The sequence below is a fragment of the Methylomonas subterranea genome, from assembly GCF_024505185.1.
Taxonomy (GTDB): Bacteria; Pseudomonadota; Gammaproteobacteria; order Methylococcales; family Methylomonadaceae; genus Methylomonas; species Methylomonas subterranea.
On sequence record NZ_JANIBJ010000030.1, the window covers coordinates 1 to 56,414 of the forward strand.

At 53.4% G+C, this 56,414-nt stretch carries 51 protein-coding genes, 1 tRNA gene and 2 pseudogenes; 25 read left to right on the forward strand and 29 right to left on the reverse strand.

What is annotated here, in order from left to right; genetic code table 11:
- The 5 genes and pseudogenes from NP590_RS15040 to NP590_RS15060 form a co-directional block, all read left to right on the forward strand.
- Nucleotides 1-205: Arc family DNA-binding protein (locus NP590_RS15040; protein WP_256603390.1), on the forward strand; the 205-nt coding region annotated here is incomplete at its 5' end.
- 164 nt (nt 206-369) lie between these two features.
- Nucleotides 370-615, forward strand: a complete 246-nt coding sequence (locus NP590_RS15045) for a hypothetical protein (RefSeq protein WP_256603391.1) — start codon at nt 370-372, stop codon at nt 613-615.
- Between the two features lie 37 nt (nt 616-652).
- A complete protein-coding gene (locus NP590_RS15050; protein ID WP_256603392.1) occupies nt 653-973 on the forward strand; it encodes a hypothetical protein in 321 nt (106 codons plus the stop codon).
- A gap of 7 nt (nt 974-980) precedes the next feature.
- Nucleotides 981-1,244: a hypothetical protein gene (locus NP590_RS15055; RefSeq protein WP_256603395.1), complete on the forward strand. Its 264-nt coding sequence runs from the start codon at nt 981-983 to the stop codon at nt 1,242-1,244.
- 10 nt (nt 1,245-1,254) lie between these two features.
- Nucleotides 1,255-1,464: pseudogene (locus tag NP590_RS15060) on the forward strand (DUF3820 family protein).
- 366 nt (nt 1,465-1,830) lie between these two features.
- Here NP590_RS15060 and NP590_RS15065 read toward each other — a convergent pair.
- On the reverse strand, nt 1,831-2,460 hold the full coding sequence (locus NP590_RS15065; protein WP_256603397.1) for a site-specific integrase: 630 nt from the start codon (nt 2,458-2,460) through the stop codon (nt 1,831-1,833).
- Nucleotides 2,461-2,585: 125 nt separating this feature from the next.
- Nucleotides 2,586-2,661, reverse strand: a tRNA-Lys gene (locus NP590_RS15070).
- Nucleotides 2,662-3,019: 358 nt separating this feature from the next.
- On the opposite strand from NP590_RS15070, the gene NP590_RS15075 reads away from it, so the two are divergent.
- The 8 genes from NP590_RS15075 (at nt 3,020) to NP590_RS15110 (ending at nt 9,264) form a co-directional block, all read left to right on the forward strand.
- A complete protein-coding gene (locus tag NP590_RS15075; RefSeq protein ID WP_256603398.1) occupies nt 3,020-3,253 on the forward strand; it encodes a hypothetical protein in 234 nt (77 codons plus the stop codon).
- A gap of 27 nt (nt 3,254-3,280) precedes the next feature.
- Nucleotides 3,281-3,511, forward strand: coding sequence for a DUF6686 family protein (locus NP590_RS15080; RefSeq protein ID WP_256603401.1), 231 nt, complete (start codon nt 3,281-3,283; stop codon nt 3,509-3,511).
- A 252-nt stretch (nt 3,512-3,763) separates the two neighbouring features.
- Entirely contained in the window at nt 3,764-4,414 is a 651-nt protein-coding gene (locus NP590_RS15085; RefSeq protein WP_256603404.1) for an energy transducer TonB, read from the forward strand.
- A gap of 4 nt (nt 4,415-4,418) precedes the next feature.
- Nucleotides 4,419-5,162 (forward strand): MotA/TolQ/ExbB proton channel family protein, encoded by a 744-nt coding sequence (locus tag NP590_RS15090; RefSeq protein ID WP_256603405.1) that lies wholly within the window; start codon nt 4,419-4,421, stop codon nt 5,160-5,162.
- The gene (locus tag NP590_RS15095) at nt 5,162-5,593 is read left to right on the forward strand and encodes an ExbD/TolR family protein (protein ID WP_256603406.1); all 432 of its coding nucleotides are present in this window, start codon (nt 5,162-5,164) and stop codon (nt 5,591-5,593) included. The genes NP590_RS15090 and NP590_RS15095 overlap by 1 nt, the downstream gene beginning before the upstream one ends.
- Nucleotides 5,594-5,662: 69 nt before the next feature.
- The gene (locus NP590_RS15100; RefSeq protein WP_256603407.1) at nt 5,663-7,846 is read left to right on the forward strand and encodes a TonB-dependent receptor; all 2,184 of its coding nucleotides are present in this window, start codon (nt 5,663-5,665) and stop codon (nt 7,844-7,846) included.
- A gap of 20 nt (nt 7,847-7,866) precedes the next feature.
- Entirely contained in the window at nt 7,867-8,577 is a 711-nt protein-coding gene (locus tag NP590_RS15105; RefSeq protein ID WP_256603408.1) for a PepSY-associated TM helix domain-containing protein, read from the forward strand.
- A 3-nt stretch (nt 8,578-8,580) separates the two neighbouring features.
- Nucleotides 8,581-9,264, forward strand: a complete 684-nt coding sequence (locus tag NP590_RS15110) for a Fe2+-dependent dioxygenase (protein ID WP_256603409.1) — start codon at nt 8,581-8,583, stop codon at nt 9,262-9,264.
- Nucleotides 9,265-9,402: 138 nt separating this feature from the next.
- Here the strand turns inward: NP590_RS15110 and NP590_RS15115 are convergent, their stop codons facing one another.
- From NP590_RS15115 to NP590_RS15150, 8 genes and pseudogenes are all read right to left on the reverse strand, one after another.
- Complete coding sequence (locus NP590_RS15115) at nt 9,403-10,734, reverse strand: alanine/glycine:cation symporter family protein (RefSeq protein ID WP_256603410.1); 1,332 nt, start codon at nt 10,732-10,734, stop codon at nt 9,403-9,405.
- Nucleotides 10,735-10,980: 246 nt separating this feature from the next.
- Nucleotides 10,981-13,788, reverse strand: a complete 2,808-nt coding sequence (locus NP590_RS15120; RefSeq protein ID WP_256603411.1) for a type I restriction endonuclease subunit R — start codon at nt 13,786-13,788, stop codon at nt 10,981-10,983.
- Nucleotides 13,785-14,474, reverse strand: coding sequence for a transposase (locus tag NP590_RS15125; protein ID WP_256603412.1), 690 nt, complete (start codon nt 14,472-14,474; stop codon nt 13,785-13,787). Before NP590_RS15125 ends, NP590_RS15120 begins: the two co-directional genes overlap by 4 nt.
- Nucleotides 14,461-14,895 carry a type VII toxin-antitoxin system HepT family RNase toxin gene (gene hepT, locus NP590_RS15130; RefSeq protein WP_256603413.1) on the reverse strand — a complete coding sequence of 145 codons (435 nt, stop codon included), beginning with the start codon at nt 14,893-14,895 and terminating at the stop codon, nt 14,461-14,463. The genes NP590_RS15125 and hepT overlap by 14 nt, the downstream gene beginning before the upstream one ends.
- Entirely contained in the window at nt 14,885-15,280 is a 396-nt protein-coding gene (mntA, locus tag NP590_RS15135) for a type VII toxin-antitoxin system MntA family adenylyltransferase antitoxin (RefSeq protein WP_256603414.1), read from the reverse strand. The genes hepT and mntA overlap by 11 nt, the downstream gene beginning before the upstream one ends.
- Nucleotides 15,277-16,725 (reverse strand): restriction endonuclease subunit S, encoded by a 1,449-nt coding sequence (locus NP590_RS15140; RefSeq protein WP_256603415.1) that lies wholly within the window; start codon nt 16,723-16,725, stop codon nt 15,277-15,279. Before NP590_RS15140 ends, mntA begins: the two co-directional genes overlap by 4 nt.
- A 331-nt stretch (nt 16,726-17,056) precedes the next feature.
- Complete coding sequence (locus tag NP590_RS15145; protein WP_256603416.1) at nt 17,057-18,157, reverse strand: PDDEXK nuclease domain-containing protein; 1,101 nt, start codon at nt 18,155-18,157, stop codon at nt 17,057-17,059.
- Nucleotides 18,154-20,325, reverse strand: a pseudogene (locus tag NP590_RS15150) (type I restriction-modification system subunit M). The gene NP590_RS15145 and the pseudogene NP590_RS15150 overlap by 4 nt, the downstream one beginning before the upstream one ends.
- A 350-nt stretch (nt 20,326-20,675) precedes the next feature.
- Between NP590_RS15150 and glnE the strand changes: the two are divergent.
- Entirely contained in the window at nt 20,676-23,546 is a 2,871-nt protein-coding gene (gene glnE / locus NP590_RS15155) for a bifunctional [glutamate--ammonia ligase]-adenylyl-L-tyrosine phosphorylase/[glutamate--ammonia-ligase] adenylyltransferase (protein ID WP_256603417.1), read from the forward strand.
- A 62-nt stretch (nt 23,547-23,608) separates the two neighbouring features.
- Here the strand turns inward: glnE and NP590_RS15160 are convergent, their stop codons facing one another.
- Both NP590_RS15160 and NP590_RS15165 read right to left on the reverse strand, forming a co-directional pair.
- Entirely contained in the window at nt 23,609-24,295 is a 687-nt protein-coding gene (locus tag NP590_RS15160; RefSeq protein ID WP_256603419.1) for a hypothetical protein, read from the reverse strand.
- 51 nt (nt 24,296-24,346) lie between these two features.
- The gene (locus NP590_RS15165; protein WP_256603420.1) at nt 24,347-24,820 is read right to left on the reverse strand and encodes a hypothetical protein; all 474 of its coding nucleotides are present in this window, start codon (nt 24,818-24,820) and stop codon (nt 24,347-24,349) included.
- Between the two features lie 336 nt (nt 24,821-25,156).
- Between NP590_RS15165 and NP590_RS15170 the strand changes: the two genes are divergently transcribed.
- From NP590_RS15170 to NP590_RS15180, 3 genes are read left to right on the forward strand one after another with little or no spacing between them, the layout of a single operon-like run.
- Complete coding sequence (locus NP590_RS15170; RefSeq protein ID WP_256603421.1) at nt 25,157-25,603, forward strand: putative lipoprotein; 447 nt, start codon at nt 25,157-25,159, stop codon at nt 25,601-25,603.
- 2 nt (nt 25,604-25,605) lie between these two features.
- Nucleotides 25,606-27,453, forward strand: coding sequence for a hypothetical protein (locus NP590_RS15175; protein ID WP_256603422.1), 1,848 nt, complete (start codon nt 25,606-25,608; stop codon nt 27,451-27,453).
- A 17-nt stretch (nt 27,454-27,470) separates the two neighbouring features.
- Nucleotides 27,471-28,250 (forward strand): hypothetical protein, encoded by a 780-nt coding sequence (locus tag NP590_RS15180; RefSeq protein WP_256603423.1) that lies wholly within the window; start codon nt 27,471-27,473, stop codon nt 28,248-28,250.
- Nucleotides 28,251-28,267: 17 nt separating this feature from the next.
- Here the strand turns inward: NP590_RS15180 and erpA are convergent, their stop codons facing one another.
- Nucleotides 28,268-28,600 (reverse strand): iron-sulfur cluster insertion protein ErpA, encoded by a 333-nt coding sequence (erpA, locus tag NP590_RS15185; RefSeq protein ID WP_196437847.1) that lies wholly within the window; start codon nt 28,598-28,600, stop codon nt 28,268-28,270.
- Nucleotides 28,601-28,778: 178 nt separating this feature from the next.
- Nucleotides 28,779-31,391: a sensor domain-containing phosphodiesterase gene (locus NP590_RS15190; RefSeq protein WP_256603424.1), complete on the reverse strand. Its 2,613-nt coding sequence runs from the start codon at nt 31,389-31,391 to the stop codon at nt 28,779-28,781.
- Between the two features lie 163 nt (nt 31,392-31,554).
- On the opposite strand from NP590_RS15190, the gene NP590_RS15195 reads away from it, so the two are divergent.
- Nucleotides 31,555-32,355, forward strand: coding sequence for an exodeoxyribonuclease III (locus NP590_RS15195; RefSeq protein WP_256603427.1), 801 nt, complete (start codon nt 31,555-31,557; stop codon nt 32,353-32,355).
- A gap of 43 nt (nt 32,356-32,398) precedes the next feature.
- Nucleotides 32,399-33,304, forward strand: a complete 906-nt coding sequence (locus NP590_RS15200) for a phosphate/phosphite/phosphonate ABC transporter substrate-binding protein (protein WP_256603428.1) — start codon at nt 32,399-32,401, stop codon at nt 33,302-33,304.
- A gap of 90 nt (nt 33,305-33,394) precedes the next feature.
- Here NP590_RS15200 and NP590_RS15205 read toward each other — a convergent pair whose 3' ends face one another.
- Nucleotides 33,395-33,784 carry a lipocalin family protein gene (locus NP590_RS15205; RefSeq protein ID WP_256603429.1) on the reverse strand — a complete coding sequence of 130 codons (390 nt, stop codon included), beginning with the start codon at nt 33,782-33,784 and terminating at the stop codon, nt 33,395-33,397.
- A 411-nt stretch (nt 33,785-34,195) separates the two neighbouring features.
- On the opposite strand from NP590_RS15205, the gene hemP reads away from it, so the two are divergent.
- Nucleotides 34,196-34,387, forward strand: coding sequence for a hemin uptake protein HemP (hemP, locus tag NP590_RS15210; RefSeq protein WP_256603430.1), 192 nt, complete (start codon nt 34,196-34,198; stop codon nt 34,385-34,387).
- Nucleotides 34,388-34,571: 184 nt separating this feature from the next.
- Here the strand turns inward: hemP and NP590_RS15215 are convergent, their stop codons facing one another.
- The 14 genes from NP590_RS15215 to dnaA all read right to left on the reverse strand — a co-directional run bounded on the left by NP590_RS15215 (nt 34,572) and on the right by dnaA (nt 51,060).
- Nucleotides 34,572-35,282: a M48 family metallopeptidase gene (locus NP590_RS15215; RefSeq protein ID WP_256603432.1), complete on the reverse strand. Its 711-nt coding sequence runs from the start codon at nt 35,280-35,282 to the stop codon at nt 34,572-34,574.
- Nucleotide 35,283: 1 nt separating this feature from the next.
- A complete protein-coding gene (locus NP590_RS15220) occupies nt 35,284-38,604 on the reverse strand; it encodes a type I restriction endonuclease subunit R (RefSeq protein ID WP_256603434.1) in 3,321 nt (1,106 codons plus the stop codon).
- Nucleotides 38,605-38,632: 28 nt separating this feature from the next.
- A complete protein-coding gene (locus tag NP590_RS15225; protein WP_256603435.1) occupies nt 38,633-38,845 on the reverse strand; it encodes a hypothetical protein in 213 nt (70 codons plus the stop codon).
- A gap of 121 nt (nt 38,846-38,966) precedes the next feature.
- Nucleotides 38,967-39,224, reverse strand: a complete 258-nt coding sequence (locus NP590_RS15230; protein WP_256603437.1) for a type II toxin-antitoxin system MqsA family antitoxin — start codon at nt 39,222-39,224, stop codon at nt 38,967-38,969.
- 4 nt (nt 39,225-39,228) lie between these two features.
- The gene (locus NP590_RS15235) at nt 39,229-39,534 is read right to left on the reverse strand and encodes a DUF4258 domain-containing protein (protein WP_256603439.1); all 306 of its coding nucleotides are present in this window, start codon (nt 39,532-39,534) and stop codon (nt 39,229-39,231) included.
- Between the two features lie 160 nt (nt 39,535-39,694).
- A complete protein-coding gene (locus NP590_RS15240; protein ID WP_256603441.1) occupies nt 39,695-39,916 on the reverse strand; it encodes a hypothetical protein in 222 nt (73 codons plus the stop codon).
- Nucleotides 39,917-39,981: 65 nt separating this feature from the next.
- Entirely contained in the window at nt 39,982-40,707 is a 726-nt protein-coding gene (locus tag NP590_RS15245; protein ID WP_256603442.1) for a restriction endonuclease subunit S, read from the reverse strand.
- A complete protein-coding gene (locus tag NP590_RS15250; RefSeq protein WP_256603443.1) occupies nt 40,700-41,236 on the reverse strand; it encodes a restriction endonuclease subunit S in 537 nt (178 codons plus the stop codon). The genes NP590_RS15245 and NP590_RS15250 overlap by 8 nt, the downstream gene beginning before the upstream one ends.
- A 438-nt stretch (nt 41,237-41,674) precedes the next feature.
- Nucleotides 41,675-41,968 carry a GIY-YIG nuclease family protein gene (locus tag NP590_RS15255; protein ID WP_256603444.1) on the reverse strand — a complete coding sequence of 98 codons (294 nt, stop codon included), beginning with the start codon at nt 41,966-41,968 and terminating at the stop codon, nt 41,675-41,677.
- 97 nt (nt 41,969-42,065) lie between these two features.
- Entirely contained in the window at nt 42,066-44,579 is a 2,514-nt protein-coding gene (locus NP590_RS15260) for an N-6 DNA methylase (protein WP_256603445.1), read from the reverse strand.
- A gap of 266 nt (nt 44,580-44,845) precedes the next feature.
- A complete protein-coding gene (gyrB, locus tag NP590_RS15265) occupies nt 44,846-47,251 on the reverse strand; it encodes a DNA topoisomerase (ATP-hydrolyzing) subunit B (RefSeq protein WP_256603447.1) in 2,406 nt (801 codons plus the stop codon).
- Nucleotides 47,252-47,367: 116 nt separating this feature from the next.
- Nucleotides 47,368-48,441, reverse strand: a complete 1,074-nt coding sequence (recF, locus tag NP590_RS15270; RefSeq protein ID WP_256603449.1) for a DNA replication/repair protein RecF — start codon at nt 48,439-48,441, stop codon at nt 47,368-47,370.
- A gap of 9 nt (nt 48,442-48,450) precedes the next feature.
- Nucleotides 48,451-49,554: a DNA polymerase III subunit beta gene (dnaN, locus tag NP590_RS15275; protein WP_256603451.1), complete on the reverse strand. Its 1,104-nt coding sequence runs from the start codon at nt 49,552-49,554 to the stop codon at nt 48,451-48,453.
- A 189-nt stretch (nt 49,555-49,743) separates the two neighbouring features.
- A complete protein-coding gene (dnaA, locus tag NP590_RS15280) occupies nt 49,744-51,060 on the reverse strand; it encodes a chromosomal replication initiator protein DnaA (RefSeq protein ID WP_256603454.1) in 1,317 nt (438 codons plus the stop codon).
- 150 nt (nt 51,061-51,210) lie between these two features.
- Between dnaA and gmk the strand changes: the two genes are divergently transcribed.
- From gmk to NP590_RS15305, 5 genes are all read left to right on the forward strand, one after another.
- Nucleotides 51,211-51,825, forward strand: a complete 615-nt coding sequence (gene gmk, locus NP590_RS15285; protein WP_256603456.1) for a guanylate kinase — start codon at nt 51,211-51,213, stop codon at nt 51,823-51,825.
- Nucleotides 51,826-51,840: 15 nt separating this feature from the next.
- Nucleotides 51,841-52,278: a hypothetical protein gene (locus NP590_RS15290; RefSeq protein WP_256603457.1), complete on the forward strand. Its 438-nt coding sequence runs from the start codon at nt 51,841-51,843 to the stop codon at nt 52,276-52,278.
- A 78-nt stretch (nt 52,279-52,356) separates the two neighbouring features.
- The gene (hemL, locus tag NP590_RS15295; protein WP_256603459.1) at nt 52,357-53,637 is read left to right on the forward strand and encodes a glutamate-1-semialdehyde 2,1-aminomutase; all 1,281 of its coding nucleotides are present in this window, start codon (nt 52,357-52,359) and stop codon (nt 53,635-53,637) included.
- Complete coding sequence (locus NP590_RS15300) at nt 53,637-54,983, forward strand: DNA recombination protein RmuC (RefSeq protein ID WP_256603461.1); 1,347 nt, start codon at nt 53,637-53,639, stop codon at nt 54,981-54,983. The genes hemL and NP590_RS15300 overlap by 1 nt, the downstream gene beginning before the upstream one ends.
- A 373-nt stretch (nt 54,984-55,356) precedes the next feature.
- On the forward strand, nt 55,357-56,280 hold the full coding sequence (locus tag NP590_RS15305) for a hypothetical protein (RefSeq protein WP_256603460.1): 924 nt from the start codon (nt 55,357-55,359) through the stop codon (nt 56,278-56,280).
- Nucleotides 56,281-56,414: the final 134 nt, after the last annotated feature.

A 56,414-nucleotide genomic window follows, 5' to 3' on the forward strand; every position in this document is an offset into this window, starting at 1 on the left:
TTATGAACAACTGAAATGTGCTGCAGATTTGAATCGGCGTAGTATCAACAGTGAGGTTTTGGTTTGCCTTGAACAGGCGTTGATTGCCAAGAAAACCAACCCCAATGATCGCTTAAAACGGATAGAGCAGCTACGTGCGAGTATTAAGCCCAATAACATTAGCTTGGATGACATCGATCAAGCTATCGAGAATGGGCGTCCATGATCGTTGCCGATACCAATATTATTAGCTACTTGTTCTTGCCGACGAATTATTCCGACAAAGCAAGTCAGTTGTACCGAATTGATCCTGACTGAGCTGCACCTGAACTGTGGAGAAGCGAGTTCCGTAATGTGCTTGCGCTCTATTTAAGGCAGAACATACTTTCCTTGACCGAGGCATTGGCTTTGCAAGATGAATCCGAATCGTTGATGGCTGACCGTGAGTTTATTTTGCCTTCTGTCGCAGTCATGAACCTCGTTGCCAGTAGCACTTGTTCTGCTTATGACTGTGAATTTGTGGCTCTGGCCCGGCAGCTATCCGTAAAGCTGGTCACTCAAGACAAAAAACTATTAAGGGAATTTCCAGAAACGGCGCTGAGTCTCGACGAATTTTTGTTTCGGGCAAGCACATAGTAAGCTTCGTTTCCTATTTCAGCCGCTAGTCAAACCCATGTTCAAAATTTACAAGCGAACTATCCATATCGGCACATCGGAAAATTCTCAAGGCCGACTTGAATATCAGGTCGAAGAAAGTTCAGGTTCCAGTCTTTCCAAAATCCTGGTAATTCCGGCGATGATTGCCGGAGCTGTCGTCGGCACGCTGGTCTTTTCTGTATTTTTTGTCGTTCTGTTGATTCCGCTGGGCATCGTAGGCTACAAAGCATGGCGATTGATAAAAACGGCACAGCAACAAAACGTTGGTCAAGCAGACGGTGAAAGTATTACTGCTGAGTACACGGTGATTTCCGATTCCGAACAGGATAACAAGTAAGCGGTTCATGTCTGAAGCCTTAGCCATTACCCAGCTACTGGAAACCAGCAATAAGCTGAGTGCTTTTTGCACACAAAACGGCTGGATCATCAGCGACTCGATTGCCTATGAAATCCTCGAGCGGCGCACCGATCGCCTGTTGATCTACGTGACGTTTCTGGAAAGTATCATGGAAGGTTCCGGTTGTCAGTGCGATCAGAAAGCCTGCTATGGGCGGTTGTGGTTGAACCTGAACGCAAAAGGCGATATTGCCGGCGTCGAGTTGGCCTGATAATCCAAGAATGCAACCGGAAGACTTACAAAAACTGGTTACAGTAGCCATGCCATTCGGCAAATACCAAGGCCGTGTGATCGCCGATTTGCCGGGACATTACCTAAATTGGTTTGCTCGCTAGGGACTTCCCAAGGGGGAACTGGGGCAACTGTTGGCGCTGATGCAGGAGATTGACCACAATGGCTTGAGGCCAATACTCGATCTACTTAGGCGGTAATGTATTTGGCTAATAGACCTAATTTCTGTATGCGACAAATTGTCGCAATTTTTCTGGACAGTTCATTTTTTCTTCACTAGAATGCGCCTACCTTGACCAAGGTCAATACGAATCGCAAGACTCGTATCTTTTGAGGGGGGGGGAGGAAAGCGACCGCGCAAGCGGGAAAACAATAATAACCATCGCAAATGCTTAAACTGCCGCTAGCAAAGGCAGGCGTCCAAACTAACTATAAAATCATAACGGACGGGAGCCCACACAGTGTGGGCTTTTTTATGCCTGTCGTTTTTTGCCCCCAGCACGCATTGGTTACCGCTGAATAAAAGCAGATATATTTGCGATAGATTGCAAAACGGTCCAGCGTAATCAATCTAACTCACCCTTTCGCATACCCGTGGTCAATGCCATGGGCACTTTGAGATAAAATTTGCCACCAATTTCCTGGGCTGATCGCATCAGGCGTGTCTTTTCTTGGTCCGATAGGAATCGAACAACTTTATTGTTAACGGTTAGAGTTCGGACTTTTTTGCACGGATTTTCATCAATGTACTGCTCTAAGACGGTATCATCTTCCTGTTGACGAGTAGCAAAATCCAAAATTGACGAGAGAACTGCCAAGTGCTTGTTGTAAGTGGCAGGTGCCAGTGAACGCTTTGGTTTTAGCTTGGTACGAATAAGATCAGGGGTGATTTCGGTTAAAATGATCTTGCTAAACTGATCATTCCACCATTGGACGAGTCGGGCACGGTCATGGTCTTTTCCAGACCACCAGGCCATATACTCGTCAGCTAATCGATTGAAGGTGATTGTGCAGGGGCGGGTGCCACTTGCTTCGTGTTCCTGAAACTCAAGAACAGAACGCGTACCCCAAATGCGGGCATCTTGCTTGCGTCTAAAGGTTTTTGATTTGATTTCCTTACCAGATTTTGTAAGGACTGTGCGGTAACGACTTTCGCCGTTTTTTAGGCCTACCTTGCGGATGAAGAAATTTAGCATCTGTGTATCCCCAATCTAGAGGGTTAAAACACAACTACCAGTAAAATCACTGTAGTCGATTGTTTTAGTACACAGTTACTGAAGCTTACAATCCTTATAACCTATTGTTCTTACTACTTAAATGATGGTGGGTCGTGTGCGATTCGAACGCACGACCATCGCATTAAAAGTGCGGTGCTCTACCGGCTGAGCTAACGACCCCCGAAATTGAATCCCTATTTTATATGGATTTGGAAGAAAGTCAAGTGTTTTACCCTTGTCCAGGGGGAGGGGTGATTCAAACTGATGTGGAAAAGATCATGCGGTGAGTTTGTCATTGCCAGCCCAATAGCTGCGGTTGGGGATTTTTCCGGGGGTTGTTCGAGTGAACTCTACGTGTTTGAAAGTCTGGAGCCAATGTGCTGCTGCCCGGACTGTTAGCGTTTTACGCCATTGGAGCCGAGGAAGATGACAAGAGGTAGCCATCAAGCAAGACATCAGTGCCGGAGCCGATAAAAAAGCTGTACTTTTCAAATAAGAATAATTATCATTTACATCAAATCCATAACAGCCTGGTTTTATGAAGCTTCTCCTGTCCTTTTTTAAAGCGCCACCGGCCGTAAAACTGGAGATAGCCCCGAATGTGCTGGCCGCGCTGATGGAAAAGGGCGAACTCCATGCAACCGATTTCCGTTGCCTGGACTTGGGTTCGAAACAAATTGTCTGGCAAATGCTGTTGTCGCTGGCGATGTCGAAAATCGTCGAGGCGCGCGGCAATTGCAAGCCCGGTGAAAAAACCCGCCCGGCGCCCTGATTTCTTGTTCAACATGAGGACACCACGATGAGTAAAAAGCCCTGCACGCACGAATATCTGGCGGCCAGCGGTTCCGGCAAGGTTTTGATGTGCCGGGACTGCGGCGTAGTGCATCTGCACCTGCAAAATCTGTCGCTACGGTTCGACACGGACCAATTCGCCGACCTTGCCACCCTGCTGACGGCGGCGTCGAAAAAGATGGCCGATGCCCCTCTGGAAAACCAGAAATTGCCGCCCAAATTGACGTTGGTGCATTGACGCGCGAAGACATCCGCAAATTGCTAGCACCTGCGTATTCATTCGACTTTATAAATCCAATCCGTCGCATAGCCAGCCAACCCGCCTGGGCCAGCCAGCCAAGCATTGATCAACTGCTTAGCGTGAGGCTATATGATTGCCACTCTTTTTCTACAGTACGCCGCCGTAGCAAACAGGCCCCGGCGTCAACCCTTTCCGACCGTTTTAAACGCAAGCCGGCCGCTTAAAACCTGGCTGGGTATCGGCGTTGCCGTGACTATTCATCTGGCTTGGCTGACATTATTACCCGAGCAACACCCGGAAACAGCCATCACGCCGCCTCAACCCATTATGGTCAGCTGGGTCGGCACCGCCGAGGCGAAAACCACGATGCAACCTGTCGCCCAACCGGTCCAGCACTCGGAGCCTGCCGTCAAAAAGCCCAAACCCAAACCGATAGCCAAGACAACTAAACCGAAACCGCTGCTGACCACTGCCAGCGAAACCGTGTCGCCGATGGCGGCTCCCAGCAGCGAACCCGAACAGCTAAAACCCCAACCGGCCCCGCCGGTCAGTTCGCAGCCTGCACCCGCGAGCAGCGTGGCCGACGCACCCACTGAAGAAAACAATCCGGCACCGACCACCCTACCCAGTTTGCATGCGGATTATCTGAATAATCCGGCGCCGGCCTATCCGGATCAATCCCGCCAGCAGGGCGAGCAAGGCCGGGTATTAGTGCGGGTGCTGGTGACTACCGACGGAACGGTCGATCAAGTCAATCTACGCAAATCCAGCGGTTACCCGCGCTTGGATTCCGCGGCGTTGGAAACCGTCAAAAACTGGCGTTTCGTGCCCGCCCAACACGGCTCTCGGGTGGTGTCCGCCTGGGTGGTCGTACCGATTTCATTCAGCCTCGAGGGATAAAACCATGTCCATCAATCAAAATTTCAGCCATTTCCTGTCGCAAAGCGACGCCATCGGCCAAGCCCTGTTCATGCTACTGCTGAGCATGTCGGTGGCCAGCTGGTACTTCATTGTCGTCAAAGCCTGGCAGGGCTACGGCATCCGCCGCCGTAGTCGGGAATTTCTGGCGCAGTTCTGGAACGCCGCCTCGCTGGATAAGGTGGCCGAAATGTTGAATCAACACCGCGACGAGGAACCGTTTTCGCACCTCACCTACCACGCCATCAACGCCAGCCGCCATCACGCCATCCATGGCGTGCAGCGCTTGCAGGAAGCCGGTTCGGCCGGCGAATTCCTCACCCGCGCCATCCGCCGGGTCATCGACGAAGAAACCGCCAAGCTGGAATGGGGCCTGACCGCGCTGGCTTCCATCGCCAGCACCGCGCCTTTCGTCGGTTTGTTCGGCACCGTCTGGGGCGTCTATCACGCCCTGCTGGGTATAGGCCGAAGCGGCCAGGGCTCCCTGGAGCAAATCGCCGGCCCGGTCGGCGAAGCCTTGATCATGACCGGCCTGGGCCTGGCGGTGGCGATTCCGGCCGTGCTGGCCTACAACGACTGCGTGCGCGCCAACCGCTTGCTGTTGGCGCAACTGGACGCCTTTGCGCACGACCTGTTCGCCTTTTTGACCACCGGCTCCGCCATCAATCCGCTGCTGGAAATGCCGCATGCCAACCCACGGGTGGCCTTGGCCGTGGCGGGAGAAGTTTGATGGCATTCGGCGGCTTCGACCAACACAAAACCGCTGGCCATACCGTGGCCGAAATCAACATGATTCCACTCATCGACGTGATGCTGGTGTTGCTGGTGATCTTCATGATCACCGCGCCGATGATGACCCACGCGGTCAAAATCGACCTGCCCCAGGCCAACAGCCAGCCGCAAACGCCGCTACCGGTAGAGCCGGTCAATCTGTCCATAGATAACGGCGGGCAATTGTTCTGGAACCAGGAAGCGGTCAGCCGCGAACAGTTGCGGCAAAAACTGGCGCAACTCAGCTCGCGGCCGGACAGCGCCGAATTGCACGTACGGGCCGATAAAGGCGTCGCCTACCACATCGTCGCCGAAACCCTGGCCGATGCCACCCAAGCCGGCGTCAGCCGCATCGGCTTTGTTTCCGAGCCCGAATCAAGCAAACCTTAACCATGCATCAGCCACCCAGCATTCCCCGCCAGGCAGCCAATCACATTGTCTTACTTAAAGGGAAAGCCCATGTCTAGTCACTGTACCAATAAAAACCAGTCCAGCCGCGCCAAATGGCGCCTGGGTGCCTTGCTACCGCTGGGCGCCGCCCTGAGCGGAGCGGCCCATGCCGTGGAACCGGCCGTCGTCGACGACCGGGAAGTCGTCATGGACGACGTCAAGGTCAAGGCGGCCCGCGAAAAAAAAGCCAACCGCTTCAAGGCGGAGAAATCCACCACCGGCAGCAAAACCGAACAGGCCTTGCGCGACATTCCGCAATCGATCAGCGTGGTCAAGAAAGAACTGATCGAATCGCAGAATGCCTTTAATCTGACCGACGCCTTAAAAAACGTCAGCGGCCTGACCATTGCGGCCGGCGAAGGCGGCCGCACCGGCGACTCCATTACCCTGCGCGGTTTTTCCGCCAACTCGGATCAATATGTCGACGGCGTGAAAGATAATGGCCAATACAACCGCGACACCTTTTTCATCGAGAAAGCCGAAGTGCTGAAGGGCGCCTCGTCGATTTTGTTCGGCCGCGGCGCCACCGGCGGCGTGATCAATCAGATCGCCAAAAAGCCCACCGGCAAGACCGGCGTCAAGGGCAGCTTTACCTACGGCAATTACGACTTCAAGCGCACCACCATCGATGCGGAAACCGCTTACCAGGACATGTCCGCCCGGCTCAACGTCATGTATCAGGACACCGATTCCTTCCGCGATTACAACGACACCAGCCGCTGGGGGATTGCGCCGTCCTTTGCCTTCAAGCTCAGCCCGGATACCGATTTATCCTTGAACCTATTGCACCAGGAAGAGGAAGGCGTGTTCGATTACGGCGTGCCGATGTGGAAGGGCCGGCCGGCCGACGTGCCGGTCAACACCTTCTACGGCTATACCGACAACCGGCTGATGGACACCGACGTCAACGTCGCCACCGTGGCGCTGAACCATCGATTCTCGGAGGCATTTTCGATGAAGAACACCGTGCGTTACGGCGATTACGAACGTAAATATCTGACCCACTTGTTTTCCGGCAATGCCGCTACCAAGGGCTCCAACATTGGCACCATCGGCCGCTCGCAGGCCCTGCGGCTGAATACGCAGGAAAACGTGTACAACCAGACAGATTTCGTGCTGAAACAACCGCTGTTCGGCTTCAACAATACCTTGATGTTCGGCAGCGAATTCGGCTGGGAAGACTACGATTACAAATCCAAGAATTCCACCGGCGTCACCCGCGTATCAGTGTTCGACCCGCTACTGAAAGGCAGCGTCGGCCAGGGCCTGGCTAGCGATTTCAGCGGCACGCTGGCCACCAACCGGCTGACTCACGCCCAAACCTATGCCGGTTATCTGCTGGACGAATTCGAAATCAATCCGCAATGGAAACTGGTCGGCGGCACCCGTTACGACGTGTTCGAAGCCCAACAGGAGGATTTGATCGGCACGGCCAACTTCGAAAGCAGCGTGGATCAATGGAGCCCGCGCGGCGGCATCGTCTGGCAGCCGACCGATTGGCAATCCTATTACTTCAGCTACGGCAAGTCCTTCAATCCATCGGCGGAAAGCTTGAGCTTGTCGGCCAATAACGCCGACCTGCCGCCGGAACAAAACAGCAACTACGAAATCGGCGCCAAACTGGACTTGTTCGACGGCCGCTTGTCCGCCAGCGCCGCCGTGTTCCGGCTGGAAAAAACCAATGCCCGCACCACCTCGGCAATCGACCCCAATTTACAGGAGCTGAGCGGAGAAGTGCGTACCGACGGTTTCGAGCTGGGCCTGTCCGGCGAAATCCTGCCTAATTGGGACGTATCGGCCACCTATGCCTTTCTGGATGCCCAAGTGGTCAAGTCGAACAACTCGGCGGTGGGCTCGGTCAGCGGCGAGACCAAATCCTTCGAAGGCATGACGTCGGTCAACGTGCCGAAAAACAGCGGCGTGATCTGGACCAGCTACCACTTGACCGACAACTGGGAACTGGGCGGCGGTGTCTACTATGCCACCCACCGTTATGCCGACAGCGTCAACGAGGCGGTGTTGCCCGGTTACGCGCGGCTGGATGCGGTACTGGCCTACCACCAGAAGCATTACGACCTGCAACTCAACGTCTTTAACCTGACCGATACGGTGTATTACGAATCCGGCCGCACCAACTCGGCCCTACCGGGTACACCGCTGTCCGGACAACTGACGGTCAACTTTAAATATTGAAACGCCCTTAGAACTATTTTATGACTACCAGCCAGCACACGCTCGATACACCCGCCAGCCATGCGCGTAAAAAAACCAACGGCGGCTATTTGTTTTTACCCCGCCGGCTATCGCGCGGGGCTTTTTTAAAGTGGCTGCGCCGCACCCATGCCTGGCTAGGGCTGTGGGGCGCCGCATTGGGTTTGTTGTTCGGATTTACCGGCATATTGCTGAACCACCGCGACATTCTGAAAATCCCCATCGGCAGGATGCGGCAAACCGAAATCCAGCTGGCCCTGCCGGAACCAAGACCGGCTGACGCCAGGGCCATGGCGGTCTGGCTGGGACAAAGCCTGCGGATCGATACCGCCCGGGCCAGAATCAAACAAGAACCCGCCAAGGAGGTTATTTGGCAAAACCAAACCCTGCAACAGCCCGCGTCATGGAACATCACGTTGCGCAGCCCCAGCCGCCTGCTGTCCGCCGAATATTGGGAAGGCAACGCCTTCGTCAGCGTCAAGCAAGGCAATGCCAATTTGCTGCAGACCTTGAACAATCTGCATATGGGTACCGGCATGGGCATGGGTTGGGTGTTACTGGTCGATACCTTGGCCGGGGCACTGCTGCTGTTGAGCATGACCGGCATCCTGCTGTGGACGCGCCTGCACGGGCCGCGGCTGGCGGCGGCCGGCCTGGGGCTGGGCTCGCTGAGTCTGTCGCTGTTTTTCGCCCTGACCGCCATTAACGGGTAACGCATGTTGATAGAAATCCCCAAGGTACTTTCCCCCAACGAACTCGAGCAAGCGCGGCAATTATTGGCAACCGCTCCCTGGACGGACGGCCGCATCACCGCCGGCAGCCAATCTGCACAGGTCAAAAACAATCTGCAGTTGCCGGAGGATGCGCCGCAGAGCCAACAGTTGCGCAGCCTGCTGCTGGCGGCCTTAAACCGCAACGCGCTATTTCTGTCCGCCGCCTTGCCGAAGCGGATTTACCCGCCCCTGTTTAACCGCTATGCCGGCCCTCGCAATACCTTCGGCAACCACATCGACAACGCCATCCGTTATTGCGCGGAGAGCGGCCAGCGCGTGCGCACCGATTTATCGGCGACGATTTTTCTGGCCGACCCGGACAGTTACGACGGCGGCGAACTGGTGATCGAGGATACCTACGGCGAACATGCGGTCAAACTGGCGGCCGGCGACATGGTGCTGTATCCTGGCTCCAGCCTGCATCGGGTAGAACCCGTCAGCCGCGGTGCCCGGCTGGCGTCGTTTTTCTGGCTGGAAAGCATGGTACGGGAAACCGAACGCCGCCGGCTGTTGTTCGAAATGGACATGGCGATTCTGGAACTGCGCTCGACGCAAGGCGACAACCAAACCACCGTCAATCTGACCGGCTGTTACCACAACCTGTTAAGAATGTGGGCGGACAGCTAAGCGGCCTGCATCGACAACCCTTTTTTTAACCGCTTTAGCACAATCGCCAACGAGCATTGCGCCGAACAAATTAACTCAACATGCGGCGCAATACGGCTATCGCCTACTGGCGCCCCACGGATTGGAGCTTGCGGCCTTTTATTCCTTAACGTCACTAAAATAGCGATCGGTCTCCTGCTTGACGACTTTTGACAGCATTAGTAGCCCGATCAGGTTGGGTAGCGCCATCATGCCGTTCATCAGGTCGGAAAAGTTCCAGACGAACTCCAGTTCCATCATCGCCCCGACGATCACGGTGGCAATGAAGGCAATCCGGTACACCCGGATGGCCCTGGAGCCGAACAGGTATTCAATGGCCTTTTCGCCGTAATAATTCCAGCCGATCAGAGTGGAATAGGCGAATACGGCGGTGGCCAGGGCGACCAGTATTTCGCCGCCGACACCCAGGGTTTCGGCAAAGCTGGCACTGGTCAGGCGGCCGGCGGCGACACCTTGAGTCCAGGAGTCGGCGGTCAGAATCACCAGCGCGGTAATGCTGCAAACCAGCAGGGTGTCGATGAAGGTTTGGGTCATGCTGACCAGGGCCTGCTTCACCGGTTCGCTGGTGCGGGCGGCGGCGGCCGCAATCGGCGCGGAACCCAGGCCGGACTCGTTGGAAAACACCCCGCGCGCTATGCCGAAGCGCATCGCCGCCGCCACGCCGGCGCCGGCAAAACCGCCGCTGGCCGCGGCCGGCGAAAAGGCGTGACCGAAAATCAATCCGAAGGCGGCGGGAATTTCGCCGGCGTTCAACGCCAACACCGTCAGCGCCGAGCCGACGTAACCCACTATCATTAACGGCACCAGCACCGAGGTAAATTTACCTATCGAGCGGATGCCGCCCAGGATTACCAGCGCGGTCAAGGTCATCAATACCAAGCCGGTGACCCAGGGCTCGACGGCGAACGTGGCCTGAAAAATCTTGGCGGTGGAATTGGCCTGAGTCATGTTGCCGATGCCGAAGGTGGCCAACGCGGTGAACAGCGCGAACAACCAGCCCAGCTTGGGCAGGTTTGCCCCCTTGGCCAGATAGTACATAGGTCCGCCACGCATGCCGTGTTCGCCTCTTTCCCGGTATTTGACCGCCAATACCGCCTCGGAGTATTTGGTCACCATACCGACCAAGCCGGTCATCCACATCCAGAACACCGCCCCCGGCCCGCCCAAGGTAATCGCCGTGGCCACGCCGACGATGTTGCCGATGCCGACCGTCGCCGCCAATGCGGTCATCAACGCGGCAAAATGACTGATATCGCCGGCATGGCCGTGGTCTTTATGAAAAATCAGCCGAAACGCCAGCGGCAGCGTCCGAAACTGCAGGCCGCGCAGCAGCACCGTCAGATACAGGCCGGTACCGACCAGCAACGCCAGCATCGGCGGCCCCCAAACCCAAGCGGACAAGGTGGCGACTAGCGTTTCGAGGGCTTGCATGGGCGGTACTCCGGGAAGATTAAATGATTGCTGGAAGCTTAAATTACAGTGGCAGCGGAGAATGTAAAACATATACCTTTCGAACCTCAAACTTCGGCGCATCCGCCCCTCGCCTCCCGGAAGGGATGGAGCGAGGGAATTAAAAACCGAAATTTGCAACGCGATGACTATAACAGCCGCGACCAACCGGATTCCAGCTTACAGGGACGGGCCCGATGGCGTCAAAGCTTTAACCGCTGGCTCAGCCTAACGCTCATGAAACCTGCGCATCGCCCCGGCAAATGAAAGACAATCTCGTGGGAGCGACGCACAGTCGCGATGTTGGCCTTGCGAATCGCGACTATGCGTCGCTCCTACCATGACTTTCAGAGTAACGTTCATGAAGGCTAGGCATCGCCCCGGCAAATGAAAGTAGTGCAGCTGGGCACGGTTCCTCGCCGGACAGGACGCCGTAAATACGTCCGTGTAGGCTCGACGGCAGCATCCTTGCTGCCGACGCCTGTCCAACAAGCAACCGTACCCGCTCGATTTTTTACTTTCAGAGTAATAAACCTGCATGCTGTCCAAGTCATGCTTGAGCTGTTCCAGCAAGGCCGGGTCGGAGCTTTCCTGCAAACTGGTGGCGTCGTAATAAGGTTTGAAGGCGCGATAAATGTCTTCGGCTTCATTGACAAAATCCAGCACAAACGGCGCTTCCTTACCCGGCAGCATGCGATTCAGGCGCGACAGGGTTTGCACCGCCTGCACACCATCCAAACGCTTATCGACATACATCGCCATCAACTTCGGCTGATCGAAGCCGGTTTGGTACTTGTTGGCCACCAGCAGCACTTGATAATCGGGTGAATTAAAACACTCCGGCAATTGCTTTTCGCTGATCGCTTTACCGGTCACACTGTCGACGTTCATGCCCGGTTCGGTATATTCCTGCCCGGTTTCTGGATCGAGCAGCGTGCCGCTAAACGCTACCAAGGGCTGTATATCGTGATAACCGTGTTGCTCGATATAAGCCTGAAATGCCTGCATGTATTTGACGGCGTGCAGGCGTGAACCGGTCACCACCATCGCCTTGGCTTGGCCGCCCAAATGATGTTTAACGTGGTTGCGAAAATGTTCGACGATGATTTCGATTTTTTGCGAAATATTGGTCGGATGCAGCACCAGAAATTTGGCTAAAGCCCGCGCCGCCTTTTTCTTCGGCAGGTTCGGGTCTTCCTGCATGGCCTTGACCAGCTTGAAATAGGTTTTGTAGGTCGTGTAATTCCGCAACACGTCCAGGATAAAGCCTTCCTCGATGGCCTGGCGCATGCTGTACAGATGAAATGGCTCCGGCTTGCCTGTGTGACCGACACGACCGAACAACTCCAAGGTCTTGCCCTTGGGTGTGGCGGTGTAGGCGAAAAAGCTGATATTAGGTTGGCGGCCGCGCGAGGCCATGACCTGATTCAAACGGTCTTCCCAATCCGGTTCTTCTGTTTCACCTGATTCCCGTTTACCCGAGCCATACAAGACGGTTCCTTCTACCTCCGGGAGAAGGTTAGGATGAGGGGATATAAAACTAGACGTTGGTTGGTTGTCTCCCCTCACCCCAGCCCTCTCCCGGAGGGAGAGGGAGCTTTCCGCATCGATTTCAGAACGATCAACAGGAGACGATCTGCCCAAAATTGATTTGAGTTCTCTGGCGGTTTCACCGGTTTGCGACGAATGCGCTTCATCGACAATCACTGCATAACGCCGCTTGGCTATCTCCTGTTCCCAGGCTTTGGCTTGTTCCGTTGGGGAAAACGTAGGGGCGAAAGATTTTTCGCCCCTACTGTCGATCTCCGCCGTATGCAATAAGCCGCGCAACACAAACGGAAACTTCTGCAAGGTGGTAATCACAATCTTGGTGCCGTCGATCAGCGCCGCCGCCAACTGCTTTGAATCCTGATCGATGGCCTTGACCACCCCTTGCGCGTGTTCGATTTGATAAATGGCATCCTGCAATTGCCTGTCCAACACTTGCCGGTCGGTAATCACAATCACGCAATCGAACAGCTTGCGATCGTTGCCGTCATGCAAATTGGCCAGACGATGCGACAACCAGGAAATCGAATTGGTCTTGCCGCTGCCGGCTGAATGCTGGATCAGATAATTCTGACCTGGGCCTTCCAATTGCGCGGCAGCGACCAGTCGCCGGATCGCATCGAGCTGGTGATAGCGCGGAAAAATCACCGCTTCTTTTTGCAGCAAGCGACTGCCGCCCTTGCCGTCTTCGACTTTCTCTTCCTTGCGCTCGATGAAAATAAAATTACCGAGAATGTCCAGAAACTGCTCGCGCTCCAGCACTTCTTCCCAGAAATAACCGCTGCGGTAACCGGACGCATGCTGCGGGTTGCCCGCCCCGCAAACCACTTCGCCGGGGTGGCTGCCGCGATTGAAGGGCAGGAAAAAGGTCTTTTTGCCCACCAGTCGGGTAGTCATGTGGACTTCGTCCGGATCGGCGGCAAAATGCACCAACGCCCGCTGTTTAAACTCAAACAACGGCGCGCGCGGATTACGATCATTGCGGTATTGCTGCACCGCATTCCGCCAGTTTTGCCCGGTCCACGGATTTTTCAGCTCGCAAGTCGCCACCGGCAAACCGTTGATCGCAAACAGCATATCCAGCGTGCTGTGATCGCCCGGATGGCACGGCAGCTGCCGCGTTACCGTCAGCCGGTTTTGTTGATAGTTTGCCAGCACCTCGGTATTCAAGCCCTGCGCCGGTTTGAAATAGGCCAGCCGGAAGGTTTTGCCGTAAAACTTGAAACCGTGGCGCAATACATGCAACGAGCCTTTAATCGCCAGTTCCCTGACCAGATCCTTGATCAGCAGGCTTTGCAGATTAGCGCCATGCTGTTCGTGCATGCCGTCCCAAAGTGGCTTTTGGGTGGCGGCGATAAAATTGAGAATTTGCGCCGGGAATAAAGCCAGTTCCTTGTCCCACTCTTTTACGGAACCCGCTTGCCAGCCTTTGGCTAACAGCATTTGCTCAATGTAGCTTTCGAAAGCCTTTTCGCTGGTTTGACTCATGGTTTTTCACAAGGTGTAGGGGCGAAAGATTTTTCGCCCCTACCTGTGCCCCGGTTATTAATGTGCAAACTGTCTAGCTCCCATTGCGCAGGGTTATTGAGAATATATTCCCGAATCAGGTTTAATTGCTGCTCGTTGCGAACGATGTGCTCCCAATAATTGCGCTGCCAAACGGTTTGGATTTGAGTATTGTTTTTTGCCCATTTGCTGACACCAATTTTGAAACCCCGGATTATCGAACCCAGGGTTTTCGATGTGCCGCGAGGGCGTAGGGGCGAAAAATCTTTCGCCCCTACAATCCGCGAATGATGATTCGCCCCTACTCCCCACGAACAATCATTTTCCCCCGCATTAATCACCAAAATTCCATGAACGTGATTGGGCATCACCACAAACGCATCGGATGCTACGTTTGGAAAATGTGCCGGTATTTCGTTCCAACAACATTCAACTACCCGGCCTAAATCATTCGCCACCATTGCACCATTCTGGATAGAGCCGAAGAAACAGGTTTTTTGATGCGTGCAAACGGTTACGAAATAAAAGCCCGCCTGAGCATAATCGTAATTTTTCAACCGAATCGAACGACGGTTTCCTTTGGGCTTGGTTTGTACGGGCGAATCATCATTCGCCCCTACATATTGCGAATCGCTATTCGCCCCTACGAATTCTTCATCGTGGCTCATGAATATCCTTGGCATCGCGCAATAGCAATGCGCGGCTGTAATCCAGAAATTCGTCCAGATGCCGGGTGATGATGCTGACGGTAATCGGCAGATGCAATTGCTGATAATCATGCACGGCGATATTGCGAAAACCGACCATGTGCTTCAGCGACGCGGCCAAATCGGCAGTGATCCAGCCGCCGCGCGCCAGCAACTCGAACACGTCGCGGGCGCTTTGCGGCACGCCGAGTTTTTCGCGCCGAATCAGATGCTGGCCCATGTCCAGCGCCGCTTCGCAGGCACGTTGAATGTTTAAAATCGCCGCATCCTGGCGGGTGAAATCGCTGGCAAAGCCGTCCGGGTTGGCGGCGTATTCCTCGCGCGCCCGAGCCACGCAACGCTCGATGGTGGCGGCTTTGTTGATTAACACGTCATCGGCCATACACGCTGCCTCCTTGGGAAATATCGGCTAACAGCCCGGCGCGGGCGCTATCCAGTTCAGTTTTTTCGCTCAAAATCGCCGCTTCGTACAGTGCCGCTTGCGCGTCGCGCGTCCACCAGCGTTGGCCCTGGGTAAGGATTTGGTATTGCATCACGGTCGAGGCCGCGCGCAGATCGAGCAAATCCACCGGACAGCCGGCTAGGTCGGACAGGTCGCCGGCCAGCGCCCACAATGTTTGCGGATCGGCGTAACCCGCCACCAATACCGCCAAATCCAGATCGCTATCCGGCCCGGCGGTGCCTTGAATCCGGCTGCCGAAGGCATAAACCGCCAACACGTTGTCCAGTTCGGCGCGCAGCTTGGCGACGATGGCAGCGTTATTCATCGCGCCTCCCGCACATCGATTTTGCCGGTCACGGCGGCGATGATCAGCGCGCTGCGGTATTCCTGCAAACGGGTAATCGCGGTTTCGACCTTTTCTACCAGCCGGTCGATTTTGGCGGTTTCACGGTCTAGGTAGGTGGCTATGGCGGTTTGTTCTTGAAAAGGAGGTTTGGGGAAACGGTATTTCCTTAATTGCTCGCCGGTCAAGTGCGCAATCGTTGATATTCCGCCGGAACTAAATACACCGGTTTTATTTGCCCAGTACATTAGGTAATACATATATCTGGGGTATTCCATCAGTGAATTAATTGCACGCATGCGATGTAACGCTTTTTGAAAACCAATTTTCGATTCTAGTTTGCCAACTATGGCTGACCTTCCAACTTCGCCACCTTCGCATACAAGAAGATCGCCTTCTTTAAGGGTATAGCGAGAATATTCCGGTTCGGGAATGTCCATTTCAGGTAAATCAATGAAATTGATTGAATCCCATTGAACATCAATATTCCTCAAATAAGGCAAAAGGTGCTTTCCAGTAATCTTGCTTTCATTCAACATCTTACCTAGCTCTATTGAATAACGAGAATATAGGGGTGGCGTTACCCAATCTACTGGAATTTCCCCTAACCATTCAACCCCGGAATCCTTGAGCCTTCCGGGAATGCCATTGCCCGTAGGGGCGAAAAATTTTTCGCCCCTACATGTGGAAAAATTTTCGTCCCCACTGTGATTTTCATGGCCCCGATCATACGCGCCGGGCGCTTCATGGACGGCGGCATTGCCGGTGGTCAGGCCGAATTCCCGCGCGGCGTCGGCGGGCAGGCCGCGGGTGACGGTGCGGGAAATCAGCGCGCTGCGTTTTTCCTTGAGCAATTCAACCAGCTTGCGCTTTTTCGCCACCAGGGTATCAATCCGCCCGGTTTCCCGATCCAGAAAACCGGCGATGGCGGTTTGTTCGGTCAGAGGCGGCACAGGTAACTGACAGTTGCCTATAAAGTCCCAATTGGCTCTGGGCATTTTAGAACCGTAGGTGGAAGAGTCGACTAACTTGATAAATCCATCGGCAAGTAGCCAATACAAAAGCGCTCGACGATCAAAATCCTCGGCCTGAATGACTAAAAGCTCGGTTGAACAAAGTCCCTCAAAGTCTGGATTACAAGACTTGGCAAGATAAGGCCGCAATTTGCCAAACAACGTTGTTCCTTTGGAAAAATAATTTGCAACACCTGAAGGCACAATATCGGGATCAATGGGTAGCAATTTGCCACTCCAAGACTCGATATTTTCCATGCCAATGTAAGGCAGAGGGTTTTCTTCATTCGCTTCGACTTTTTTGTCACAATGATGAGCGGTCATTTTCAGTCGCTTTACCTCCCAATGCCCCGGCACCTCGCCCAACCACGCCACGCCGCTGTCCTTGTATTTGGGATAAGCCGGATATTTCATCGGCTTGCCTCCCGCAAGCCAACGTAGGATGGGCTGAATGCCAATGAAGCCCATCGTAAACGCCGACTGATGGGCTTAACAGCCCATCCTATGCTAAGGGGCGAGAATTCCTTGGTCGTTACTTTGCGCTGAACGGTTAAGAAATTCTGAATCGTTGCAAAACGATTGTTTGATGGCGGTAGGGTGGATAAGCAACGCGCATCCACCAGATTTAAAGCCGTCGCGGTGGATGCGCTGCGCTTATCCACCCTATGGGCTTTCCCACAAGCGGCGGTTGGCCGGAATTTCAGAAGCGTTGCCGCCGATCTTTGATATTGCCTGAATGATCTGGTCACCCCCGCAACTCCCGCAATTGCCGGTCGATGAATTGCTGCATGGTGGCTTTGTCCGGCATTTCCAGCAGGTATTTGGAGACGAACAGTTGGTTGTCCATGCCGGCCAGGGCGTATTCGACCAGGGCGTGATTTTTCTCGGTACACAATAAAATGCCCACCGGCGGATTGTCGCCGTCGGCCAGCATGTGGTGTCGGTACCAATTGACGTAAGTATTCAGCTGGCCGATGTTTTGGTGGCTAAAGGCTTCCAGTTTCAGCTCCACCAAGACATGACATTTGAGGATGCGGTGGTAAAACACCAGATCGACGAAAAAATGTTCGTCGCCGATCAGGATGCGTTTTTGGCGGGCTTCGAAACAAAAACCGTGGCCAAGTTCCAGCAAAAACTCCTGCAATTTGCCCAGCAGTTGGTCTTGCAGTTGCGATTCGCTCATCACTTCGGCGGGTTTTAAACCGAGGAATTCAAAGATATACGGATCGCGGATATTGAATAGCGCCTGCGGTTCGGCGTCCTGTTGGGCCTGTTCCGACAACTTTTGTTTATCGTGCGAAAGACCGGAACGCTCGTAATACAGGCTGCCGATCTGGCGTTTTAATTCCCGCACCGACCAGTTGCCGCGCAGGCATTCGGTTTCGTAGAAGTTGCGCTTGGTTGAATTTTCTATGTCTGTCAGTAATTTCAAGTGACTATAGGATAAGCGAGTCAGCAGTTTTTCGGATAGCTCGGATAATTGTGCCGGCGCTGTCGGCACTTTTTCCGAATCGATGTTTACATTCGGAGGCAACAAGGTTTGCAATTGTGCCGACAGTGTCCGCACAATGTTGGGGTAGGTACGATAAAAACTCAGATAGTCGTAAAGTTGGCGACGCTTGCAATTGCTGGTGCCAGTGAGTTCGGCGGCCAATTTATCCAACAATTTTTCGCCGTAGGCGGCACGATCAGCACCATGCAACTGATACTCGGCAATGTAAAATCCGATCAGCCAATTGCGTAGCGTTAAACTGAGATTGATGGCTTTTACCGCTTGCGCAGTCAATTCACGATGCGCGCCTTGGATGCTATCGACCAATTGCTCGAACGTGTTTACATGGTTCACGCCGTCACCTCTCTGAGCAAATCCACGATCTCGCCTTCCAGCGCCTTGATTTCGGCTTCGATGGTTTCCAGTTCGCGCGGCGGTTCGTAGCGGTAGAAATGCCGATTCAGAGGAATTTCATACCCGATTTTAGTTTTGCCGTGGTCAATCCAGGCATCGGGGACATGCGGCAGCACTTCGCGCTTAAAGTAGTCGTCGATATTTTCCTTGAGCGGGACGGTTTCGGTATCGCGCAAGTCGGTGTCGGGCTCCGGGTTGCCTTGTTTGTCTCGACAGATTTCTGCGTTTTCATCCCGTTCTCCCAAAGCCGCAAGCACCGCTTTCAGTTCGGAGGCCGATAAGCGGATGCCAGTTGCTTGTTCGGTTTGGCGCAGGGCATTTAGGAAGACTGTCCGATCCAGGCATGTAGGGGCGAAAGATTTTTCGCCCGTAGGAGCGAAAGATTTTTCGCCCCTACGAGCAAACGCGGCCAGTAAATCGCGGATTTGTTGTTGGCGGGCACGACCGGCTTCGATTTCCTGCTGGCGGACGGTTTCGTTCTTTTTACTGCTACTGGCAAGATTGATGAATGCGGTTTGCTGTTCCAGGCGGGCGATTCGCTCTGCGCTGGCTTGAAAATTGAGTCTGAGTGGGCGCTCGACGGTGATTTTGTGATAGCCAAAGTCTTGGTTATCGAACACTTTGCTGACAATCAGCGGCTTGTTGGGAGTTTCGTCATCGTAGGGGCGAAAAATTTTTCGCCCGTACAGTTCGCCATCCTGAAAATTGGCATAGATGCGGGTGATGTCGCCGATATGGTCCGGGTCTTTGGCTTTGTCGCTGGGGTCGCCGATGCGGCGGCGCTTGTTGCCCAAGGATTTTTCCATAGCCACCCATAAATGGCGGGCGTCGATCAATTGCACTTTGCCTTTGCGCCGTGGTTCCTTGCGGTTGCTGATGATCCAGATGTAAGTGGAAATGCCTGTGTTGTAGAACAGTTGTTCCGGCAGGGCGACGATGGCCTCCAGCCAGTCGTTTTCAATGATCCAGCGGCGGATTTCGCTTTCGCCGCTACCCGCATCGCCGGTAAATAAGGGCGAACCGTTAAACACGATGCCGATACGGCTACCGCCGTTGGCCGGGCTGCGCATCTTGCTGATCATGTGTTGCAGAAACAGCAGCGCGCCGTCGTTGATGCGCGGTGTGCCGGCACCAAAGCGACCGGCAAAACCCAAGGTGTCGGCCTCTTGCTGGATGGTTTTCTGTTGCTGTTTCCATTCCACGCCAAAAGGCGGATTGGCCAGCATGTAGTCGAAAGTCCATTTGTTGCCGTCGCTGTCGCGGTCAAAACCGTCACGGGTGAAGGTGTCGCCCAGGATGACATTGTCGGCATCTTCGCCCTTGATCAGCATGTCCGATTTACACACCGCCTAAGCCTCGTCGTTAAAGTCCTGACCGAATACCTTGGGTTGCGCGTCGGCATTCAGCTTGCGGATGTATTCCTCGGCCACCGACAGCATGCCGCCGGTGCCGCAGGCCGGGTCGTAGATGGTTTTGACGATGTGACTTTGTGCCAAATCCTGCTCCGGCACCAGTAACAGGTTGACCATCAATTTGATGACTTCGCGCGGAGTGAAATGCTCGCCGGCTTCCTCGTTCGATTGCTCGGCACCGATACGGATCAATTCTTCGAAGACATAGCCCATTTGCACGTTATCCACCCGTTGCGGGGACAGGTCGATGGCGGCAAAAGCTTTGACCACTTCGAACAGGATGTTCTTTTCCGCCATGTGGGCAACTTGCTCGCTGAACTTGAATTTCTCCATGATGGCGTGGACATTCGGCGAAAAACCGTTGATGTAGCTGTTTAGATTGGGCGCCAGATTATTCGGATCGTTGAGCAGGGAATGATCGGCATTCTTATCGAGCTGCATGCGCGACAGATTGTAGAAGCGGTGGCCGGTAATGGCCTGCAGCCTGGCCTGGATGACCCGTTCCGGCTTGCCTTGTAGATTTTGGGATTCGGCAAATACGGCGTCCTTGCTGGGCGCCAGCAGGCAATCGAAGCGCCTTAACACGGTCAGCGGCAGGATGACTTTGCGGTATTCGTTGCGCTTGTAAGGGCCGCGCAACAGGTTGCAGATGCTCCAAATAAAATTGGCCAGTTGGCTGTGGGTTTCGCCGTTCATTTAGTGATGTTCCTTGTTAACTACTCGGTAAGCCGTTCCAACCGCGCTGACAACATTAATTTCCCTCTCCCTCCGGGAGAGGACAGGGTGAGGGTATAAAAATCAACGCCTTACCTTGTTATTTCTCCTCTCTCCAACCCTCTCCCGCAAGGAGAGGGAGCTTTTACGACACCGTCCGGAGGGGAGGAAGTTGTTTTGGACGGAAGCCTAAGAATAGTTGATTAAATCCCCGGATTTAATCATTACCTTAACCCATCAGGCAACTTAATCCCTGAGCCGGTGGGGAACAACTCCATCATCGCCGGCGGGATTTAGGTATGATTGGCCGTCATTTTTTGCCGGATATGCCTATGAGCCTTCAGACCCTGCTGTCGCAACATCAACCGTATTTGCCGCGGACCCTGCAAAGCCTTGCCGAATCCGTTTGCCGACAGCTGGAGGAAAAACTGTCCGCCGACGATCTGGCCGTTTTTGCCGACGACAGATTTGCCGGGTCTGTGTTGAAAGTCTGCTGCTGCAGCGAATTCGTGCGCGACAGCTGGCTGCGCAATCCCGGCTTGCTATCTGATTTGGTGACCAGCGGCGACTTGTTTTCCGCCGACCGCGGCGGCGCTTACCGCCAGCATTTGCTGGACAATCCGGCCGATGCGGAAGCGATGCTGGCCAGGCAATTGCGGCAATTCCGCCGCCGGGAAATGGTGCGTATCGCTTGGCGCGATCTGGCCGGCTGGGCGAACCTGAACGAAACCCTAGTCGACCTGACCGCGCTGGCCGAAGCCTGCATTCAAACCGCGCTGGACTTTTTCTACCAACAAGCCTGCAAGCGCTGGGGTACGCCCACCTTGAGCAACGGCGAGCCGTTCAATATCGTGGTGTTGGGGATGGGTAAACTGGGCGCCTGGGAGTTGAATTATTCCTCCGACATCGATCTGATTTTCGCCTATGCCGAAGACGGCCTGCTAAGCGAGAAAAAGGAAATCAGCTACGGCGAGTTTTTCACCCGCATCTGCCGCTCCTTGATCAAAATGCTGGACGAAACCACCGTCGACGGCTTCGTGTTTCGCACCGACGTACGCCTGCGCCCCTTCGGCGACAGCGGGCCGTTGATCATGACCTTCGACGGCATGGAAAATTACTACCTGACCCAGGCCAGGGAGTGGGAACGTTACGCCATGATCAAGGCCCGCCAGGTGGCCGGCGATTTCGATACCGGCAAACAGCTGGCCGCGCTGATCAAGCCCTTCGTCTACCGGCGCTACCTGGATTACGGTGCCTTCGAGGAACTGCGTTCGCTGAAATTCCAGATCATGCAGGAGTTGAAACGCAAGGACAGGCTGGACAACGTCAAGCTCGGCCCAGGCGGCATCCGCGAAGTGGAGTTTATCGGCCAGGCTTTTCAACTGATTCGCGGCGGCCGCGAACCGGCCCTGCAACAAAGGGAAATCCAAGTCGTCCTCGGCGTGCTGCGGGAGCTGAACTTGATGCGGGCTGACGACGTTGCCAACTTGAAATTCGCCTACCGTTTCCTGCGCCGGGTGGAAAACCACATCCAGCAATACCAGGACCGGCAAACCCACGATTTACCGCAGCAGGCGCCGGTGCAACAGATTCTGGCCTATTCGCTGGACTTTGCGGACTGGGACAATTTCAAGCAGGAACTGGATAGAGTGCGCGGCAGCGTGCAGGCGGTGTTCGACGAAGTGTTTTCGCTCAGCGAGCAAGATAGCCGGCAACATGCCGCCCGGCAGGTCTGGACGGGCGCCGACGAGGAGCGGTCGCTGGAAAATCTGGCCGGTTACGGCTTTGCCGACCCGCAAGCGGTTTACAACGCCCTGCGCGACTTCAAAATCTGCTCCCCGATCAAACGCATGACCCGCAAGGGTGCCGGCGTATTGGACCGCTTGATGCCGTTGTTGATAGAACGGGTGCCTTGCGTCGAAAATCGCGACATTACCTTGAACCGTATCCTGGCGCTATTCGAAGCGGTGGCCGGCCGCAACGTGTATTTATCGCTGCTGGCGGAAAACCCGGACGCCCTGACCCAGTTGATCACGCTGGCCGCCGCCAGCCCCTGGATTTGCGAGTATTTGGCCGAATACCCGATCTTGTTCGACGAACTGCTGGACCCGCGCAGTTTGTTCGAACCCCTGAAAAAAGACGACTTACGCCAAGACCTGCGACGGGAACTGGACAGAACGGACGGCAACGACGGCGAGCAGCTGATGATAGCCTTGCGCCAGTTCAAGCACCAAAACGTGTTGCGGGTGGCCGCCGCCGACATCATGGGCGTGTTGCCGGTGATGATAGTCAGCGATTATTTGACCTGGATCGCCGAAGTCATTCTGGAACAGGTACTGGAGCGGGCCTGGCGCATACTGACCGACAAACACGGCTGCCCGCCCAACGGCCAAATCGATACCGCCGGCGGTTTCGCCATTATCGCCTTCGGCAAATTCGGCGGTATCGAACTGGGTTACGCCTCCGATCTGGATTTGGTGTTTTTATACGACTGCGCCGACGGCAACGCCATGACCAACGGCGACAAACCCATCAACAGCGGCCAGTTTTACCTGCGCCTGGGCCAGAAAATCCGCCATATTCTGGACACCAAAATGCTGTCCGGCGTGTTATACGAATGCGACCTGCGCTTGCGTCCCAACGGCGACTCCGGTCTGCTGGTCACCCACATCAAACAATACGAAAATTACCTGCGCGAACAGGCCTGGACCTGGGAACACCAAGCCTTGGTAAGAGGCCGTTTCGTGGCCGGCGATCCCGCGCTGAAAACCGAATACGAAGCCATCCGCGGCCGCATCCTGGCTCTGCCGCGCGATCTTGCCGAATTGAAACGACAGGTGCGGGAGATGCGGGAAAAGATGCGCGAACATCTGGACAACTCGGCGGCCGGCACCTTCGACCTCAAGCAAAGCAAGGGCGGCATCGCCGATATCGAATTTATCGTCCAATTCGGCGTTCTGGCCGAAACCGCCCATAACCCCGCTCTGGCCACCTATACCGATAACGTGCGCCTGCTGGAAGGCTTGGCCGCGCAGGGCTTTATCGATGCCGACGACGCGGCCCTGCTGAAAAAAGCCTATATCGGCTACCGCGATTACGGCCACCACCAGGTTTTGCAAGGCGAAAGCGCCACCGCCAGCGATGCCGAATTCAAGGAAATGCGGGCACGGGTGGATGAAATCTGGCGGGCGTTTATGGAATGAAGCTTTTTTGCGACGGCTTGAAAAAACCGCCCCGACCAACCGGCCGCAATTTTGCCGGCTTGTCAGCCCGGAAAATCATAGCCGTCTCTGGCGAGATATAAAACAGTGGATACCGTGCCGTCTTGGTTGGCTGACCGCTGCATCGTCATTTGCGGCAGTTCGGCCCCTAGCGCCAACGAAAGCCGCATGCCAAGTTCCTGGGAACTGCCGGTATCGCCGTGTGATAACTCTATTTTGCACAGGGTGGCGCGGCATTCGAGATGCCGCAGTTCGGCCTCCTGGAAAGTTTCGTCCTCCAGCACCTCGCCTATGGTCCGCTTTGCCTGTTCGGCCCAAGCGTAATCCACGGCTTGACTCGTCAAGGCCTGGCTTATGGTTTCCATCCGTTTGTTGTGCAGCGTTTCCGCATCCTGCAGCGCCTGTTCGGCAATGGCCTCTAAGTCGTCCGCCGGCAGAGCGGTGGATGCTTCATCGCTTGCCGCCACTTGGGCACTGGCTCTCGCGCCTTGCCGCGTAATTTCTTTACGAAGCGCGGCAAACTCGTCCTTGAGTAAACCTACACTCCGCCGCAGATCGGCAATTTCCGCCTTCACAACCGCGTTAGGCGCGCTTTGAGCGACCGGCACCGACTCGTGGCGGGAGACGATACCTTGCGCCGCATTCGCTCCTTCAACGCCGAGGCTTTCGTAGGTCAGCCAATACGAGGCCGCCAAGGCAAGCGCCAGATAGATTCCCGTACCAATTTTCATGTTATACCTCCCAGGCGTGGCGGCATTTGAAGATGCGCGCCGGAGCAACGCTTATTTTTCAATGACGGTGTAATTCCAGACCGATCCGTGAGGGGGAAGGTTGCAGAAAATGACATAGGTTCCAAAGACTCCACCTTTGTCCAGCGTCAAATTGAGCGAGGTAACAGAACTGCTGGTAGTTGACGCCGTTTTGGAGGCCACCAAATTGGAATTGGCATCCAGGGCTTGACTGGTACAGGTCAGTGCGTCGCCTCCCGATGATCGAACTTTTATCGCCACGCTTTGAGTGCCGTTGTTATTCAATGGATTCTGGCGTGTTATCGGACAAAGCACGGATTTATTGCCGGATGTATTACTCGTGTACCAAATGCCCACGGTATCGGTTCGAAAGGATGAGGTATCGGCACCGTTGACGGCCTTGCAGTTGCTACCCGAATAGAATCCGAATTCGCCGGCGGCCCGAGCGGATTGCAGGCCTATCAATATGAATAGGACTAGGATTGAGTAAGCGGTACGTGTGTTCATGTTATGTTCTCAGTTGAGGTTCATCGGTGACGGCAATGTTTCCGGGGCAAGCCGGACCCAACCGTCTGCATGGGCAATGTCAGCTATTTCCGCGTGGCTTGGTGTATTGCCTGGGGAACAGTTTGCTTACTGCATGTTTCCGGTTTATTTCCCGTTTGGCGGTTTTTGTTTCAATTGTTTCGAACCAAAACGGTGAGATTTCCTTTCCGCCAGCCGCTTCCTCAACCAAAAGTCGCCCTAATGATTCATTCCTGGTGACGGACGAATAATGTTTGCTGAACCACCGTAGATATCTTTATCATGAACCCTATGGAAACACTTTCTCGGGAGACCGCCATGTCCGGTTTTAAAACTTTTTTACAATCTATCGCCTTGCCATGCTTGCTGTTGGCCTTGAATGCCTGCTCTTTTTCGCATAGTTCGGAATCCAGTTCCGACAGCCTGGGCAGCGTCTCCGATCTGGCCTCATCGCCGTCTTCCATATCTTCTTCCAAAAACAGCAAAAAATATCAGGCGGACGTGCTGGATTACACTTATGCCTATGTCAAATCCTCGTCCGACGCAAGCGACTATAACGACTTCCAAAAAGGCTTGGCGGAGATCGCCGAACGGCACGGCATCAGCGATTGGGAAGACGATCCCCTGACTTACAGGGCCATGGGCAAGGCTTTGAAAAAAGCCCGTATCGACGGCGTGGGCTATGAAACCTTCAAGAAAAATTTCGCCGACGGCGACAGCGAAAAAATGCGGCTGATTCAGGAAGGCTACGACAATCAGAAATAGCCTTGAAACGTCTGGCTGGGCTGTTGGCGTTGCTGTGGTTTAGCAGCGCCGACGCCAAAACCCTGCGCTATCTGTATATCGAAGCCAACGAAGGCAGCGCCAGCGGCGGCCACGTCGCACTGCAACTGGATGACACGGTTTTCCATTACCAATACAGCGACGGTCTGATACGCCTGACCCGCGACGAGGCCTCGGACTTCGATTTCGACTATCGTTACCGGCAAAACCGTAATCTGCATGTAGCCGACATCGAAGTTTCCGATGACACCCATGCCAAGTTACTGGATCACTTCCAGCGCCGCTTTTGGGAACAGGACAGGCAATTCAGGCATCTCCGGGCCTTGGAAAACGACGGCCACCTGCTGAGATGGTTGCTGAGCCTGAAAACGGCCGCCCCGGCTCTTCCCCACCCGGCCTTGCAATTGCCCGGCGCCGGATTGTTTTATGCTGCCGGCGATTTCGACAAAACACCCGTCACCGGCCCCTGTCAAACGCGGGAGGCGGCCGCCAGCGTGCTGGGACAGTTGCGCAACCAGCTGCGGCAACAGCATGGCGAGGCCTTTTTGGCCGGGCGTGCGCGGGCGCTGGCTACATCGATTCGGCGCTTGTCCCCCGAGGAGTCATCCGTTCAGTCCTCAAGTTATACCTTCTCGCAGCGTTACCTGGATTTGTTGAACGGCGCCTTGGCTCTACGGGTTTTGCAATCCGCAAAGCCATTGGCCGCAAACGCCTGCCATAGCCTGGATAGTGCCGACGGAGATATGGACGACGCCCAACGGCAAAGTTTGCGCTTGTACCGGCGGCGATTGCTGCGTAGCGCCGGCATGCTGCTGAGCTCAAAACGGCCGGATTGGGGACAGGCGCTTTTGATAGCCATGGCCCGCTTGGTGGCGGCGGAGCAAAGCTTGCTTAACCAACGCTGGGTTTTTCTGGATGACTTCGATCCGGCGACAAGCGTAATTTCGCTCTCGGACTACGCCAATCAATCCGACGCCATGCGGCAACAGCATCTGGCGGCGCAACAGCGCTGGCGCCGGCTTTGGCGGGAGTTGAGCCCCAAACAAGCCCTGGACGATTTAAGCTACACCGATCTGGAAATCGCCGCCAACCGCTACCACGCATGGCAAAGCAGCCGGACCTCGCAAACCCTGCGCTATATCGGTCAGCTGCATTTGCCGCTAAGACCCTTGCCGTTGCCGGCATGGCTGGTGCCGGATTTATCCGTGCCGCGGTTGCAGCAGGCTTTGCTGGTCCGGCAGGGCCGGTTGTCGGAATTGGCCGAAGCGCTGGAGCGGCAGTACGCCTATCGGCTGTTATCCCGCAATTGCGTCACCGAACTGTTTCGCGGCATTCAGCAAGCCATGGGCGCGGAAGCCGAGACAAGCCTGGGCGGCGTTATCGACCCGGACCTGAATCCGATACCGTTCCGCGCCTTCGCCAGCGTGCAACAGCACTACCCGGTCAGCCGGACCCGCATACTGCCATCTTATCGCCGGCAACAATTGGCAAAACGCCATGCCGAGGAATTTGCCCCCTGGGTGTTCGCGCGGGAATCTAACGTGTTGACCGCCGAGCTGTACCGCTACAATCCAGACGATGCGGCGTTTCTGTTTTTTACCGACGACAGCCTGTTGCCGCGGCCGCTATTCGGCGCCTTCAATTTGCTGACCGGCTTGGGCCAAGGCTTATGGGGCCTGTTACAAAGCCCGTTCGACGAAGGATCCGCCTTGCGGGACGGCGGGCGCGGCATCTTGATGAGCCTGCCGGAGCTGGTATTTGTGAATATACGCAAGGGCAGCTACAAATTCGTCTTACCGGCGGAATCGCCGCCGCTTTCATCGCTGCCCTGACCCGGCGGTTTGGCCCATTGACCTTATTCAAAACCATCCGTGTCCTGATTCTGCTATTGCTGTTTCTCGGACTGGCGTTTTACGCCCAACAACAAAAACTCAAATCCCGCAACTGGACGGAACCCTTGCGGTTGGTGATTTACCCCATCAATGCCGAACCCGGCAATCCGACCGTCGACGACTATATCCGCGAGCTGGACGACGGCGTATTCGCCCCGCTAGACCGCTTCTTCGCCGACCAAAGCCGCGACTACGATTTGATCGTCGAACAGCCAACCGTCACCACGCTGGGGCCGGTCGTAAGCGTACAACCGCCACCGGCGCCGTTACCGGACGCCGGTTATGCGGCGATAATCTGGTGGGGTATTCAATTTCGATATTGGGTGTACAGGAACACCCCGGATGCGGACTCCAACATTCGCCGGGTAAGGGTATTCGTGCAATATCATGCGGCCGGCAAGGACAAACGCTTACAGCATTCCTTGGGCTTGGACAAGGGGCTGGTAGCGTTGGTACAGGCCTTTGCGGCCATCGATCATGATCAGCGGAACAATGTCGTCATCGCTCACGAAGTGCTGCATACCGTCGGCGCCACCGACAAATACGCGGCGGACAACAGCGCGCTATTTCCGCTAGGTTATGCCGATCCCGACCGGTCCCCGCTCTACCCGCAACAGCGGGCGGAAATCATGGCGGGCCGGATTCCGCTGTCGGAAACCCGCATGCGCATGCCGGAAAGTCTGGCCGAATGCATGCTGGGAGACGCCACCGCGCGGGAAATCAACTGGCTGCGCTAAGCAGGCGGGCCCGGACCTCAAGCCGAGAAGGAGGAACCGCAGCCGCAGGTGGTGGTGGCGTTGGGGTTGCGGATCACGAACTGGGCACCGCTGAGATCTTCCTTGTAATCGATCTCGGCGCCATTCAGGTATTGAATGCTCATGGAATCGATCAAAACGGTCACGCCGCCGTTTTGGATTTGGGTGTCATCGTCGTTGACCTCCTCATCGAAGGTAAAGCCGTATTGGAACCCGGAGCAACCGCCGCCGGTGATGTACACCCGCAATTTGAGGTTGTCGTTACCCTCTTCCTGAATCAAACCCGCAACCTTGCTTGCGGCACTGTCGGTAAATACAATGGGATCGGCCATAAAACTCTCTCTAAGTAACTGATAAAAAAATAATTATGCTTTTACCTAGTATTTTAATCAAGAATTAAGCGCTTGGCTATGCCTAACGATCATGCGGACCTGGCACCGCCCCGGCAAATCAAAGGCAGTCGCTCCCGCCATGCCTTTCAGATTAGGCCGAACGCATCCCGCCGGCCCGTTAAGACTCCGCCAGATAAAGCCGAGTGAATTCGGCGGCGGGCACCGGTTTTCCGAAAAAATACCCCTGTCCGGAGCGGCATCCTTCCGCCATTAAAAAATCCCGCTGTTGGGAATTTTCTATGCCCTCCGCCACCGTTTCCAGCTGCAAACTGCTGGCCATGGCGATCACCGCCCGGGCAATGGCATTGCTGTTGGGATCGTTCGGAATATCCCGCACAAAGGACTGGTCTATTTTCAAACGCTGAATGGGCAAGCGCTTTAAATATTTCAGGCTGGAATAGCTGGTACCGAAGTCGTCTATGGCCAGTTCCACTCCCATTTGCCGCAGGGCATCCAGCATCACAAGAGACTGTTCCGCCTCGATAATGAAGCTCTCGGTGACTTCCAGCTCCAGAAAACCGGCCTCCAGCCCGGTTTCGCACAAAATTCGCCCCACCGATTCGGCGAAATTACCGCGCTGAATTTGCAGGGCGGACACGTTGACCGACACTCGGTCCAGTTTCAGCCCACCGCTCAGCCACTGCTTGATTTGCCGGCAGGTGTTTCGGACCACCCATTCGCCCAATTTGACGATCTGACCGGATTCCTCGGCCAGGGCAATGAATTGCGCCGGCGAGACGAGGCCCAGCTCGGGATGCAGCCAACGGGCCAAGGCTTCCGCGCCTATCAGTTCGCCGGTCGCCATATCGAATTGCGGCTGAAAATGTACGCTCAACTCGCCGCGCTCCTCCGCATTGCGCAAGGCGCTTTCCAGCATCAGATTTTCGTAGACCGTGCGGCTCAAACCGGCGCTATAAAACTGGCAGTTATTCCGGCCCTGGTTTTTGGCGTGATACATGGCGGTATCGGCATGCTTGAACAAGTCCTCGATACTGGAAGCGTCTTCCGGGTACATGGCTATGCCTATGCTGGGCGTAACGATGAACTCCCGCCCGTCCGCCACGATGGCGCGACTCAACAACTCGGACAATTTACCGGCCACGGCATGAGCCAGTTCCGGCCCGGCCAGCTCGCCGAGTATCACCACGAATTCATCCCCGCCCAGCCGGGAAACGGTATCGGTTTCGCGCACGGCCAAAGCCAGCCGCTTCGCCACCTCCTTCAGCAGCTGGTCGCCCACGGAATGCCCGAAACTGTCGTTAATGTTTTTAAAGCGGTCCAGGTCGATAAACAGCACCGCCATTTTATGTTGCTGCTGTTCGGCCCACCGCATAGCCAACGACACCCGCTCTTCCAGCAGAATCCGGTTGGCCAGGCCGGTCAACGGGTCGTGATGGGCCAAATGGGACAGCCGCTCTTCAATCTTCTTGATGCCGGTAATATCGGTCATGATGGCGACATAGCTGCTGATAGCGCCGCTGCCGTCCCTGACCACATTGATATTTTCCAGCATCGGAATCACTTCGCCGGACTTGTGCCGGTTCCAGATTTCGCCTCGCCATTGGCCCGTCTGCAGCAGGGACCGCCATAATTCGCTGAAAAATCGCCCGTCATGCAATCCGGATTTCCATTTGGATGGTCGCTGACCGATCAATTCGGCCTGACTGTACCCCGTCATGGCGCATAAGGCCTTGTTGACCGCCACGATACGGTTATCGGTATCGGTGATGACGATACCCTCGGAAGTATTTTCGAATACCGTGTGGGTTTGCGACAGCTTTTGTTCGAAATGCTTGCGCAGGGTGATGTCGCGCACAATCAGGGTATAAAGTTGCCGCTTGGCCATCGGCAGGCAGGCTATCGATAACTCCACCGGAAAAGCTGAATTATCGGCGTAATAAGCCAAAATCTCGGTGGCCCCGATTACCCCGCCTTTTTGCACCCGCTTAAGCAGCCGGTCGAAGGCTTGATCCCCGTCGGCGTGCTCGCCGCCGGCAAACAGGAATTGCGCGGGCCGGCCCAACACGGTGTCGGCCGCATAACCGAACATCTCCCGCGCGGTGCGGTTAAAGCTTTCGATCAGGCCATGCTCGTTCAGGATAATGATGCCGTCTCCGGCATTGTCCAGTATTAGGCGGTTTTGCTGTTCGCTGGCCCGCAGCGCCGCTAGGGTGGCTTCCTTCTGTTGGCCCAGGCGCTTGCGTTCCAATTCCATGCCGATGCGCTGACCGATAATGCGCAACAGTTCCAGATCTTGTTCGGTGAAATCGCGCGGCTTGTCATCCAAAAGACAGGTCACCGCCACCACGTTGCCCGCGTTATCCAGGGCCGGAAAACCGCAATAGGAATAAGCGTTATGCTGCCGCAAAAAAGCGGCCCGTGGAAATTGCGCCGCCACATTCTGGATCACTCGAATATCCTTGGCGGCTTCGACGGTAGCGCAAGGGGTGACGGCCAACTGACACGAACCGGCGTTGGTGAAAATATCTCCTTGCACATAGACGCTCAAGAACTGCAATTGGTCGCCTTGAATCTCGGACAGACAGACCACCTTGACAGCCAGCAGCTCGCCTATCATGCGGGCGGCATAGGCAAAAACCTCCATCGGGTCGCCCGACATCAGCAAGCTTAACTCATACAGGCGCTTGAGTCGGTCGATTTGCCGCGCGGAGGCGTCCGCATCGTCATCGGCCCGACTGAAATCGAAATTTTTCACTTTTGCGCTACCCATTCCGGCCATCCCCGCACTTTTTTACCCATGGAATTAGGGAAAGAAACACTTTCCAGCCTGCTTTCCGGTATAAAATACCACAATACTGCACAAACAAAATACACGACAATTCAAGATGTTAGAACAATAATCTCCTTTTCGCCCTTAATTCTTGCAAGCCGACATGCGCATCATCTCCCTTAACCTGAACGGCATCCGCTCCGCGGCCAGTAAAGGCATGTACGAATGGCTGGACAAACAACGGGCTGATTTGATCTGTCTGCAGGAATTGAAAGCCCAACAGGCCGATCTTTCCGAGCAAATGCGACGCCCGAACGGCTATTACGGTTATTTTCATTACGCGGAAAAAAAAGGCTACAGCGGCGTGGGCATATACAGCAGACAGCCGGCCGATGAGTTCATAGAGGGCTTGGGACACACCGATATCGATGCGGAAGGCCGCTATCTGGAAGCTCGTTTCGGCAATTTATCGGTGGTCTCGTTGTATCTTCCCTCCGGTTCCAGCGGAGCGGAACGCCAAGCCGTCAAATTCAGCGTCATGGCGCGGTTTTACCCGCATCTGGCGGAATTGATGGCCAGCGGCCGCGATGTCGTGGTATGCGGCGATTGGAATATCGCCCACCAACAAGCCGATTTAAAGAACTGGCGCTGCAACCAAAAAAACTCCGGCTTTCTGCCGGAAGAAAGAGCCTGGTTCGGACAGGTTTTGCACCAGCAAGGCTGGGTGGATGTTTATAGAAAGCTGCATCCGGACGCCACCGACGCCTGCTACACCTGGTGGAGCAACCGTGGCCGGGCTTGGGACAAAAACGTGGGATGGCGCATAGACTATCAGGTGGCAACCCCTCAACTGGCCGGCAGCGCGGTATCCTGCGACATTTATAAGGACCAACGCTTCAGCGACCATGCACCGCTGACCATAGATTACGCATGGACCTTCGCGGACAGCCCGCCGAAAAAATGACCAGCCGTTTTAGCGCCTAATTTTTACATACCCCAAATTTGAGATGTCGAAACACAGTATCGTGACTGTTTTGCTCGGAGGCCTGCTCGGCTTGGGCTTGTGCGCCAGCCCCGCGCCCGCCCTGGAAAATAACATGACGCTGGCGTATATAGGGACCGGCTTAAAAGAGCTAAACAACACCGACAAGCAGGTCGCCCTGCAAATACTGGCCAAGGAATTAACCAAAAATGTCGATACGGAATTAAGGGTTACACCGTTAAACAGCATGCGGGAACTGCTGGACTTGGCAAGCACGGGAAAACTCAATTACAGCCTGATCAACAGCTATTTTTATATCTCCCATATCGAGCAACTGCGTCCCTTGATAACCGACGAAATATGGGCGGCCCAGCGCGGTCAGGAACTTGGTGAAGACTATGTGTTAATTGTCAACAACGACGTCGATTATAAGGATATTCGCAGCCTGTCCGGCAAACGCCTGTCTACATTCACCGATGATTTACTGATGGGATTTTATTTGGAACAACTTATCAAACGGGAAGCCAATACATCGCCCGAGCGTTTTTTTAAAGCTATCAAGGACACCAGAACTCTGTCTCAATCGGTCTTGGACGTCTATTTCAAAACCAGCGACGCCTGTCTGGTTCCCAGCCATATTGTCGACTTGGTCACCGAACTCAATCCGGCGGTAAAACAGGGCATTAAGATAGTTCATCACTCCGGCGCCGATTTCATCATGGCCTTGATACTGGTATTCAAAAATAACCCGGATACGGAAGCAAATGCCATTCGCGGCAATTTGCAACAGCTCCCCAACAGTATTGCGGGCCAGCAGATTCTGGATCTGTTTCACATTAAAACCATCACCCGAATACAACCCGAGTCTCTCGACGGCATGTTAAGCCTTTATCAGCAGTACCGGGAAAATCAACACAAAAAAAACCGTTGATACTTGAGTTTGTCGTTGACTTTCAGGCGGATTCTAAAAATACAGGACAGTCCTGGCGGAACCTGATGCTCCGCCAGAAACAGTTTGGCCTTATTTTTTGTTAAAAAAATACAAATCGCCGAATTTACCTTTTAAAGTCATATTTTTGTCGTTTATTTCCACCAGGGAATACACGTCGAATTTATCGGGCCGGCCCAAAATGGCGATTTTTAATTTACCGTCTTCCACCTCGTAATTGACCGGCGGCTGGTCGTAAAAAGTCCCCTCCCGCGGAATATGTAAAATAGTGACTTTACCGTCTTTAAAATTCCAAGTGTCTTCCCGCTTGATATTCTCCTCGCTGGCTGCATTTTTTTTGGTGTGGTCCAGTTTCCAGGAACCGTTCACTTCATCCTTGGATTGCAAGGGTGTGTCCGCAAATACCGCCGGAGCACCCAAGACCAAGCCCAACAACATCACCGCTGCATAATTCTTTTTCATTATTATTTTCCTATTTTCGAATTGACGCCTTTTGGATTCTACTCGCCTGAATCCGATAACTGAAGCAAAGAAAACACATTTAATTAATTGCTGTTTATTTATAAAAATAGCCATGAAAATTAGAGCTTTACGGTTATTAATAATTTGAATACGCGGAGTAAAACCTAGAGCGGTGTCGGGTAGGAAAGAATAATCGAGCGAGGGGGAATCCGCGATGGCGTGATACGCCGAAGAATTGGCAGCCAACATGTTGCGGGCAAGCCTGTTGTCTTTTCACTTGACATTATATTGAGAATCATTATCATTTGTATCCGATAGTCTTCTCTCGTGCTATCACCGGCGCACCTGGTCATCCTCCAAAGTATCAGCAGCGTGCGCCGTTTTAATTGCGCTTTACCATTGAGATCCTTTATGACCAACCCAGCGTATCAACCGAAAACGGCGGAAGTCCGGCGGCCGACGAACGGAGAAAACGACGGCGTCCGGCCTCGGATCAACAGCAAGCAGTTGTTCGCCGACCGAAACGAGATCGTCATTGATCATCAAGGCGACGAATACCGGCTCCGTATCACCAGCAACGGCAAATTGATTTTGACCAAATAACGCTATCGGGGCCTGTTTGCGGTTGCGTTTCGCCGCAACAGACCAAAGGTCTTCATCAACAAGCTGATCGGTGGAGCCAATACGCCGGTTGGCAGCACGAGGCAGGCCGGTGGCTTTAATGTCCCAGGCTCGTTTATTCGATTTGGGTTCAATATTTAAGCTGAGTTGGTTTCGCGTTTTCACGTCAAAGCCCATCTACGCTGATGCCATTCTCGGCTAACCAAATCTTTCGTCTCTCGAAATCAGGTAACACGCGTTCAAGCAACCGCCAAAACTCAGGCGTATGATGCGATTGGCGCAGATGGGCTAATTCATGCACCACGACATATTCTGCAATATGCGGAGGCAATAGAACGGTTTTCCAATGAAAATACAGCCAGTCGCCTTTGCCGCATGAGCCCCAGCGGTAACCCAAATCCTGCACCTTGGCGCCGGCAGGCTTTACTTCCATGCGGCTCTGAAATTCCCTGGCTTTGGCCCACAACCAGCGGGTGGCATGAATGGTGTACCAATCGACAAAGGCTTCCCGTCCTCGTTCGACGTGGTCGCGCCGCAAACGAAACCGGCCGTTGACCAGCTTCAACGCCACGGCCTGCACATCAACCAACTGCAAACGATAGCTGCGGCCCAGGTATAAAAAGCCTTCGCCATCGAGGAATTGCTTGATCGGCACCTGTTTTTGCAGACGTTCTTTTTCGGCCAGTTTGGTGTAAATCCATTCGCGCTTCTCGATCACGAAATCGCGCAATACAGTCACATCAACTTCCGGCGGCGCGGACAACAACAAACTGCCGTCCCGCTCCACAGTGATTTGCAGGGTGCGGCGGCGCGAGCTACATTTTACGGCAAAGCACAGGTCATCAACCGTTAGCTCACAATGACCGTTTATACCCACGTCAAACCTGCAGTAATTTATCGTGATTGGCTCTGGCTTGTTCCATCAGTTTATCCGCCAACACCCCGGCACCATTGCCATCGATCAAGGCCGGACGTAAGCGCATCAGATAATCAAACAAGCGACCGTTCAGCGCATCCTGGTCGGCAGCCTTACGCGGCGCCCAAATTTCCGGATTGCCTTTCAGTTCGTCGATCAGCAAATCAACCAACTCGACGGTTACATCGGTTAAACGCACGACTTCTGCAGGACTCGGTACTTCACTACCATTGACGACATCGACCACGGTGCGCAGAAACGGCAAATAATGTTCCGGCAGCTCGCTAGATGTTTCGTCGTTGACGACGTGGCCACTGCGCAGTTCGGCAATGATTTTTTGCAATTGCGTGATCAATTCGTCCCATTGCTGATCCAGGCTTTTTAGAATCTCGCTAAGACGCTCGGACAGTTTGCGGTAACCGACCGGGTCTTCATCGAGGTGCTTTCTAATATGCGAGCGAATCGCGTGTTCCATTTCCGAGGCCTTGGCCCGGTCGTTGGCGGCACGACCGACGTGGCGCTCGAAATCGGCATCGGTTAGCTGGATCGGCGGAATTTTCGGATTCACACCCAAGGAAATCACATGCTCGTCGATCAGCTTGCGCACCTTGGCGCCGACATCCTTGCCCAACACCGGCGTGTCTTTGTAGCGGTTACGAGCGCGGGCATAGATATAGGCCAACTGCTTGGCATCTTTGGTGAACGGCAAACCTTCCGGGCGGGGCAACACGGTATCCAGCGACGCCAAAAACGCCTTCAACTTGACCGCGAACTCGGCACGCAATTTTTCGCTGGCCAGAACCTCGATACAGGCTTCGGTTTCCGCCAACGATTCCACGCCGCACTGGCGAAACACATCCACCACTCGCACATGCCGGTCGCGCAGTATCGGAATTTCATCCTGTAGACTGGTCAACGCACCTTCAATGTCCTCGTCGGCATAAGCCGCCAGCGCTTCCCGCAAATGCCTCGCCACGCCGTAGTAATCGACCACAATCCCGCAACGCTTGCCAAAGCCGGTGCGGTTGACCCGAGCGATAGCTTGCAGCAATTCAGCTTCGCGGATCGGCCTATCCAGGTACATCACGCCTTCGATCGGCGCATCGAAACCGGTGAGCAACATGGATTTCACCACCAAAAACGCCAGCGGGTCGGTCTTGGTCGGATCGGCATGCAACAGCGGCTTTTTGAAACGCTTGATCAATTGCTCGTGTGCCGAACCATCGGTCCACGGCTTCCAGCCTGGATCATCGTTGTTGCTACCGGAAATGATCGGTGCAAATTGCAACGCGCGCAAAGTTTCCCGATACCGCCAAGCTTGCACCACGGCCTGCACCTTTGGCGGCCTTTGGCATAAAGCTTCATCGTCCAACATCTTGTCGTCCGCCGATAAAGCTTCGGCATCGCGCAACAACTCGTCGCGGGCAAGCTGCAAGGCCTCGAAATAACGTACCGCCGCCAAGCGGCTATAAGCCACCACCTGCGCCTTGTAACCATTCGGCAGGATGAAAGTGACGTAGTGACGCAGCATGTCGCGGGCTTTGTCGGCAATCAGCGCCGGTGCGTCGAACAACTGGCCTTTGGTGGCGTATTTTTGTTTGATCAATTCCAGCTCTTGCGGACTGTGCTGCCGAAACAAGTCCTCGAACAACTCGTCCAGGCTGGCTCCATCCTTCACCGCGCCCTTGGCGGTGCGGCCTTCATACAGTACCGGCACCGTGGCCCCGTCCGCTTCGGCTTGCTTGATGGTGTAACGGTCGATGAACTCGCCGAAAATTTCGTGGGTGCGCTTTTTCTCTCCCATGATAATAGGCGTGCCGGTAAAGCCGATGCGGGCACTATTCGGCAAACCGGCCAGCAGATTTGCATGTAAATCGCCGGCCTGGGTGCGGTGCGCTTCGTCCACCAACACTAAAATGGCTTCGTCGTCGTTCAACACCTCGAAGGCGGCTTGGGCGTTGTACGTAGATTTTGGCGTGGAGATACCCGCTTGTTTCGGCAAATCGGCGGCTGTCAACGGTGCATCATCAACCAGCTCCGCATCGCGATATTTCTGGATGGTGGCAAAGATCAGCCCCGGCCCCTTACGCTTGGCTAAATTCTTGATGCCGGTGGTATTGCTGGCGACTTCCACCGTCTCGCCTGTCAGCGTCGCAGTCGCCGATAGTTGCCGCTGCAAATCGTTGCGGTCGGTAACAACGATCACTTTGAATCGGCGTAGCAAGGGTTCCGCGCGTAATTTGCGCACCAAAAACACCATGGTAAAACTCTTACCGGAACCCTGGGTGTGCCAAATAATGCCACCGCGCTGATCCGATTCACCATGCTGCTTGCGGGTTTTTCCGGTTTTCAGCTTGTTCAGTGCCTTGTTCACCGCCCGGTATTGTTGGTAGCGGCACACGGTTTTAATGGTCTGACCTTCGGCCTGCATGAACAGCATGAAATGCCGGATGACATCCAGCAAATGCGCAGGCGTTAAAAGGCCCGCAATCAGACGCTGTTGTTCGGATACTATCGTCTTGCCTAAGCGCTCGGCCACCTCGGCTTCGTTGCCCGAACCGTCCGGCCCGACCACCGTTTTCCACTGCGCAAAATGTTCGAACCCGCCGCCGATACAACCGACCCGCGCTTCGTCGAAGGAACTGGCAATCAGCAATTGCACCGTGGCAAACAAGGTTTCGTTGCCCTCGTTGTCGTCTACTTCCAACGCAGCGTGACGTTGATTAGCGTAGCGGCGCAATTGATCAACCGCCTCGGCCAAGGGTTCCGGTATCGACGGGCTTTTACATTCCACCACGACGATGGGCAAACCGTTCACCAACAACACCAAATCCGGCACGATAAAAGCCTTGGCGGCATTAAAGTCCGGCGGGCAATCGACACGGTACTGGTTAACCACCGTGAAGCGGTTATTACCGGGCGTTTCCCAATCAATATAACGGATGGTCTGGCCGCGCCCGCCGTCCCAACCCGGCAGGCCTTCCACGGTAATACCGTCTATCAACAAGCGGGTGACCTTTTCGTTGGCTTCCATCAACCGGCCACTCAAGCGGCTAATCGCCGCCACCGCTTCGGCAATCCGCTCGTCATCCAACCAGGGCCGGCCATCGTGCAAATTCAATGCGCGCAACCGCTCGCGCAAAACCGCTTCCTGAATGACCTCGGCAAAACTACCACGCCCGGTGACAGCGGGGTCGTCCAAACTACCTTCGACTGGCGTCCAGCCCAGTTGCGTCAACTGCGCGATAAATGGTTTTTCAACGTCTTCCAGTTCCCGGCCCATGATTTATTCCGTGTTTGATTAACTCATTTCAAGTTGCGATTGTCCTATAGCCGCCGCTCATAGAAACCTCATAGCGGCTAATATCCAGCTTTATAGACCAATGGATAAACGGTCCAAGCTTCCCATCCGACGGGTAAAAAATAGTTATTTTGCCCCTGACAATCAAATAGCCGTCAAATAATAACAAGCCATTTAAATCAATGCCTTGGACAGAAAATCCTTCTTCCGTAATATCGTCCAAGGCTCGGCAATCAAATAGCCATCCAATAGCTGCTCATAACATGTAACAGCCAGCTATAGTGGCGTATAGAAATCTCATAGCAAGCTCTCTAACAAAAACTATCGTCAGGCGAACTTCAAATTCACCGACTCAAAGCAGCGAAAGACTCGACCGCTACCGGTTTGATCCAAGTCGGCTTTTTTTGGTGATTGATAATCGCCAAGTGCTCGGCTTCGATGGCTTTCAACACGGCAGCCTCAAAATATTGTTCCCCGCAGAAGTCGCATTCCAGGCAGGGAACATCATCGATAATCAACAACTCGTCGCCTTGTTGATGCAGATAACGCGTTAACTTATGGCTTAAATGCTTGTGGCCGCAGAAGCTACATTGTTCAGTCATGGTTTTATCCTCGCTCATAAGGATTCTTAAATTTAGGTGGTGTGGGAATATACACTGTAATAATCACCAACCATTCACCTAGTGTGCCGCAGACCGCATGGATCGGCTTGCCGGCATCGGTAAAACCCACCAACAAACAGCTTTCGCCGCGGCCGGTATCTGGATACTGCTCGATAATGCGCCCAGAACGCAAGGCCTGTTCCACATCCGCCAGCGATAAAGCATCATTCTGCCGTTCGCGGTCGGCGTGGCGAGAATAGCGGTACTGATTGTTTGCCGCACACGCCTTGATCCAGCTTTCATCGATCACTTAATCTACTTTGTCAGATTCAACAACGCCGTCATGCCCGCCGGGAAGCGGACATCCAGTGCCATGGATGGCAAGTTTCGATCCGTCCGTGGAGCCTGGATTCCGGCAATCCATGCCGGAATGACAGTTATCAAACATAGATATGTATAACGATGAGAGCTCAAGATTGGGAACCAGGAACATAATCGGTTTTGGCGGCATCTTCCTCAGCAGTTAACGCAAATTTACCCAACCAACGCTTGGAAAAGCTCGCTCCGGCTGCGGGTAACCCGTCTGACGGTTCCGAAATATCGGCATCGGATTTTTGCGACAACGGCAGCACGATGATTTCGGCTTCCGCGCAGTCGGCAAATTGCTCAGGTAATTCCAACTGCACGGTCAAGCCGTTCAACTTGCGAGTGATTCGATGGGCATACATGGTTAAGCTCCGGATTTGGCGAAGAATGCTCAGGATAACCCAAGCAAGGGCGTGACGCGAACGCGGCCGGTGAGGAGGTCGTTCATGAGGCCAATTTTGAGCATCTTAAGTTGATTCAAATCATTATCCTCAGAAATTATTCTGTCATTAGACCGGGTAATACTTTCTACAATTTCTATTCTCTCCCTCTTTGATGGAATCGGAATCCGGATATTTCTAAGACTATCCAAATTAAGCCCCGGCTTACTTTGTCCATATTGAGCGTCGACAATTTGCCGATTTCCGGGAGCACCTTCTACAAGAAAATTGACCACCACCTTGGTAATCTCTGGGTCATAAAGTCGAACGAGTCCAACATGCTGACTTACAAATGAAGTTACACGCCAATCGTCTGGGACTATGGCAACATTTCCAACTCCATTGCCAGTTATTGTTACCAACAAGTCAAGAGCTTCAAGTTTAGTCCGTTGTCCTTCTTCTCCAGAGGGGGGTAAGACATATTGACGATCCCCCAAATCTAGATGACCCATTCGAACATTTTGACTTCGGACGAAAAGAGAACCGGAATCAGCATAGTACGAAGCCCAGCCTCTTGATCCACTTGTAATTAGCGCCGAAATGTCTCCAAGTCTTTCCGTATTCCACTCCTTCGGAATCCAACCCAGCCGCGAGCGTTTGTAGAGGTGCGGGGCTTCGGATTGGGGCGGGCGGAGTTCGCCGTTGGCGTCGATGCCGCGCGTCAGCAGGTCATGCATTAAACCCTGCTTGACGGCCTTGAGCTTGGCAATGATCGCCTCGGTTTCGCGGATGGGTGTCGAGGGTGTCTAGGATTTTGGCAATTGTCGGCAATTCTTCACTATCAGGGATCTGCAAATGGAGATTTAAGAGATCACTTTTATTGATTGCTTCAAATGTTGTGCCTTGGGCAACTCTGCGAAGAGCGCCATTTTGTCTTAGCAACAATTCGGCAGCCAATGAGGGTTTGATTCCGCGAAACCGGATTGCAGCTAACCCCCTGCCAATGCAGAAATCACGATCAGCGACGTTGACTGAACCAACTGGTGCCCGGACCGAAATTAATACATCGTCAGTTCTCGCCAACTTCGTCGGACGAGTACAACCATATTTGGGTTCTGGAAAAACCGGGCCGAATTCTGCATTGCCTTGAAGAAACGGATAACCTAAAAATGGATCGTCATATACGAATCGCGAATCAGGGGATTGCCCCATTTCCACATGCGCGATTTCGCCTAGCCTAAACGAAACCATCGGTTCTTCAGACATACCCCAGCCCCCGCAAATACCCCTGCAACACCGAAATCGTCATTCCCGCGTATGCGGGAATCCAGTGAGGGCTGAGGACATTTGCTGGGTCCCCGTGTTCACGGGGACGACGGGAATAGCAAAACATACCTGACTCCTGCCAACCGTTTTGCATTGCCTCGTTTGTCATTCCCGTGAATGGCCTGTCCCCGGCTCGAACGGGGACGGGAATCCAGTGAGGGCTGAGGACATTTGCTGGGTCCCCGTGTTCACGGGGACGACGGGAATGGCTAAACATACCTGACTCCTGCCAACCGTTTTGCATTGCCCCATTTGTCATTCCCGTGAATGGCCTGTCCCCGGCTCGAACGGGGACGGGAATCCAGCTAGGGCTGATGGCGCTTGCTGGATCCCCGTCCCCGATCAGAGTCGTGGACAAGCATTCACGGGGACGACGGATTAGGGGGTTTTGATGTCGTCCCACAGATCGCGCCAGTTTGGGTTTTGTTGCTCGATTAAATCCAGCTTCCATTTGCGGTTCCATTTCTTCAACTGCTTTTCGCGGGCAATCGCGGCGTTCATGTCGGCATGCAGTTCGTAATAAACCAAAGTATGCACCCGGTATTGTTTGGTAAAACCTTCGACCAGGTCTTCTTTGTGTTGCCAAATTCGTTGCAATAAATTACTGGTAACGCCGATGTACAAGGTGCCGTTGCGTTGGCTGGCGAGGATGTAGACGGCGGGTTGTTTCATTGAATTGCGAACGCCAACGATTTTAAGTCATTCCCGCGAATAGCCTTTACCATCCATGGCATCTGGGTTCCGGCAATCCCTGCCGGAACGACGGTCGTTAAACATACCCCAGCCCTTTCAAATACCCTTGCAACGCTTTGGAAGCCGAATCGCGCCGACTTTCGATTTCAGTCAATGTCACCCGATATTTGTCCCACCAGTTTTCGAACGCGGCGACGATTTGTTTGCGCTGGGCGGCGATGTAGCGTTCCAGGATGGCTTGCATGTCGTGATGCAAAATTTTCAACAGCAGCTCGGCGGCTTGTTCCGGCGTCAGGGCATCGACTGCGCGGTTCAGATGTTGGGTAAAGCCGTCCTGCTGGGATTTCAGTTGCTTCTTGACCTCGGCCAGTTGTTTTTTCCAGGCCTTGATTTGCGCTTCGTCGACCGGGTTTTCGTCGTCTTCGGTTTCGCTGACCTCTTCGTCGTCATCGCTTTTCACCGGAGCGGCGGCTTTGAGCTGGCTTTCCAGTTCGGCTTTTTGCGCTTCCAGTTCGCTTAACGCGCTGACAAAGTCGCCGAGCAGGAATTTGACCAGTTTGTGTTCCAGCGGACTGTCCTTGCCGGCTTTGTCTTCCAGGGCGGTGACGATGCCGGTGCGCCAGGCGTCGACTACGCCTTTACTGTCGCGGGCCATCAGGGTCAAAAAGTCGTATTTGCTTTGATACCAGAAGCCGGCAACGATGCCGCGCACTTGAAACGGGTCGAGCAGGCCGATGCGTTCCAGGTTGTCGGAAAAGCTATGCAGCAGTTCAGTGCGCAAGGCCACCAGACTGGCGGCGTTGTCGCGTTGCCCGGCCAGCGCGGTGATGCGGGTACTGTGTTCCGTCCACCACTGCTCAAAGGCAACGCGGATCGCGGCTTCCTTGGCTTTCAAGCCGGGGTTGGCTTCGATGGCGGGCTTTAACGACTGGCGGTTGTCCAGGTGGGGTTGGAAGTCGCAATAACGAGTTTCAGCTCCTGGGTCCCCGTTTTCACGGGGATGACGGCGTTGGAACAAATCCAATGGATTCAAACCGTGCGCATTGAACAATGCCATTTTGGCGTCGACTTCGGCTTTGGGCACGCCGCCGAGCAAATGGGCGCGCACGTCGTGCGGCTCAGGCGGTGGGGCATTGTCGGCATAACGGCGGATATTGAGGTTGTAGTCGTTGGCTTTCAGTGTGGCGTTGTCGATGATCGCCGAAAAACCATCAATAGCCTGGCATTGGTCGAAGGTGGTGACGATTTTTTCGATGTGTTCCGGAAGCAGGAAATTCTGCGCCCGGCCTTCGAAGTATTCGCGGTCGGCGTTGATGAACAGCACTTTGCCTTGGCGCTCGGTGGGTTTGCCGCTGACGCGATTGGCACCGTCCTGCACGTGTTGGCGCAACACCAGAATGCAGGCTGGGATGCCTGTGCCGTAGAACAGGTTGGGGGCGACGCCGATTACCGCTTCCAGCAAATCGTCTTCGATGATGCCGGCACGGATGGCTTTTTCTTCGCCGCCTCGAAACAGCACGCCGTGCGGCATGACGGTGGCCATGCGGCCGCCATCGCGCAATACGGCCAGCATGTGTTGCAGAAACATCAAGTCGGCTTTTTTGGCCCCGAGCGGCACTTGACCGTAACGGAAGCGCTCCGGGAATTTCGGCGCCCAGGCCGGCGTGCCGTCGGCGTTCTTTTCGGTGTTGCCCCAGTTGATCGAGAACGGCGGATTGGTGAGGATGCGGTCGAAGCGGCGCAGTTCGCGGTTTTCGATATGGCGCGGATCGGCCAGGGTGTCTTCGTTTTCCAGATCGGCGGTACTGATGCCGTGCAGCAGCATGTTCATCTTGGCGATGGACCAGACCGTGCCGTTGAACTCCTGACCAAACAGATTGGCCTTGCGGCCGTCGGCGCCGTGTTCGTCGATGAATTCCTTGGCGGCGATCAGCATGCCGCCCGAACCGCAGCACGGATCATAGACGTGGTGGTGTAGTTCCGGTTTGATCAACCGGACCATCATTCGCACTACGGCGCGCGGCGTGTAGAACTCGCCGCCTTTCTTGCCGGCCGAGTCGGCGAACTCGCCGATCAGATATTCGTAAGCGGCACCGAGCAGGTCGGGAAATTCGAAGTCTTCGTTGCGCAGCCGGTGCTGGCCAAAGTGACTGATCAGCTGACGCAGTTTGATGTCGGGGATTTTGCTTTGACCGACCTTGCGGGTGAAGTCGATGTGTTCCAGCACGTCGTGCAGGCTGGTGTTGGCGGTTTCGATGCCGGCCAGGGCCTTGTTCAAATAGTCGCCGACATTATGGTGGGCGTCGTTCAGTAGAAAATCGTAGCGCGAATGCGGCGGCACCCAGAACGTGCCTTCGGTTTTATACCAGCGGGAGATTTCGGCATCGGTTTCCGCTTCCGTTTGGGTTTTGCCGTTATCTAACCCGAGTTGAATCACCTCTTCCCGGCGCTGCTCGAACACGTCCGAACAGCGTTTCAAAAACAGCATGCCGAAGATGTATTCCTTAAATTCCGAGGCATCCATCTTGCCGCGCAAAATGTCGGCGGCTTTGAAGAGATGGCGTTCCAGTTGGGGCAGGGTTAGCGGCATTTAATGGTCCGTTATGCTTAATCCATGAATCATACAGCGCTTCGAGTCTGGTTCGAAGCTATCTAGCATTCAGCTATTCGTCTTTAAATAACGGCAGGGCTATGAGGAGAGGACTTCACCCCTCGCTACAACCGATCCCTATTAGATAAGAACCAATCTCATCTACTGCTTTTTCATTTAAGGTGTGTCCCCAAAAAAATGTGGCCTGCCGTTCGCAGACCACTTCATAGCAGCATTAAGAAATTATGAGATCCAACACGACAACATCACACATCCAAATTCGCCACATCCAAGGCGTTCTTCACTATGAAATCCCGGCGCGGTTCAACGATATCGCCCATTAGGGTGGTGAAGATTTCGTCGGCGGCAATAGCGTCATGAATGGTCACTTGCAGCATGCGGCGGCTGTTGGCATCCAGGGTGGTTTCCCATAACTGCTCTGGATTCATTTCGCCAAGACCTTTGTAGCGTTGGATGTGTTGGCCTTTTTTGACTTCCTTCATCATCCACTCAAAGGCTTCCTTGAAGTTGGATACCGCTTGTTCGCGCTCGCCCATGCGCATTACGGAGTCAGTGCCGAACAGGCTTAGCGTCTGTTCGGCGTAGTGGGCTATTTTTTGATAATCGTTGCCGCTAAAAAAGGTGGCATGCAATACGAAGGTTTTGGTGATGCCGTGCAGGCGTTTGTTGACCGTGACATCGAAATCGTCGCTGCCGCTATATTTTAGTTCGGTGGTGAATACGGCTTTGTGCTCTCCGGCATTCAAATTACTTTCCAGTTGCGTAAACCAAGCAGCGAGTTTATCCCGTTCGGCTTTGGTTTCCTGGCTTAACGGCGGCAAATAGGTCATTTGTTCCAGGTACAGATCGTCGTAGCGTCTGGATAAGCGGTTGATGACGGCCATGACGTCGGCGAATTCGGTTGCCAGTTTCTCCAGGCCTTGGCCTTGAATGACCGGCGTGTCGGTGTCGGTTTGCAGTTGGGCCTTGTCCAGCGCCAGTTGAATCAGGTATTGGTTCAAGGCGCTATCGTCCTTGACGTAATGCTCCTGCTTGCCTTTTTTGACTTTGTACAAAGGCGGCTGGGCGATGTAGATATGACCTCGTTCGACCAATTCAGGCAGTTGCCGATAGAAAAAAGTCAGCAACAGGGTGCGGATGTGCGAGCCGTCGACGTCGGCATCGGTCATGATGATGATGCGGTGGTAACGCAATTTGTCGACGTTATACTCGTCCTTGCCGATACCGCAGCCCAACGCTGTGATCAGGGTGCCCACTTCTTCCGACGAAATCATTTTGTCGAAGCGGGCTTTTTCCACATTCAAAATTTTACCCTTCAACGGCAAAATGGCCTGGGTACGGCGGTCGCGGCCTTGTTTGGCGGATCCGCCCGCCGAGTCCCCTTCCACTATGAACAGTTCGGACAAGGCCGGGTCTTTTTCCTGGCAATCGGCCAGTTTGCCGGGCAGGCCGGCGATATCCAGGGTAGTCTTGCGCCGGGTCATTTCGCGAGCCTTACGCGCGGCCTCTCGCGCCCTGGCGGCATCTATTATCTTATTGACGATGGCTTTGGCGACTTGAGGTTGTTCCAGCAGGAATTCGTGCAGTTTTTCGTTCATGGTGGATTCCACCAGCGGTTTTACTTCCGATGAGACTAACTTGTCTTTTGTTTGCGAGGAGAATTTGGGATCCGGCACTTTCACCGACAATACCGCTGTCAGGCCTTCGCGAGCGTCGTCGCCGGTGGTGGCGACTTTTTCCTTCTTCGCCAGACCATTGGTTTCGATGTACTGGTTGATGGTGCGGGTCAGCGCGGCACGGAAACCGGCCAAATGGGTGCCGCCGTCGCGTTGCGGAATGTTGTTGGTGTAGCAGAATACGTTTTCCTGATAGGAATCGTTCCACTGCATAGCCACCTCTACTACCACGCCTTCCTTTTCCGCCTGGAAGTGGAAGACTTTTTCAAACAACGGGGTTTTGTTTTTATTCAGATGCTGTACGAAGGCACTGATGCCGCCTTCGAATTCGAATACATCTTCCTTGCCGGATCTTTCGTCTCGCAACGATATGCGTACGCCGGAATTCAAAAACGACAGTTCGCGCAACCTTTTGGCCAGGATGTCGTATTGGAATTCGGTATTGGTAAAAATGGTCGGACTGGGTTTGAAGTTGATGAAGGTGCCGCTGCCATCGGCTTCGCCAACCACCGCCATGGGTGCTACCGGTTCGCCCAGCAGGTATTTTTGCTGATACAGTTTTCCGCCCTTGCGTACCTTCAGGGTCAATTCTTCCGACAAGGCATTGACCACCGATACCCCCACGCCGTGCAGGCCGCCGGAAACTTTGTAGGCGTTGTCGTCGAACTTACCGCCGGCGTGCAATACGGTCATGATGACTTCAGCCGCCGAGCGGCCTTCTTCCGCATGAATATCGACCGGGATGCCGCGACCATCGTCATACACCGAAACCGAGCCGTTTTCGTGAATCACTACATCGACACCCTTGCAGTAGCCCGCCAGCGCTTCGTCGATGGAGTTGTCGACAACTTCGAATACCATGTGGTGCAAGCCGGAACCGTCGTCGGTATCACCTATATACATGCCAGGGCGTTTTCGTACCGCATCCAGTCCTTTAAGCACTGTGATATTCGAACTATCGTATTGTTCACTCATGGTGTTGTATTCCGTTGTCTGCTGTTGTTCAGCAATGCACGGCTAACTTTTGCCGGTTTGGCAAAAGGACCTGCGTAAGCGTGCTTGCTGGTTTTATTATTGTTTCACGTGAAACCCTACAACTGTTGAATACAGCCTTGTTCCACGTGGAACACTTTGTAATTATTTAGGGTGCTTAAATCGCCGAAGTCGGATAAACCCGTACTGGTTATAAATACCTGACAACCGAGATTTGCTAGGTATTTTAACAATTTTGCCCTGTTTACTGTATCCAATTCGGCGGTTAGATCGTCCACCAGGATACAGCAATTATTCCGAGCTTCGCTGTTCAACAAACTGACTTGCGAAAGCAACAAGGCCAACACCAGTAGCTTTTGTTGACCGCGCGACAAATAATCCTTGGCTAAGCGCTGGTTGTGGAACGTCAAAAAGTCGGCCCGATGGGGGCCGGCATGGGTAAACCCATAACGTAAATCTCTATCCAGATTCCGGACCAGCATACGTTCCAAGTCCAATTGCTCATCCCAACCGGCGGAAAAGCGCAATTCAATCTGGGATGTATCCAAAAAATGACCAGCCATGTCTAAAAACACCGGCGCCAGCAGTTGAACATATTCTTTACGAAGCGCATTGACTACGGCGCCATATTCAATCAATTCCCTGTCCCATGCCGGCACTTGTTTAAGTTGTCGATTTTTCAGTAAGGCATTGCGTTGCTGCAGGGCCTTACTGAAATTACGCCAGTTGGGTAAGAAGTTTCGGTTGTGATTAAAAATCCCCCAATCCAAAAACTCGCGGCGATTTTGCGGACCGGCATCCAGCAGGCGATAGCTTTTCGGATGAATCAACTGCACGGGAAATAGATAAGCCAAGTCGGCTTTTTGGCGGTTTTCCTGGTCTATGCGTATCTCTGTTTGCTTGGCGCTTATCTGAATACCGAGACTGGCAACGGAACCCTGATGCTGGCGGTGTTGAGCCGCGACGATCAATTGAGTCCGGTCGAAACCGATGGCTTGTTTGACGTATTGGGTACGAAAAGACCGTGCCCTGCCTAAAATAAAAATGGCTTCCAACAGCGAACTTTTGCCGCTGGCATTGGCACCCGTTACAAAATTCAAGCTCGGCGATGGCTGGATGGTTGCCGAATGGATGTTTCTTACCGAGATCACATCCAATTTCAACAAAGTCATAGCCGACGCTTACATGCGCATCGGCATCACAATGAATTTGAATAAGGGATCTTCCGGTTCTTCGATAAAGCAACTGCTGGCGTTACTGGCAATGGTAATGACCGCCAGTTCCGAATCTAGGTTGGAAACCGCATCCAGCATATATTGGGAGTTGAAGGAAATGCTCAAAACCTGACCCTGATAATCGATAAGCAATTCTTCTTCGGCTTCGTCGTGCTCCGGATTGTGGGTACTCAGCTTTAACAGGTCCGCGCCAATATCGAAGGTCACGCCCTTGTATTTTTCATTGGACAATATTGCCACCCGGGTCAGGGCCTCTCTGAGCAATTGTTTCTGAATCAACAGGGGAGTCATGAAGGCTTGATTGAACACTTTGCTGAAATCCGGAAATTTGGCGTCTATCAATTTGGAGGAAAACGCTACATCCTTGTAATAAATTTTGATGTGGTTATTGGAAAACTGAATATTGAGTTCCGCATCGGCATCGTCCAGCAGACGGCTCAATTCCTGTACCGCCTTGCGCGGCAAAATGATGCGCGCTTCGTGACCGGTGGCTTGGCCGATATCGTCTTCAAAAATCGACAACCGATGGCCGTCGGAAGCCACTAATTTCAAACGGGAGTTGCTGATGTGCAGCAGCAAGCCGTTCAGATAATAACGTACATCCTGATTAGCCATGCAAAACAGGGTTTTATCCAGACCTTTTTTGAATTTGCCGGCGTTTAACAAAAACTGGTGATCGAATTCGGACTCATTGAATTCAGGATAGTGCTCGGCGGGCAAGGTACTCAAGGAAAACCGGCTACGACCAGACACCAGTTTGACTTTGTCTTCATGCAACTCGAATTTGATTTCGGCGTTGGGAGGCAATAAACGGCAGATATCCAAAAATTTACGCGCCGGAACAGTGATATCGCCGGCATCGCTCACCGAATCAAGATTAAGTTTGCTGACAATCTGAATTTCGGTATCGGAGCCTATCATGGTTAAGCGGTCTTCATCCACATGCAGCAACACATTGGACAGAATGGCCATGGTTTGGCGTTTCTCTATAACGCTGACGATTTGTTGCAGCGGAGCTAATAACTGATCTCGGTTAATAATAAATTTCATATAAATATTTTTTTATTTATTGTTACTACTACGCAGGCAAAAAACTGTGGAAAAGACATTTTTATAATTATAAAACATAAGCTTATTAAACTTTTAACTTGTTACCTGCTGCCAATTGCGCCTGTTGGCCGACTGGGGATAACTTAAACGGCAATAAGTACCCCCGATTTTTCCCCAGCTTATACGCAGTTAATGCGATAGGGTTCTCAACAGGTTTTTGTAATCTTCCGCGATTTTGACGTCGTCCTCCTTCAGTTCGGCAACCCGCTTACAGGCATTGATCACCGTGGTGTGATCGCGGCCGCCGAAGGCATCGCCGATTTCCGGATAACTGTGAGAGGTCAATTCGCGAGCCAAGGTCATGGCGATTTGTCTGGGCCGGGTTAACGATTGTTTACGGCTTTTCGACGACAAGTCCGCCACCCGAATTTTGAAATACTCGGCCACGGTTTTTTGAATGTTGTCGATACTGACCAGTTTGTCCTGCAGGCTGATCAAGTCGTGCAGGGCTTCCTTGGTAAATTCCAGGGTGATTTCCCGGCCGGTAAACTGAGAATTGGCTACCACGCGCCTTAACGCGCCCTCCAAATCTCTGACATTGGAGGGAATGCGCTTGGCGATAAAAAAAGCAATTTCCTGTTCCAGGGTTACGCCGGCCTGGTGGGCTTTCTTGATCAGAATGGCGGTACGCGTTTCCAGGTCCGGCGGTTCTATTGCCACCGGCAAACCCCAACCGAAGCGGGATTTCAAGCGATCTTCCAGGCCTTGAATTTCTTTCGGGTACTTATCGCAGGTCAAAACAACCTGATGCTTTTGATCCAACAAATTATTAAAAGTATGGAAAAACTCTTCCTGCGAACGTTCTTTACCGGCTAAAAACTGGATATCGTCCATCAGCAACACATCGATGTTGCGATAGTAATCCTTAAAATAATTGATGCTGTTTTGTTGCAGGGCCTTGACCATGTCCTGCACGAACTTTTCCGAATGCAGATAGACGATGTTGGCATTGGGATTTTTCAACAATACCGCGTTACCTATGGCGTGCATCAAATGGGTTTTCCCCAAACCGGAACTGCCGTATATAAAAAGAGGATTGTAGACCTTGCCTATGTTGTCCGAGACGGTGACCGAAGCAGCCCTGGCCAGTTGATTGGATTTACCTTCCACAAAGCTTTCAAAGGTAAAAGCTTTATTTAAAAAATTCGGCTGATTTTTTTTCTGGGTGGGTGCTTTATTCAGGGTGGGTGCTTTGATGGCGGGAGCTTTTTTACTGCCGATTTCAAATTGCACGGCGAGGGTGGCATTGGAAAACTCATTGACGGCATCTTCTATGATTGCAAAAAAATGCTGTTTGATATGGTCGATGATGAAACGATTGGGTGCCAGCAGTTTCAACTGGCTATCGGTTTCCACCGCTTGCAGCGGTCTTATCCAGGTGCTGAAATCGGTTGTGGGAATTTCGTGCTCAAGTTTGGCCAGACAATTGTTCCAAATAGCGCTCATCGGCTTGTATAGAAGGGGTTGGAAAGGCCGTTCATAATACCACAGCCCCCCAGCCGGACGGTTTTTTGGCTTGACTCTTAAGCGTTATCAGAAAAAAATGGCGGCCGCACCTAAAAACCTTTTCCCGCTCCGGCGCACACGCATATTCAAATGATTACTGGCAAACTTTATATTATTTCCGCCCCGTCCGGCGCCGGCAAAACCAGTTTGGTTAAACAGCTGAGACAACAAATGGACAAACTGGTGGTGTCGGTGTCGCATACCACCCGGGGCATGCGTAGCGGAGAAACTCACGGCAGCGATTATTTTTTCGTTTCCGTCGATACCTTTCAAGCCATGATTGAACGGCAGGCGTTTCTGGAGCACGCCCGGGTATTCGATAATTATTACGGTACCGCGCAAAAAACCGTGGAAGACAATCTGGCCCAGGGTCTGGATGTGATTCTGGAAATAGACTGGCAAGGAGCGCAGCAAGTCAGAAAAATGTTGCCCGACAGCGTATCTATTTTTATCCTGCCGCCATCGATAGAAATTTTGAAACAGCGTTTGCAAAACCGCGGCCAGGACGATGAGGACACCATAGCCCGCCGCATGCGTGACGCCGTCACCGAAATGAGTCATTATCCGGAGTTCGATTATTTGCTGGTCAACGATGATTTCGATTTGGCGTTGCGCCAACTCAAAAGTATTGTTACCGCCAATCGCTTGCTACAAGCCACCCAGCAACAACTATTGGCACCGTTACTGCAAAATTTACTCAACTAAAACAATTATAAAATTATGAAAATCAAATCCCTATTAGTCCTGTTGACCTGTCTGAGCCTGAATGTATTCCTGGCTGGTTGTTCCGACGACAAGCCGGCGGAAACCCAACCGGCCGCCGCCAGCAAACCCGCGCATAATCCTTTCGATCATTCGCACGATGAAGTCGTCACAGACGTGGTCAAACATCAATTCGAACACGAGTTTGCCGATCAATGCGTGGCGCGCGAATTGAAAGCTTCGGCCAATCCGGATATCGACAAACCGCGTTTGGACAAAGACTGCATGTGCATCGCCCGCTATATGATGAAGGATCTGTCGGCCGAAGACGCCAAGCATTTCCTGAAACAGCATGAAAACACCCATTCGTTGCGTATCAAGTTCGACGCGGCGGCTTACTTTTGCCTGCAAAACAAACAGCAACCCAAGGGTCCGCGGCTTTTCGGCAAACAGTAAATTTTTCCGAATACCGATCTCCAGGGTACGAAGAACCGTTCTTCGTACCCTTTATTTTTTCTAACAGCTCTTTTTACCATGACTCAAGCCAGCGACTTATTTTCCCAAGCCAAAAAATTCATTCCCGGCGGCGTCAATTCGCCGGTTCGTTCGTTTAGCGGCGTCGGCGGTACGCCGGTCTATTTCGATCGCGCGCAAGGCCCTTATGTTTACGACAGCGAGGGCAAGCGTTATATCGACTATGTCGGTTCATGGGGACCGATGATCCTTGGCCACGCTGATCCGGAGGTAATAGAGGCCGTCAAACAAAGCGCCGAAAAGGGTTTGAGTTTCGGCGCACCCACCGAAATCGAAACCCGCATGGCGGAAAAAGTCTGCGAATTGCTGCCCGCCGTGGAAATGGTGCGCATGGTCAGCTCCGGCACCGAAGCCACCATGAGTGCGATACGTCTGGCGCGCGGCTTTAGCGGCCGGGATAAAATTGTCAAATTCGAAGGCTGTTACCATGGACATTCGGATTCCTTGCTGGTTAAGGCCGGTTCTGGTGCCTTGACTTTCGGCGTGCCCAGCTCGCCCGGCGTACCGGCCTCCGTCGCCGCGGATACCATCACGCTGACCTACAATGACAGCGATAGCGTACGGGACTTGTTTGCCAAGCTGGGCGAGCAGATCGCCTGCATCATCGTGGAACCGGTGGCCGGCAATATGAACTGTATTCCGCCGGAAAACGGTTTTCTGCAAACCTTGCGCGACGTTTGCGACCGATACGGCAGCCTGCTGATTTTCGACGAAGTGATGACAGGCTTTCGCGTCGGTTTGCACGGCGCGCAAGGTCTGTACGGCATCAAACCGGATCTGACCACCTTGGGTAAAATCATAGGCGGCGGCATGCCGGTAGGCGCCTTCGGCGGCAGTCGCCGGATCATGGGGCATCTAGCGCCCTTGGGGCCGGTTTATCAGGCCGGCACTTTGTCGGGTAATCCGGTGGCGATGGCGGCGGGTTTGAAAACCCTGGAATTGATTTGCCGGCCCGGTTTTCACGACAGACTGACTCAACAAACCACTCAACTGCTCGGCGGATTGCAACAGCGCGCCGATCAGGCCGGCATTGCCTTTACCACCAATCAGGTCGGCGGCATGTTCGGTTTGTTTTTCAGCGAGGAAAAAGCCATCAAGCGCTTTTCTCAAGTGATGCAGTGCAACCAAGACCGTTTCAAACGGTTTTTTCACGGCATGCTGGAACAAGGCATTTATCTGGCGCCGTCGGCGTTTGAAGCCGGTTTTGTCTCCGCCGCGCATGGCGATGCCGATATACAGAACACTCTAGACGCCGCCGGCACGGTTTTCAACAGCCTGTGATGGAGCAATGGCTTTGGCCGCTGGCATGCGTGCTGGCGGCTTTCTCCGGCTTTTTAAGCAGTGTCTGGTGGTTTAGCAAAAGGCGCCGGGCACTGGATACATTACTGGCAACACAACGGGAGCAACTGCAGCGCCAAAGCATCGATCTGGCGGTGGCGGAGGAAAAACTGGCTGCCTTGAGTCGAAAAGAGTCGGAAATTCAAAGTTTGCAACGGCAATTGCTGGATTTGAAAACCCAAAACGCCGATCTCAACGCCCGCCAACAAGAACAACATAAAAGTAACGCCGAAAAAATCCGCCTGCTGCAGGACGCGGAAAATCAACTTAAAGCCCAATTCGAGAACCTGGCGCAACGTATCTTCGAGGAGCGCGGCAAGCAATTTGTCGAGCACAACAAAACCAGCATCGAAAGTCTGGTCGCTCCGCTGAAGCAGCAACTGGGCGAATTCAAAAATCGCGTCGAAAGCGTATACGACAACGAAACCAAGGACCGCATTTCCCTGCGCGAGGAAATCGTTTCCTTGCGCCGCGACACCCAAAAGATGAACCAGGAAGCCTTGAACCTAACCCGGGCATTGAAAGGCGATCATAAGCTGCAGGGTAACTGGGGCGAGATGATATTGGAGAAAGTGCTGGAACAATCAGGCTTGCGCAAAGGCATGGAATACGAAACCCAAGGCGCTTTCCGCGATGAAGACAAGCGCCTGTTCAAACCGGATGTGATCGTCCGCCTGCCGGACAATAAGGATGTGATCATCGATTCCAAAGTCTCCTTGCTGGCCTATGAACGTTATTGCGCGGCGGAAGATGATAGCCAGCGTATCGAAGCCTTGAGGCAGCACACCGAAGCGGTGCGCAACCACATCAAAGGTCTGAGCAACAAGGACTATTCCAGTTTAAAAGGTTTGCGATCCTTGGATTTCGTGTTGCTGTTCATGCCCATCGAAGCCGCCTTCATCGCCGCGTTTCAAGCCGATGAAAAACTGTTTAACGATGCCTTCGAACACAAGATCGTGGTCGTTACCCCCACCACCTTATTGGCCACCTTGCGTACCGTGCAAAACATCTGGCGTTACGAACAACAAAATGAAAATGCCCGGCTCATTGCCGATAAGGCCGGCAACCTGTACGACAAGATCAGGGGATTTGTGGAGGACATAGAAAAACTCGGCAACCAGTTGCAGACGGTGCATAAAACCTACAACGGCATCGTCAACAAACTGACTACGGGTAGCGGGAATTTATTGCGTCAGGCCAGCGCTTTTGAAGAACTGGGGGTGAAAATCAAAAAAAAGTTGCCTAAAAGCTTTAGCGAACATTTGCGGTTGGACGAAAACGAGGAATGAAACAAGCATTTCTTGGCGCCCGATGCTGTTTGGTAATAATAAAAAAGTATAGATATCTTTATTTTATTACTATTATTAACAGTCGATATTTCTGTTGATAAGCTTTATTTTTCGTTATAAATCATAGTATTGTATGTTAAATAATCGTGTGTGTGGCCGGCTTTTACGCTTGTGATGGGATTGTGGATAAGCTGTATTAGATAGATTCGGTGGAATTTATCCACAGGTATTCAGCTATAAACTACACAGCTTTCCAACAGATGTGGGTTGCGGCAATGCAATTCCGATCAGGACTTCAACTTGAAGGATGAAAAAGGTAAAGTGGTTAGCCTTTTAGTTAGACAGGTAATGGCTTTATCTCCGGGAGCTTGCCATGTACGAAATCAGTTCAGACGTTTTTAGCCAGCTGCATATCGATGTTGCCCGTAATGCCACGGACGATTTCAATTTGTTTCATGACAACAAGCACTGGCACAAAATTAAGGATAATCCCTTTCAAGGACCCATCACTTTGGGATTTCAACTGGAATCGCTGATCGAAGGCAAGTTGGCGGATTTTCGCCGGACAGCCGACGAACTGGATTTAATAGGCAGTCACCAGCTAAATTTCAGCAATTACCAGTTCTCATTTGCCAACGTCATAAAAGCCGGGCAATTCGTGGAAGTGGAGATCAAGCCGTCGCAATTCAAAGACTCGCCCACGCCCGTGCTCAGCAACCGTATCATGGTCAAAAGCGATGGCAACTTGGCATTGCTGGGATATAAAAAAGAAACCTCCGAGCCTTTATTTCTGAATTCGCCGAACTTTTCCGATTGGGGCGATTTGGCTGCTCAAGCCGATAGGAGTTATATCGGCGGCGGATATTTTTTAAAGCGCAAATTCATGACCACCAGCAACGCCAAAAATTTTCTCTGCGGGTGCTTGCGCGATCAAACCGAATATTTCGATGAGTTACAGGACAAGGTGATCTTTCCGGAAATGTTTCCCTGCGCCTTGTTGTCGAGCGCTCTATTGGAAAAAGCCAAAAAAAAAGGCCATGATTTCGAGAAAAATCCCATGGTCTACACCTCGCATAAAATCAGCATAGACAGGCGGCAACTGTCGGAACTGAAAAGCAATGATGCACTGCATATTTTGATCAAGCCGGCGGACAATTCCGCCGAACACGATTTCGGCGAATCGTCGACGACCGCCTTGGATTACGAATGCTACGGTGTTGTGTCGCAAAGCGCGCTGCTGTTCAGAGCGATAATTTCCCTGGCTCCCTTGGAATTGATTCTGAAATCCCTGGGTTAATGTGATTTACCGGTGAATTACTCTGAAAGTCACGCGGCAACGGCCCAGAAAACTAAGGACATAACGCTGTTGACTTTCATTTGCCGGGGTGATTGCCAGGCCTTCATGAACGTTACTCTGAAAGTAAAAATCGA

Coding starts and splice junctions, on each gene's coding strand:
- NP590_RS15220 (WP_256603434.1), bottom strand. CDS start 38,604: ATGGGCCGGGAACTGGAAGACGTTGAAAAACCATTTATCGCGCAGTTG.
- NP590_RS15100 (WP_256603407.1), top strand. CDS start 5,663: ATGTCTAGTCACTGTACCAATAAAAACCAGTCCAGCCGCGCCAAATGG.
- dnaN (WP_256603451.1), bottom strand. CDS start 49,554: ATGAAATTTATTATTAACCGAGATCAGTTATTAGCTCCGCTGCAACAA.
- NP590_RS15200 (WP_256603428.1), top strand. CDS start 32,399: ATGTCGAAACACAGTATCGTGACTGTTTTGCTCGGAGGCCTGCTCGGC.
- NP590_RS15095 (WP_256603406.1), top strand. CDS start 5,162: ATGGCATTCGGCGGCTTCGACCAACACAAAACCGCTGGCCATACCGTG.
- recF (WP_256603449.1), bottom strand. CDS start 48,441: ATGACTTTGTTGAAATTGGATGTGATCTCGGTAAGAAACATCCATTCG.
- NP590_RS15055 (WP_256603395.1), top strand. CDS start 981: ATGTCTGAAGCCTTAGCCATTACCCAGCTACTGGAAACCAGCAATAAG.
- NP590_RS15290 (WP_256603457.1), top strand. CDS start 51,841: ATGAAAATCAAATCCCTATTAGTCCTGTTGACCTGTCTGAGCCTGAAT.
- NP590_RS15120 (WP_256603411.1), bottom strand. CDS start 13,788: ATGAGTCAAACCAGCGAAAAGGCTTTCGAAAGCTACATTGAGCAAATG.
- NP590_RS15250 (WP_256603443.1), bottom strand. CDS start 41,236: ATGTCTGAAGAACCGATGGTTTCGTTTAGGCTAGGCGAAATCGCGCAT.
- NP590_RS15170 (WP_256603421.1), top strand. CDS start 25,157: ATGTCCGGTTTTAAAACTTTTTTACAATCTATCGCCTTGCCATGCTTG.
- NP590_RS15245 (WP_256603442.1), bottom strand. CDS start 40,707: ATGCATGACCTGCTGACGCGCGGCATCGACGCCAACGGCGAACTCCGC.
- NP590_RS15125 (WP_256603412.1), bottom strand. CDS start 14,474: ATGAGCCACGATGAAGAATTCGTAGGGGCGAATAGCGATTCGCAATAT.
- NP590_RS15160 (WP_256603419.1), bottom strand. CDS start 24,295: ATGAAAATTGGTACGGGAATCTATCTGGCGCTTGCCTTGGCGGCCTCG.
- hemL (WP_256603459.1), top strand. CDS start 52,357: ATGACTCAAGCCAGCGACTTATTTTCCCAAGCCAAAAAATTCATTCCC.
- NP590_RS15165 (WP_256603420.1), bottom strand. CDS start 24,820: ATGAACACACGTACCGCTTACTCAATCCTAGTCCTATTCATATTGATA.
- NP590_RS15195 (WP_256603427.1), top strand. CDS start 31,555: ATGCGCATCATCTCCCTTAACCTGAACGGCATCCGCTCCGCGGCCAGT.
- NP590_RS15205 (WP_256603429.1), bottom strand. CDS start 33,784: ATGAAAAAGAATTATGCAGCGGTGATGTTGTTGGGCTTGGTCTTGGGT.
- NP590_RS15075 (WP_256603398.1), top strand. CDS start 3,020: ATGAAGCTTCTCCTGTCCTTTTTTAAAGCGCCACCGGCCGTAAAACTG.
- NP590_RS15080 (WP_256603401.1), top strand. CDS start 3,281: ATGAGTAAAAAGCCCTGCACGCACGAATATCTGGCGGCCAGCGGTTCC.
- NP590_RS15050 (WP_256603392.1), top strand. CDS start 653: ATGTTCAAAATTTACAAGCGAACTATCCATATCGGCACATCGGAAAAT.
- NP590_RS15105 (WP_256603408.1), top strand. CDS start 7,867: ATGACTACCAGCCAGCACACGCTCGATACACCCGCCAGCCATGCGCGT.
- NP590_RS15110 (WP_256603409.1), top strand. CDS start 8,581: ATGTTGATAGAAATCCCCAAGGTACTTTCCCCCAACGAACTCGAGCAA.
- gmk (WP_256603456.1), top strand. CDS start 51,211: ATGATTACTGGCAAACTTTATATTATTTCCGCCCCGTCCGGCGCCGGC.
- NP590_RS15090 (WP_256603405.1), top strand. CDS start 4,419: ATGTCCATCAATCAAAATTTCAGCCATTTCCTGTCGCAAAGCGACGCC.
- NP590_RS15140 (WP_256603415.1), bottom strand. CDS start 16,725: ATGAAATATCCGGCTTATCCCAAATACAAGGACAGCGGCGTGGCGTGG.
- NP590_RS15260 (WP_256603445.1), bottom strand. CDS start 44,579: ATGCCGCTAACCCTGCCCCAACTGGAACGCCATCTCTTCAAAGCCGCC.
- hepT (WP_256603413.1), bottom strand. CDS start 14,895: ATGGCCGATGACGTGTTAATCAACAAAGCCGCCACCATCGAGCGTTGC.
- NP590_RS15305 (WP_256603460.1), top strand. CDS start 55,357: ATGTACGAAATCAGTTCAGACGTTTTTAGCCAGCTGCATATCGATGTT.
- hemP (WP_256603430.1), top strand. CDS start 34,196: ATGACCAACCCAGCGTATCAACCGAAAACGGCGGAAGTCCGGCGGCCG.
- erpA (WP_196437847.1), bottom strand. CDS start 28,600: ATGGCCGATCCCATTGTATTTACCGACAGTGCCGCAAGCAAGGTTGCG.
- NP590_RS15255 (WP_256603444.1), bottom strand. CDS start 41,968: ATGAAACAACCCGCCGTCTACATCCTCGCCAGCCAACGCAACGGCACC.
- NP590_RS15230 (WP_256603437.1), bottom strand. CDS start 39,224: ATGACTGAACAATGTAGCTTCTGCGGCCACAAGCATTTAAGCCATAAG.
- glnE (WP_256603417.1), top strand. CDS start 20,676: ATGAGCCTTCAGACCCTGCTGTCGCAACATCAACCGTATTTGCCGCGG.
- dnaA (WP_256603454.1), bottom strand. CDS start 51,060: ATGAGCGCTATTTGGAACAATTGTCTGGCCAAACTTGAGCACGAAATT.
- mntA (WP_256603414.1), bottom strand. CDS start 15,280: ATGAATAACGCTGCCATCGTCGCCAAGCTGCGCGCCGAACTGGACAAC.
- gyrB (WP_256603447.1), bottom strand. CDS start 47,251: ATGAGTGAACAATACGATAGTTCGAATATCACAGTGCTTAAAGGACTG.
- NP590_RS15300 (WP_256603461.1), top strand. CDS start 53,637: ATGGAGCAATGGCTTTGGCCGCTGGCATGCGTGCTGGCGGCTTTCTCC.
- NP590_RS15190 (WP_256603424.1), bottom strand. CDS start 31,391: ATGGGTAGCGCAAAAGTGAAAAATTTCGATTTCAGTCGGGCCGATGAC.
- NP590_RS15115 (WP_256603410.1), bottom strand. CDS start 10,734: ATGCAAGCCCTCGAAACGCTAGTCGCCACCTTGTCCGCTTGGGTTTGG.
- NP590_RS15065 (WP_256603397.1), bottom strand. CDS start 2,460: ATGCTAAATTTCTTCATCCGCAAGGTAGGCCTAAAAAACGGCGAAAGT.